The organism is Actinomycetes bacterium, assembly GCA_035506535.1.
In the GTDB taxonomy this organism is placed as follows: domain Bacteria; phylum Actinomycetota; class Actinomycetes; order DATJPE01; family DATJPE01; genus DATJPE01.
Window position 1 is genome coordinate 1 of sequence record DATJPE010000035.1, and the last position, 52,895, is coordinate 52,895.

Here is a 52,895-nt window from a genome sequence, read left to right on the forward strand (position 1 = left end):
TGCGGCCCGGCCAGGCTGTGGGCTAGGTGGCCGGCGGATCGCTCTCGAAGTGCCTGCCGCTATCGGGCGGTTCGACCGGTGGGCCCGGAGTGACGCTCGCCGGGCTGTAGGGCCGACCAGTTCGGAAGAGGGTCAGCCGGATAGCGATTCGGACCAGCCCGACGATCGGGTCGGAGGAACGGATGGCAACGCGATCCACGTGAGATCCAGAGGGATTGCTTCCAGTCCATCAGTTCTGGGCGGCCGGTCGCTCGCCGGATGGCCGCGCAACTCGCTGAATGGCCATGTAAACCTCCATCCGCTCGCGGCCCTCTTGGAAGCGTTCTCGCATGAGGTGTGTGTAGATCTCGGCAGTCAGCGTCGGGCTCTTGTGCCCCAGGCGCTGCTGGACCTCGAAGATCGTCAGCCCGGCGTCGAACATGAGCGAGGCGGCCGTGTGTCGCAGTGTCAGCCAGGTGATCCTGCGTCCCTGGGGTCCGGCGCGCTTGACCGCCTTTGCGAGGACGTCACGCGAGAAGGTGCCGCGCAGGATGTGTGTGCCCCGGTTGCTCGTGAAGAGAAAGTCCTCTCTGTCGGCGCCTGCGCAGTACAGCCGCTGGTGCCGGATGAGGCGGTCCATGACCTCCGAGGGCACGGGTACCGTCCGGGAGTCTTCCGTCTTCGACAGGGCCTCGACATAGGTGTGCGAGCCGTTCTGATTGACGACCACGCGCCCCAGCGTGAGCTCCTTGCGCAGCGGGTTCACGTCGCATATGCGAAGGCCTATGGCTTCGTTCCATCTCGGTCCGAGCCAGGCGCCCATGAAGATGAGCGCCTCGTAGCGGCCGTTCGTCCGCAGGGCGGCGTAGCGAGGGTCCGGGTCGACGAGCGCGGCCACCAGGCGGTCGACCTCTTGGGCGGTCAGGACGTCGTCGAAGCTCTTGCGCAGACTTGGAAGCTTGGGGAGGCCGATGTCGATACAAGGATCGTCGATCACGCGATCCTTTACGGCCCGCCGAAGCGGGCCGCGGAGCAGTCCGTAGCACGCGCGCACTGACTGCGGTCCCATGGAGCGCGACAACGCGGCGACCCAGTCGTCGATGTCCGACGGCTTGATGTCGCAGATCGGCCACTGACCCCAGTACGGGATCACGTGCTTGGCTGCGCGTTGGTCGTCAGTGAAGCGCCGGCTCCTGCTGATCTGGCGAGCGGCCGCCCACGGGAGGTAGTAGTCGGCGAAGGCGACCTCTCGCCTCTCGCGCGGGACGTATCGGCCCCGTCGAAGCTCCAGCTCGACCTCGGCCTTGCGATCGAGCGCCGCCTCGGGTGGCGTCCTCGCCGTTCCCCCTTGGAAGCGCTCGGTCCGCTGACGTCCGCTGCGCTCGCGGTAGCGCAGGTCCCAGCCGCCCGCCCGCCGCCGAAGGCTCGCCACATGCCCTCCAAGATGATCTTGACCACACTTTGACCACAGCCGAAGCGATACTGGCCAGTAACCAACAACACCGACCAACACGAATAACCGCAGGTCAGAGGCCATTTTGTCACACATCGAGGACGGCGACGAGAGGGCTCAGAATGCACTCTCAAGGCGGTAGCGCGGGTTCGAATCCCGTCGGGGCTACCACTGTCGCGCCGGTCCGGACGGCGCGCCCAGCGGGTCATCGACCGGGTCAGCGACTTCTCAGGGCACGTGACCGGTCACCCCGACACCTCGGCCGTCCAGAGCACCAGTCGTGTGCGGTCCGCGCGGAAGAGGTCCCGGGCGAACTCCACCGGCGTCCCGGTCGCGTCGAGCGCGACCCGGGTCACGAGCATGAGCGGGGCTCCCGGCGGTGTGCCGAGCAGCGCGCAGTCGGCGTCGCCGGCGATGACCGGTTCGAGCGTCTCGCGCAGGCGGACAGGGTGACGGCCCCAGTCCGATGCGAGCAACGCGTAGAGCGAGCCCTCGAGGTCGCGGTCGAGGAGGTCCGGGAACAGCCGGCCGGGGAACCAGGACTCCTCGAGGGCAACGGGCTCCCCGTCCGCGGAACGCACCCGGCGTACGCGCAGGGTCGAGGTGCCGGTGGACAGACCCAGGGCCTGGGCGACCTCACGCGGCGCGCGTACCCGCTCCGCCGCCAGGACCCGGGCACCGGGCGCCATGCCGCTGCGGCGCATCTGCTCGCTGAACCCGGTCACCGACGCGAGGTCGCACTCGACGACCCGGGGCGACCCGACGTAGGTGCCTCCCGCGCGGCCGAGCCGGCGGACGACCAGCCCCCTGCCCTCGAGGGAGGCCAGCGCCTGGCGCAGCGTCATCCGCGACACGCCCAGGTGCGCAGCAAGCTCTCGTTCCGGCGGCAGCCGGTCGCCGGACCGGAACGCGCCGGTCGCGAAGGCGTCGTGGAACCAGCGCTCGATCTGCTCGTGCACGGGCGCCCCGTCGCGGCTGTCGAACCGGGGCGGTGTCACCGTGCGCTGCGCCGAGCTCATTGGGTCTAGACCGTAGTGGGACTCCCCGCTACCTTGCGACCCATGGCAGCGCTGCCGCTCGACGCGGTCCTCGACCGCGTCGACGTGCTGTCCGGCCGCCCCCGCACGATCAGCGACCTCGGAGGGGGACTGACCAACACCAACCTGCGGGTCACGACGGATGACGGTGACTACGTCGTGCGGCTGTCCGCCAACACGACCGGCCTGCTCGGCATCGACCGTGACGCCGAGTACGCCAACTCGGTGCGGGCCCACGCCGCCGGCGTCGGGGCGGAGGTCGTGGCCTACCTGCCCGAGGAGCACGTCCTCGTGATCCGCTTCCTGCCCGGCCGCACGCTGGACGCCGCCGACGTCGCGCCGCGCACCGCTCGTATCGCCGCGGCGCTGCGCGCGTTGCACGCGGGGCCGTCCTTCGTGTCGGACTTCGACATGCGGACCATCCGTCGCCGCTACCTCGACGTGGTCCTGGCCGAGGGGTTCCCGATCCCGGCGGACTACCTGGACCTCGCCCCGGCGTACGAGCGTCTCGAGGACGCCCTCGCGCTGGAGCCGGAGTCGTTCGTCCCGTGCAACAACGACCTGCTCGCCGCCAACTTCATCGACGACGGCGAGCGGATCTGGATCATCGACTACGAGTACGCCGGGCAGAACGAGCCCTCCTTCGAGCTCGGCAACCTGGCGAGCGAGAACGGACTCGACGAGGCGCAGACGGCTGCGCTCGTCACGGCCTACTGGGGTGCCCCCGACGACCGGAAGGTGGCACGGGCCCTCGCCTGGGCCCTCCTCGCGCGCTACGGGTGGACGCTGTGGGCGGCCATCCAGACCGCCGTCTCGGAGATCGACTTCGACTTCGCGTCCTGGGGCATGGAGAAGTACGCCGTCGCACGCGAGGCCGGGCTCGACGGCACGCTGGACACCCTGCGGGTCCGGCTCGGAGCCCCCCGATGAGCAGCGACCTGCCCCAGCGGGCCCGCATCGTCGTCGTTGGCGGCGGTGTGGGCGGAGCGAGCATCGCCTACCACCTCGCCCAGCGCGGGGAGACCGACGTCCTCGTGCTCGAGCGCTCCGAGCTCACGTCCGGCTCCACGTTCCACTCCGCGGGCCTCGTGGGCCAGCTGCGCGGCTCTGTCGTGCTGACCCGGATGATGATGGACAGCGCCGAGCTCTACCGAAAGCTCGCCGGGGATCCCGACACCGACCCCGGCTGGATCGAGTGCGGCGGGATCCGGCTCGCCTGCAGCCCGGAGCGCATGGAGGAGCTGGAGCGTCAGGTCGGCTGGGCGGAGTCCTTCGGGCTGCCGCTGCAGCGCATCACCGCCGCCGAGGCCGAGGCCCTCTTCCCCCCGATGTCCACCGAGCGCGTCCTCGGTGCCACCTACCTCGCGACGGACGGCTACCTTGACCCGTCACGGCTCACCTACGTCCTCGCGGCCGAGGCCCGCCGGGCCGGCGTACGCATCGCGGAGCGCACGCGACTGCTCGGCATCGACGTCGTCCGCGGTGCCGTTCGGGGGGTGCGCACCGACAGGGGAGACGTGGAGTGCGAGCTCGTCGTCGATGCAGCCGGGATGTACGCGGCCGAGGTCGCCCGCCTGGTCGGCGTGCGCGTCCCCATCGTCCCGATGAGTCATCAGTACGTCGTCACGATGCCCTTCCGCGACCTGGAGCCGGGCGCACCGCGTCTCCCGACCCTGCGCGACCCTGACCTATTGGTGTACTTCCGTGAGGAGGGCGCCGGGCTGGTCATGGGCGGCTACGAGCGCGACCCCAGCCCGTTCGCCCTCGGCTCCGACGGCTTCGACGCGGTGCCGGCCGACTTCAACGGCCGGCTGCTCGCCGAAGACTGGCCTCGGCTGGAGGAGATCACCACGAACTCGGTGGTGCGGGTGCCGGCGATGGCCGACGTCGAGCTGCGTCAGGTCGTCAACGGCCCGGAGGGGTTCACCCCCGACAACGAGTTCTGTCTCGGGCCGAGCGAGGTGACGGGCTTCTGGGTCGCGGCCGGCTTCTGCGCCCATGGCATCGCCGGCGCCGGCGGGATGGGCAAGGTCATGGCCGACTGGCTGGTCGACGGCGACCCGGGGATGGATCTCTGGGAGATGGACGTGCGCCGCTTCGGGGCGCACTACGGCTCGCCGACGTACACGCTGGCCCGCGTCCTGGAGAACTACTCGACCTACTACGACATCCGCTACCCGGGTCAGGAACGTACCTCCGGACGGCCCCTTCGGATGTCCCCCGCCTATCCGTGGCACGAGGCGCACGGCGCGGTCTTCGGCGAGAAGGGCGGCTGGGAGCGGGTCAACTACTACGCCCCCCACGAGCGTCTCGGGGACGCCGGGCGCCGACCGCTGGGCTGGGCCGGTCACCTGTGGTCGCCGGCGATCGAGGCGGAGCATCGGGCGACTCGCGAGCACGTGGGGCTGTTCGACGAGACGTCGTTCGCGAAGATCGAGGTGTCCGGTCCGGACGCCGCGACGCTGCTCGAACGACTCTGCGATAACCGGGTGGCGGGCGCGGTCGGCCGTGTGACGTACACGCAGATGCTGAACCGGCGCGGTGGGGTGGAGTGCGACTTCACCGTGGCCCGACTGGGGGAGCAGGTCTTCCACATCGTCACGGGCACCGCCTTCGGCGGCCACGACCTGTCGTGGATCCGCCGGCACGCAGTCGGGGACGTCACCGTGCGCGACGTCACCTCGGCCTGGGCCTGCTACGGGATCTGGGGCCCGATGGCTCGCGACGTGCTCCAGCCACTCACTCCCCAGAGCCTGGACAACGAGGCCTTCCCCTACATGTCCGCGCGGCTGACCACGGTCGGGGGTGCGCCGGCGCGACTGCTTCGGGTCACCTTCGTCGGCGAGCTCGGCTGGGAGGTGTACGTCCCCATGGAGCACGGCGCCGCGGTCTGGCGGCTGCTCGCCGATGCCACCGACGCGGCCGGCGGCATGCCCTGCGGCTATAAGGCCATCGACTCGTTGCGCGCCGAGAAGGGGTACCGGTACTGGGGCAGCGACGTGACCGGCGACGAGACGCCGTACGAGGCCGGACTCGGCTTCTGCGTGCGCGCCGACAAGTCCTTCGTGGGCTCCGACACCCTCGACCCGGAGCCGTTGCGGCGATTGGTCTGCTTGACCCTCGACGACCCGCAGCGAGCCGTCCTCGGCAACGAGCCGGTCCGTGTCGAGGGGCGCACTGTTGGGAGGGTCACCAGCGGAGCCATCGGCCATACCGTGGACGCCTCGATCGCCTTCGCCTATCTCCCTCGGTCCGCGACCGTCCCCGGCACCCGCACCGAGGTGCTGGTGTTCGGCGAGTGGGTCGGCGCGACGGTGCGCCAGGAGCCCTTGTACGACCCGTCCGGCGAGAGGGTTCGCTCATGAGGGAGTCGACGATCTCCTCCGATCGAGCCCTGGGACACGACGAATTCCGTAGCCTCGTTGCGCCGTTCGCGTCACCCACGCAGCGGATCATGAGGCCCGTGACGACCCGGAAGGCGACGTGATGAGCATGTCGACGGCCACCCTCGACCTCGAAGGGCTGCGAACGCGCGTCGACCGCGGGGAGATCCACACCGTGGTGCTCGCGATCGTGGACATGCAGGGCCGCCTGCAGGGCAAGCGCCTGCATGCCGCCTACTTCCTCGAGGACGTCGTCGCGCACGGCACGGAGGGGTGCAACTACCTGCTCGCCGTGGACGTGGACATGAACACGGTGGACGGGTACCGGATGTCCTCGTGGGACAAGGGCTACGGGGACTTCGTCATGCATCCGGACTTCAGCACGCTGCGGGTGCTGCCCTGGCACGAGGGCACCGCCTTCCTCTTCGCCGACCTGTCCTGGGAGGACGGCAGCGACGTCCTCGCCTCGCCGCGGCAGATCCTTCGCCGGCAGACCGCCCGACTCGCCGAGCAGGGCATGGTCGCCCTCGTGGGGACCGAGCTGGAGTTCATCGTCTTCGACGACACCTACGAGTCGTTGTGGGCGACCGGCTATCGCGACCCGCACCCGTCCAACCTCTACAACGTCGACTACTCGATCCTGGGCACGTCGCGCATCGAGCCCTTGCTGCGTCGCATCCGGCTCGGCATGTCCGGTGCCGGCATGCAGGTCGAGTCGGCCAAGGGCGAGTGCAACCTGGGCCAGCACGAGATCGCCTTCAAGTACGCCGAGGCGCTGCGAACCTGCGACAACCACTCGCTGTACAAGACCGGGTCGAAGGAGATCGCCGCCCAGGAGGGCCAGGCAATCACCTTCATGGCGAAGTTCAACGAGCGCGAGGGCAACTCCTGCCACATCCATCTCTCGTTCCGCTCCGGCGATGGTGACCCCGTCCTCGCCGGCGAGGGCCACCACGACGAAGGGCTGTCCTCGGTCGGGAAGGCGTTCGTCGCCGGACAGCTCGCTCACCTCGAGGAGCTGACCCTCTTCCTCGCCCCCAACATCAACTCCTACAAGCGCTACGTCGAGGGATCCTTCGCCCCGACCGCGGTGAAGTGGGGCCGCGACAACCGCACCTGCGCGTTCCGCCTGGTCGGCCACGGACCGTCGCTGCGACTGGAGTGCCGGGTGCCTGGTGGCGACGTGAACCCTTACCTCGCGGTAGCGGGTCTCGTCGCCGCAGGGTTGGACGGCATCGAGCGCGACCTCGAGCTCGAGGCGCCATACTCCGGCAACGCCTACCTCGCCGGCGAGCGTCGCGTCCCCGAGTCCCTGTCAGATGCGCTCGCCCTGTGGGAGGGCAGCACGTGGGTACGCGAGGTCTTCGGCGAGGAGGTCCACGAGCACTACGCCAACATGGCGCGGGTCGAGCTCGCCGCCTTCAACCGTGCAGTCACCGACTGGGAGCGATTGCGGGGGTTCGAGCGGCTGTGACGACCACCCACGACGTGCTCAACCCGGCGACCGAGGAGGTCGTCGCCACCGTCCATCTCGCGGACGTCGAGGAGACCGACCACGCCATCGGGCGGGCGAGCCGAGCGTTCCAGACCTGGCGCGCGGTGGCACCCGCTGACCGCGGGCGCCTGCTGCGCCGCTTCGCCGAGGCGGTCGACGCCGCTCGCGAGGAGCTCGCGTGGCTCGAGGTCCGCGGCGCGGGCCACACCGTCGGCAACGCTCGCTGGGAGGCCGGCAACGTCCGCGACGTGCTCGCCTACTACAGCGCGGCGCCCGAGCGCCTGTTCGGACGCCAGATCCCGGTGGGCGGGGGGGTCGACCTGACCTTCAAGGAACCGCTCGGCGTGGTCGGCGTCATCGTGCCCTGGAACTTCCCGATGCCCATCGCGGGCTGGGGGTTCGCCCCCGCCCTGGCCGCGGGCAACACCGTGGTCCTCAAGCCCGCCGAGCTCACGCCGCTGACCGCGGTGCGACTCGGGGAGCTCGCCCTCGAGGCCGGCCTCCCGGAGGACGTCTTCACCGTGCTGCCGGGCAAGGGCTCGGTCGTCGGCGAACGCTTCGTGACGCACCCCGACGTACGCAAGATCGTCTTCACCGGGTCGACCAAGGTCGGCAAGCGCGTCATGCGCGGCTGCGCGGACCGCGTGAAGCGCGTGACGCTGGAGCTCGGCGGCAAGAGCGCCAACATCGTGTTCGCGGACGCCGACCTCGAGCGGGCGGCCGCGACCGCGCCCTCGGCGGTGTTCGACAACGCCGGGCAGGACTGCTGCGCCCGCTCACGCATCCTCGTCCAGGCATCCGTCTACGACCGCTTCCTCGAGCTGCTCGAACCCGCCGTCGCGGCCGTCCGCGTCGAGGACCCGTCCCGGGAGACCGCCGAGATGGGACCGCTGATCTCCGCCGAGCAGCGGGAGGTCGTCGCGTCGTTCGTACCGGCGCACGCCCCGGTGGCCTTTCGTGGCAGCGCCCCCGACGGTCCCGGTTTCTGGTACCCCCCGACGGTGCTGGCGCCGGTGTCCCCCGCCGACCGGGCTTACCGCGAGGAGATCTTCGGACCAGTCGTGGTGGTCCTTCCCTTCGAGGACGAGGCCGAAGCCGTGCGCCTGGCCAACGACACCGAGTACGGCCTCTCCGGATCGCTGTGGACGCGCGACCTGGGCCGGGCGCTTCGCCTGGCCAGGGCGGTCGAGACCGGGACGCTGTCGGTGAACAGCCACTCCTCGGTGCGCTACAGCACCCCCTTCGGCGGGGTGAAGCAGTCCGGTCTGGGTCGTGAGCTCGGGCCGGACGCCCTGGACGCCTTCACCGACACCAAGAACGTCTTCATCGCGACGGAGGACTGAACGCATGGACCGTCTGCAGGACCGCGTGGCCGTGGTGACCGGGGGTGGCGGCGGCATCGGCGCCGCCACCGCCCGCCGCTTCGCCAGCGAGGGCGCGAAGGTCGTCGTCGTGGACCTGGCCGACGACGCCGGGAGTGCTGTCGCGGGCGACATCGGCGGGACCTACGTCCATGCGGACGTCACCTCGGCCGAGGACGTGGAGCGGGTCTTCGCGACGGCGTACGAGACCTACGGCTCGGTCGACATCGCCTTCAACAACGCCGGCATCTCCCCACCGGACGACGACTCGATCCTGGTGACCGGACTCGACGCCTGGGAGCGGGTGATCCGGGTCAACACCACGTCGGTCTACCTGTGCTGCAAGGCGGTGCTGCCCTACATGCAGCGGCAGGGAAAGGGATCGATCATCAACACAGCCTCCTTCGTGGCCGTGATGGGCGCCGCCACCTCCCAGATCGCCTACACCGCGAGCAAGGGCGGCGTGCTGGCGATGAGCCGCGAGCTGGGGGTGCAGTTCGCCCGCGAGGGCATCAGGGTCAACGCCTTGTGCCCCGGGCCGGTCGATACCCCGCTGCTGCGGGAGCTGTTCGCCAAGGACCCCGAACGGGCCGCCCGGCGGCTCGTGCACGTCCCGATGGGGCGCTTCGCCGATGCCGAGGAGATCGCCGCCGCGGTGGCCTTCCTGGCCAGCGACGACGCCTCCTTCGTGACGGCGTCGACCTTCCTCGTCGACGGCGGCATCTCGGGGGCCTACGTCACACCGCTCTAGTCCGCACCACCATTGAATCCCAGCAGCAACGGGGACTTCCTAGGAGGGAACGTCAGTGCCAGAAGGATTCATCCTGAACGAGGACGAGCAGCGGCTCGCCGAACTCGGGTACAAGCAGGAACTCAACCGAACCTGGTCCGGGTTCTCCAACTTCGCCATCTCCTTCTCGATCATCTCCATCCTCGCCGGCTGCTTCACCACGTTCGCCGTCGGATGGAACAACGGCGGTCCTGCGGCCATCGCGATCGGCTGGCCCATCATCGCGGCCTTCATCCTGGTCATCGGGCTCTGCATGTCCGAGCTGGTCTCCGCCTTCCCGACCTCGGGGGGCATCTACTGGTGGGCGTCCAGGCTCGGGGGCGCACGAGCCGGGTTCTACACCGGCTGGCTCAACCTGATCGGGCTGCTGGCCATCGAGGCGTCCGTCGCCTATGGCGTCGCGACCTTCTTCGACCTCACCCTGGACACCTACAGCAAGTCGTGGGCAGCCCACTACTCACTGACCAGGGTCTTCGTGATCTTCATCGTCGTGCTCATCCTGGTGTCGCTGGTGAACATCTTCAGCAGTCATCTGCTGGCGATCTTCAACAACATCTCGGTGTGGTGGCACGTCCTGGGAGCTTCGGCGGTCGTCCTGATCCTCCTGTTCATCCCCAACCACCACCAGAGCGTCCACGACGTCTTCACGACCACGGTGAACAACACCGGGTTCTTCGGAGGGAGCACGTCGGGCTGGGGCTTCGTCTTCTACGTGCTGCCACTCAGCGTGATCCTCACGCAGTACACGATCACTGGGTACGACGCATCTGCCCACCTTTCCGAGGAGACGCACAGCGCCGCGGACTCTGCAGCGAAGGGCATCTGGCGGTCGATCTTCTACTCGGCGATCGGTGGCTGGATCCTGTTGCTGGCATTCCTCTTCGCCGTGCAGGACGTCGACGGCGTCACCAAGGCTGGTGGAGGCGTCGTCACGATCTTCACACAGGCCCTCAGCACCAACTGGGCGAGCACGGTTCTGGCGATCTCGACGATCGGACAGTTCTTCTGCACCGTCGCGTGCATGACCAGCTGCACGCGGATGATGTTCGCGTTCAGCCGGGACGGGGCGGTGCCGGGCCACCGGCACTGGCGCAAGCTCAACGCGGCGAAGGTGCCGTTCAACGCGGTCATCCTCACGGCCATCATCTCCGTGATCATCACCGCCCCGGCCCTGCTGAAGGTCGACATCAACGGGGCGCCCGTTCCGGTCGCCTTCTTCGCGGTCGTGACCATCGGCGTCGTCGGCCTGTACGTGGCGTTCGCGATCCCGATCTACTACCGCTGGCGCGCGGGTGACAGCTTTGTGCAAGGCTCGTGGAACTTGGGCAACAAGTGGAAGTGGATGGCGCCCATCGCCGTGGCTGAGATCCTGATCTCGAGCATCATCGCGCTTCTCCCGGGGTCTCCGGCAGCGGTGCCGTGGAACTCGTCCTTCGCCTGGCGCTACGTGAACTACACCCCGATCGTCGTCTTCGGGGTTCTCATCGCCATCACCATCTGGTGGCAGGTGTCGGCGAAGAACTGGTTCAGCGGACCCAAGTCCACGATCGACCTACCCGAAGGAGTGGTCGACGCGGAGTAGTGCTCCGTGCAACGTGTCGCCCGGCCGTCCTGCCTCTTCCCTCCTGAGGTCAGGACGGCCGGGACGCTGGCGTCCGCCGCCCCACCCCGTTCTTCTCCCAGAAGTGGGGCGGGAGCCGTCAGGACCTCCCGGGGCTACCGGGTGGCTGCGTCGACGAGCGCCTCGAACAGGCGCGGGTCGTCCCTGACCTCGGGATGCCAGAGCACCCCGAGGGCGAAGCACCGGTTCGGGTCCTCGACCGCCTCGACCGAGCCGTCGTCGGCGTGGCCGCTGATGGTCAGTCGGCCCGCATCGTCGACCCCCTGGTGGTGCGACGAGCTGACCACGACGCGGTCACCCAGAACCTGATGGAGGCGGGTGCCCGGGGTGAGGGACACGCAGTGCTCTCCGTAGGTCCCAGGAGCTGGGCGGTGCTCCTCGTGACCGACCAGGTCCGGCAGGTGCTGGTGCAGCCGTCCGCCTGAGGCGACGACCATCACTTGGAGCCCGCGGCAGATGCCCAGCGTCGGCAGATCGCGATGTGCTGAGGCCTCGGCGAGCCGGAGCTCGCTGGCGTCGCGGTCGGGGCGCAGCCCCGTCGTCTCGGGCCGGATCTCCGCGCCGTAGCGAGCTGGGTCGATGTCGGCGCCTCCCGCGAGGATCAGTCCGTCGAGCCGGTCGAGCACCTCGTCCGCGTACGCGAGGCCGGGCGGGATGAGGACCGGGAGCGCCCCGGCCCGTACGACGTGCTGCACGTAAGCGTCGGGGACGAGGACGGCGTCGACGTCCCACGGCCCCCACCGGGCGCGCTCACGATAGGCGGAGATCCCGATGACCGGCCGGCTCATGGGCGCTTCAGCGCCTCGGTCAGCTTGGCCGCGGCCGCCATCACGGCGGGCGCGTGCAGCCTGCCGGGAGTTCGCGTAAGTCGTTCGATCGGGCCGCTCACGCTGACCGCGGCGACGACCCGGCCGCCCGGGCCGCGCACCGGCGCTGACACCGACGCGACCCCGGGCTCGCGCTCGGCGACGCTCTGCGCCCATCCACGTCGCCGTACGCCCGCGAGGATGGTGGCCGTGAAGCGGGCCCCGCGCAGCCCTCGGTGCAGGCGCTCCGGCTCCTCCCAGGCGAGCAGCACCTGCGCGGCCGACCCGGCGCCCATCGAGAGCACCGATCCCACCGGCACCGTGTCGCGCAGACCGCTCAGGCGCTCGGCGGCGGCGACGCAGATCCGCTCGTCGCCCTGGCGACGGTAGAGCTGAGCGCTCTCGCCGGTGAGGTCGCGCAGGGTGGCGAGCACCGGCCCCGCCGCGGCCTGCAGACGATCCTCCCCGGCGGCGGCGGCGAGCTCGGCGAGCCGGGGACCGAGGACGAAGCGGCCTTGCAGGTCACGCCCCACCAGGCGGTGGTACTCCAGCGCGACCGCGAGCCGGTGCGCGGTGGGCCGGGCGAGCCCGGTCGCCTGCACCAGGCCGGCGAGGGTGAGCGGGCCGCTCTCGAGCGCCGACAGGACGGCCGCCGCCTTGTCCAGGACGCCGACTCCGCTAGAGTTGTCCATGGTCTGATATTGCCGTCTCGACATACGAGACGCAAGAGTCCGCGGGGAACGAGGCAGCCATGGGACGCACGCTCGCCGAGAAGGTATGGGACGCACACGTCGTACGGCACGCGGAGGGCGAGCCCGACCTGCTCTACATCGACCTCCACCTCGTGCACGAGGTGACCAGCCCGCAGGCCTTCGACGGCCTTCGCGCGGCGGGTCGGCCGGTCCGCCGCCCCGACCTCACGCTCGCGACGGAGGACCACAACGTCCCCACGGTCGACATCGACCAGCCCATCGCGGACCCGGTCTCACGGGCACAGGTGGACGCCCTGCGGGCGAACTGCGCGCAGTTCGGTGTCCCGATCTACTCGCTGGGCAGTCCCGAGCAGGGCATCGTTCATGTGGTCGGCCCGCAGCTCGGGCTGACCCAGCCGGGGATGACAGTCGTCTGCGGCGACAGCCACACCTCGACCCACGGTGCCTTCGGCGCCCTGGCCTTCGGGATCGGCACCAGCGAGGTCGAGCACGTCCTCGCCACCCAGACCCTGCCGCTGCAGCCGTTCAAGACCATGGCGGTGACCGTCCGGGGTCGACTGCCGCTCGGGGTCGCGGCCAAGGACCTGATCCTGGCCGTCATCGCTCGCATCGGCACCGGTGGCGGGCAGGGGCACGTCATCGAGTATCGGGGCGAAGCCATCCGGGCCCTGTCCATGGAGGCCCGGATGACGATCTGCAACATGTCGATCGAGGCGGGTGCACGGGCCGGGATGATCGCGCCCGACGAGACGACCTTCGCCTACCTCGAGGGCCGCCCGCATGCGCCGCACGGGGAGGACTGGGACGCGGCGCTGTCGTACTGGCGCAGCCTCGCGACCGACGCGGACGCCGACTTCGACACCGAGGTCGTCATCGACGCCGAGGAGCTCTCGCCGTTCGTCACCTGGGGTACCAACCCAGGCCAGGGGGTCCCCCTGTCCGGCAGCGTGCCCGCGCCCGATGAGTTCCACGACCCGGGGGCGCGCGCTGCCGCCGAGCGTGCCCTCGCCTACATGGACCTCACGCCGGGCACGAAGATGCGTGACATCGCGGTCGACACCGTGTTCCTCGGGTCGTGCACCAACGGCCGTCTCGAGGACCTGCGCTCGGCCGCCGAGGTGCTCCGCGGGCGGCACGTCGCCGCCGGGGTGCGGATGCTCGTCGTCCCGGGCTCGGTGCGGGTCCGCCTGGCGGCCGAGGCGGAGGGCCTGGACCGGGTCTTCACCGCGGCTGGGGCCGAGTGGCGGCAGGCGGGGTGCTCGATGTGTCTTGGCATGAACCCCGACCAGCTCGCCCCCGGTGAGCGGAGCGCGTCGACGTCGAACCGCAACTTCGAGGGGCGCCAGGGCAAGGGCGGGCGGACCCATCTCGTGTCGCCACAGGTGGCCGCGGCGACCGCCGTGGTCGGCCGGCTGGCCTCGCCTGCCGACCTGAGCTGAGGACACGGACAACACGAGACGGAAGACGAGACGGAAGACGAGGCGGACGATGGAAGCCTTCACCCAGCACACCGGCACGGCGTTGCCGCTGCGTCGCAGCGACGTCGACACCGACCAGATCATCCCGGCGGTCTACCTCAAGCGCATCACCCGTCACGGATTCGAGGACGCGTTGTTCGCGGCCTGGCGGCAGGACCCGGCCTTCGTCCTCAACGATCCCGCCTACGCGGGCGCCTCGATCCTCATCGCCGGACCCAACTTCGGGACCGGATCGTCGCGCGAGCACGCGGTGTGGGCGCTGTCCGACTACGGCTTCCGCGTCGTCCTCTCCCCACGCTTCGCGGACATCTTCCGGGGAAACTCGGGCAAGAACGGTCTGCTCACCGCTGTCCTTCCCCAGCCGGCGGTGGAGCGGCTGTGGGACCTGGTCGAGGCGGAGCCGTCCCTCCCGGTCACCGTCGACCTGCAGGCGCGAGAGGTCCGCGCCGGTGACCTGGTCAGTGCTTTCGACGTCGACGACTACACCCGTTGGCGGCTGCTCGAGGGCCTCGACGACATCGGTATCACCTTGCAGGCGGCCGACGCGATCGACGCCTTCGAGGGCCGCCGACCGGCCTTCCTGCCGACCACGCAAGGGGTCTGAGCCGTTCACAAGCCAGAAATGCTTGCGACACAACAGACTTCGTGTGCTCTTGGTCATTGCTACCGGCCCGCGATGCGTCTAACGTCCGTTGCCGAGTCGAGCGAGGGGCTCGACGACTCGAACTCCTCGAAGGGGACGTTGTGAACAAGAGCGATCTGATCGACAGTCTCGCCGACAAGCTCGGCGGACGTAAGGCCGCACAGGAGGCCGTGGACGGAGTCGTCGACACGATCACCCGCGCGGTGGCCGCCGGCGAGCGCGTCGTCATCACCGGTTTCGGCGCCTTCGAGAAGGTCGAGCGGGCGGCCCGTACCGCGCGCAACCCGCGCACCGGTGCTGTGGTCAAGGTGAAGAAGTCTTTCGCCCCCCGGTTCAAGCCGGGCGCCGAGCTGAAGGCCTACGTCTCCGGCGCCAAGAAGTTCGCCAAGGAGGCGCCGGCCAAGGCCGCCTCCGCTGCGTCGAAGGCCGCCGCCCCGGCCAAGAAGGCCACGACCCGCGCCGCATCGGCGACCAAGGCCGCCGCCAAGAAGGCGCCGGCGGCCGCGAAGAAGGCGCCGGCCAAGAAGGCCCCCGCGGCCAAGAAGGCGCCCGCCAAGAAGGCCCCCGCGGCCAAGAAGGCGCCGGCAAAGAAGGCCCCCGCCAAGAAGGCCTGACACCAGCGACGCTGACGAGGCCCCGAGCACGGCTCGGGGCCTCGTCAGCATCATGGGCCCGTGCCCTGCGCTTCCTCTGCGTGGTCGATGGCGCGCAGCACGTTCGCGGTCGCTTCGCCGACGCCGAGCCGTCGGGCGTCCGCGAGATCCACGACCGTGTCCACGTCTCGTCGCAGGCTCGGCCAGCCCCCGTCGAGCTCGACCGCACCTGAGGCCCGGTGGGCCGCCCGCGACCGGGGCCCGAACCGCGGGTCGAGGGTCGACCCCGGGCCGGCGGTCACCAGCGTCGTGCCCGTCCCCGAGGTGTCGCACACGAACGCCCGGCGGTGACCCGACGCCTCGGCGAGGGCATCGGCGAGCTCCCCGGTGCGAAGGGCTGGCAGGTCGCCGGCCAGGGCGGCGACCGCGAACCCGCGGTGGGACTCGGCGAGCAGGGACGCCGCGTGTCGAAGCGCTGGGTTGATGCCGGCCTCCGGGGCGTCGTCGATCGGAATGGCGCCGTCGCCTGCCAGCGTCGTTGCCACGTCCGGATCGCCGGTGACGACCCCGACCGCGCCCACGGTGTCGCAGGCCAGTGCGGCCGCGACCGTGTCCCTCAGGAACGCGAGCGCCAGCTCGCGGCGTCGGGTCCCCGCACCCAGCCGGGACTTCGCGTGGATGAGCCGTTTGACCGGCACGACGACCACCCACCGCACCGTGCGATCCTGCCAGTGCGTGCACCGCGCCTCGACACGGGACGGGGCCGCGGGATTGGATGACCCGCACCGTGTCGCGAGACGGGCGGGACGAGCGAGACGAGGAGGAAGCGCGTGGCACAGGCCCGGCTCGGTTTCTGGTTCCGCCTGGCCGTGGCGGTCCTCAAGCCGCTGTCGACCGCGGTGAGCCGCAGGGAGTGGCTGCATCTCGAACGGCTGCCCGCCGAGGGCGGCATCGTCGTCGCGCCCAACCACATCTCCTACTACGACCCGATCGTGGTCTCGCGCGTCCTGTGGGACGCGGGCAGAGCGCCGCGCTTTCTCGCCAAGGCGTCGATCTTCGATGTCCCCTTCGTCGGGCGCGTGCTGCGCGGTGCCGACCAGATTCCCGTCTACCGGCAGTCGGCCGAGGCGGCGACCGCGATGCGCGACGCCGTTGCCGCGGTTCGGCGAGGGGAAGCCGTCGTCGTCTATCCCGAGGGCACCCTCACCAGAGACCCTGCACTGTGGCCCATGACGGGCAAGACGGGGGCGGCCCGGATCGCCCTGGCCACCGGGTGCCCCGTGATCCCGCTCGCCCACTGGGGGGCCCAGCAGATCCTGCCGCCCTACGCCAAGCGCGTGCACATCGGCGTGTTCCACCGCAAGACGATCCGCGCCCTGGTCGGAGAACCGGTCGACCTCTCCGACCTGGCCGACCGGGAGCCCACCGTGGAGGTGCTGCGCATCGCCACCGATCGGATCACCGCGGCCCTCACCGCGGGGGTCGCCGAGCTGCGTGGCGAGCGGCCGCCGGTCTCCCCGGTCGACCGGCACCGGACCGGGCTGCCGGAGACGGGGGACGCCGGTGTCCGCTACGACCCGGACGTGGCCGGATGAGCCGCGTCGCGGTCATGGGCAGCGGCTCTTGGGGGACGGCGTTCTCCCAGGTGCTGACCGATGCGGGCAACGAGGTCGTGGTCTGGGGCAAGGACCCCGACGTTGCCGAGTCCATCAACACCAGGCACGAGAACCCCACCTATCACCCGGGGATCAGCCTGCCGGAGAGCATCCGCGCCACGCTCGACGTCGACGAGGCGCTCGGCCAGGCCGAGATCGTGGTGCTCGCGCTGCCGGCGCAGGTGGTGCGCGAGAACCTGGCCGAATGGCGCCACCGGCTCACCTGGGACTGCCTCCTGGTCAGCCTCGCCAAGGGCATCGAGCTCGGCTCGAAGCTTCGCATGAGCGAGGTCGTCGCCCAGACCGCCGGAGTGCCCGCCGAGCGGGTGGCCGTGGTGTCCGGGCCCAACCTGGCCAGGGAGATCGCGGAGCGCCAGCCGGCCGCGACGGTGGCAGCCTGCCTGAGCGAGACCAACGCCCGCCGCCTCCAGCAGGCGTGCGCCACCTCGTACTTTCGTCCCTACACCAATACCGACGTGATCGGGGTGGAGATCGGCGGGGCGGTCAAGAACGTCATCGCCCTCGCCAACGGGATGGCTTCGGGGATGGGCTTCGGTGAGAACGCCCAGGCCTCGCTCATGACTCGCGGGCTCGCGGAGATGACCCGGCTGGGCGTCGCCCTCGGCGCCAACCCGATGACCTTCCTGGGGCTGGCCGGGGTCGGCGACCTCATCGCGACCTGCCAGTCGCCGTTGTCGCGCAACCGGACGTTCGGGGAGCACCTCGGCCGAGGGCTGTCGGTCGAGGAGACCATCGCGGTCTCGAAGCAGACGTGCGAGGCGGTCAAGTCCTGCCGCCCGATCCTCGAGCTGGCCCAGGGGGCGAGCGTGGACATGCCCATCGGCGAGCAGGTCGTCGAGGTGGTGTGGAACGGCGCGGCCACCTCCACGATCGTCGAGCGGCTGATGTCGCGGGTGCCCCGCCCAGAGATCCGCACCTGAGCCCTCAGCCGGCAGCCCTACGCAGCGCCGTGTCCAGGTCGGCCCAGAGATCCTCGACGTCCTCGATGCCGACGGAGAGCCGGATCAAGGCCTCCGGTACGCCCGTCGGCTCCGCGGCCCATCGCCGGCGGCGCTCGAGTGTCGACTCCACCCCCCCGAGGCTGGTGGCGTGCACCCACAGCCGGGTGCTTGACGCGACCCGTTCGGCCACCACGGCCCCTCCGGCCACCTCCACGCCCACCAGCGAGACCGTGCCGTGCCAGTCCCGTAAGGCGACGTCGTGGCCGAGATGTCCGGCCAGGCCGGGGTGGCGTACGCGCTCGACCGCGGGGTGCCCGGCGAGGCGGTGCGCCAGCTCGACGGCGTTGGCCGAGGAGCGGTCGAGCCGCACCGCGAGGGTGCGCAGCCCGCGCAGGGCCAGCCAGGTCTCGAACGGTCCCGGGATCGCGCCGCGGTCGTGGCGGGCGGCCGACAGCCGCTGCGCGAGCTCCTCGTCGCGGGTCACCGTCGCACCGAGCAGCAGGTCGGAGTGTCCGGCGATGTACTTCGTGGCGCTGTGCACGACCAGGTCGGCACCCAGGTCGAGCGGTCGCTGGACCAGCGGGGTCACCAGGGTGGCGTCAACGGCCACCAGGGCCCCCGCCGCCCGGGCGGCCGCGCCCACGGCCGGTACGTCGGCCACGTCCAGCAGCGGGTTGGTCACCGACTCCAGCCACACCAGGTCGGTCCCGGGCACCCCGCGAAGCAGGCCCGTGAGGTCCGACGGGTCGTACCAGCGCACACGGAGCCGGCCCGAGGCGTCCAGCTGGCGCAGCAGCCCGACCGTCCCCGAGTAGGCGAGGGAGGGCGCGAGCACCACCGCCGACGGACCGACGGTCTCCAGCGCCGCCACGATCGCCGCGATCCCGCTGGCGAAGGCGACCGCCCGCCCGCCCTCGAGGGCTCCCAGCGCCTCCTCGAAGGCCGTCCAGGTCGGGTTGCCCGCTCGCGCGTAGGACAGCTCGCCCTCGGCGTGGAAGGTGGAGGACAAGGTCACGGGCGCGTTCACCGGCGCACCCGGCGCGGCGGGCGGCCGGCCCGCGGTCACCGCGAGCGTCGCGGGGGAGAGGTCCACCGGCGAAGGATAGGGTCCGTTCGCGTGGGCTCCGGCAAGCGGCGGGTGGCGGTCGTCTTCGGCGGCCGCAGCAGCGAGCACGCCATCTCGTGCGTGAGCGCCGGCAGCGTGCTGCGAGCGATCGATCGCGAGGTCTGGGAGGTCGTCCCGGTCGGCATCACCCGCGAAGGCCGCTGGGTGCTGGCGGCCGACGATCCCGACTCCCTCGCGATCCACGGGTCGACGCTGCCCGAGGTCGACGCCGGCGGCTCCGGTGTGGTGCTGGCCGGCGACCCCACCGCCCGGGACCTCGTGGTGGGCGAACCGGGGGAGACCCCGCGGATCCTCGGCGCGGTCGACGTGGTCTTCCCGCTGCTGCACGGCCCCTACGGCGAGGACGGCACGCTGCAGGGCCTGCTCGAGCTGGCGGGAGTGCCCTACGTCGGATCCGGAGTGCTCGCCTCCGCCGCCGCCATGGACAAGGCCGTGATGAAGGTCCTGCTGGCCGGCGCGGGACTGCCGGTCGGCCCGTACGTCGTCGTCCCGGCTCCGCGCCCCGCCACGAAGGACGCCGCCGAGCTGGCGCTGTCCGAGGCGCGGGAACGGCTCGCGCTGCCGGTGTACGTCAAGCCCGCCCGGGCCGGGTCGAGCGTGGGCATCACGAAGGTGACCGACTGGTCGCAGCTGGACCAGGCGATCGCCGCGGCGCGCGAGCACGACCCGAAGGTCCTCCTCGAGGAAGGGATCCTCGGGCGCGAGGTGGAGTGCGGGGTGCTGCAGGAGGAGTCCGGGGCCGTGGACGTCAGCGTCTGCGCGGAGATCCGGGTGGTCGGCGGGCAGCCCTTCTACGACTTCGCGGCGAAGTACCTCAGCGACGCCACCGAGTTCGACGTACCCGCCGACCTTCCCGAGCCGGTCAGCGAGCGCATCCGCGGGCTGGCCCGTGACGCCTTCACGGCGCTCGGCTGCGAGGGGCTGGCCCGGGTGGACTTCTTCGTGACCGCTTCCGGGGAGGTGCTCGTCAACGAGGTGAACACCATGCCGGGCTTCACGCCGGTGTCGATGTTCCCCCGGATGTGGGCGGCCAGCGGGGTCGCCTACCCCGAGCTCGTCGACCGGCTCCTGCGCGCCGCGATGGCGCGTCCGACCGGTCTGCGCTGAGGCTCAGCCGACCGGGACGGCCCTCACCGCCTCGGTGAGATCGGCGAGCGCGTCCGTCGGTGAGGTGTAGTCCTCCGGCACGTCGACCTGCACGTAGGCGACCCGCCCCGTCGTCGTGAAGCGCGTGCCGCGCGTGAGGTTCTGGGCGAACCAGTCCACCCCGTTCACGCTCAGCACCGTGCTGTCGGCCCGAAGCGCCGCCGGTCTCGGCACACCGCACCGAAGCACGATCGGCGGGTCTCCCCAGGCCGCGGTGAGCGGCGAGGGCGGCGTCACCTCCCGGCGGGAGAGCGCGTGCACCCGGTCCGGGAGGTGGGTGGCCAGGTCGGCGCAGGCCGCTGCCGGGGTGGGACCCGGCGACGGCGGGGCGACCGCCACCCGTCCCGGGCCCGCGCAACCGCCGAGGGCCAGCGCAGCCAGCAGGGCTGCGGCCGCTTGGGTGCTCAGAGGTGGACGACGGGGCAGGTCAGCGTCCTGGTGATGCCGTCGACCCCCTGCACCTTGGCCACGACCAGCTTCCCGAGCTCATCGACGCTCTCGGCTTCGGCGCGGACGATGACGTCATAGGGTCCGGTCACGTCCTCCGCGAGGGTGACCCCGGGGATGTCGGCGATCTCGCGGGCCACGCTCGCCGCCTTGCCGACCTCGGTCTGGATCAGGATGTACGCCTGCACGCTCATGGCACCTCCCAGGGGTGTGGCGGACGGGTCGCGTGTGTGCACTGCAACCTACCGCCTCCCCCGGAAAGGACGAATCGGTGGATGCGCGCCCCGAAGTTCCCAGCGTCGCGGGGGTCGGCGAGTTCGGCCTGATCACCCAGGTGACCGCGCACCTGCGCCAGGGACCCTCCGTGCTGCTCGGTCCGGGGGACGACGCGGCCGTGGTCGCCGTCCCTGACGGGCGGGTGGTGGTGACGACCGACGTCCTCGTCGAGGGGCGCCACTTCCGTCGCGACTTCTCCTCGGCGGGAGACGTCGGCCACCGGGCGGCCGCTCAGGGGCTGGCCGACGTCGCGGCGATGGGCGCCGAGGCGACCGCGTTGGTCGTCGGCCTGGCGGTCCCCGGCTCGCTCGAGGCGGCTTGGGTGCTTGAGCTCGCGGAGGGGATGGCGGCCGAGTGCGACCTCGTCGGGGCGAGCATCGTCGGCGGCGACGTGGTGGGCGCGGACACGGTGGTGGTCAGCGTGACCGCCCTCGGGGACCTCGTGGGCCGCACCCCGGTGACCCGGGCCGGTGCCCGCCCCGGCGACGTCGTGGCCGTCGCCGGCCGCCTCGGCTGGGCCGCCGGCGGCCTCGCCGTGCTGCAGCGGGGGTTTCGGATGCCGCGCGCCCTGGTGGAGGCGCACCGGCGTCCGCTGCCGCCCTACGCCGCCGGTCCGCGCGCCGCCCTCGCGGGCGCGCACGCGATGTGCGACGTGAGCGACGGCCTCCTGGCCGACCTCGGGCACGTCGCCGAGGCCTCCGGGGTCTGCGTCGACGTGGACCCGGGTCGCCTCGAGATCGCCCAGCCGCTGCGCGACGCCGGTGCGGCCCTGGGGATCGACCCGTTGGCATGGGTGCTCACCGGGGGCGACGACCACGCCCTCGTCGCGTGCTTCCCGGTGGACGAGCAGCTGCCCGAGGGTTACGCGCCGGTCGGCCGTGTCCTGGCGACGGGTGAGCCCGGCGAGGTCCTCGTCGCGGGGGCCGCGTGGACGGGCGAACGGGGGCACGCCCACTTCCGGTGAGCGGCCCGGTCAGTGCGTCAGCGGGTGACCTTGCCGGCCTTGATGCACGACGTGCACACCGAGATCCGCTTCGGCGTGCCGCCCACCCGCACGCGCAGGGACTGGATGTTGGGGTTCCAGCGCCGCCGGGTGCGCCGGTGCGAGTGGGAGATGCTGTTGCCGAAGCTCGGCCCCTTGCCGCAGATCTCGCAGGTGGCAGCCACGGTGCACAACTCCCAGTCGTCGGTGGTGGGGATGGGTCCCGCGCGATCGCGTCGAGTCTCGCCGGGCCGCCCAGGCCGGACCTTCGGCCGGTCTCGCAGGATACCCGAGCGGCGTCGGGACGGTCCAACGCGTCGGACCGCTACCCTCCGCCCCACCTGTCGCCGCCACCAGGTGCATGCTCGGGGATGGGCTGCGCGAGCGGTGCGCACGCCGGTGAGCGGATGACCAGGCGCCGGACGATCAGCGGAGGAGGCGACGCGATGACCTCGGTGTTGCCCTTCCGGGCCGCCGACGTCCGCCGCGCAGCTGAGGCTGCCCTCGCCGCCTTGGGCCGGACCCGCGCCGAGATCGACTCCCTCAACGTCTACCCGGTCCCCGATCGGGACACCGGGACCAACCTCTACCTGACGGCGGAGGCCGTGCTCGCCGCCCTCCCGGAGGGGGCCGAGACGGTCGATGCCGCGGAGGCCCTGCGGGCGGCCGTCCGCGGGGCCCTCCTCGGTGCCCGCGGCAGCTCCGGCGTGATCGTGTCCCAGCTGCTGCGCGGTGCCGTGGAGGGACTCAGCGAAGGCGGCCCGGCCGTCGAGGCGGTGCGCCGCGCCCTGCGAAGGGCATCGGACGCGGCGTGGGCGGCCGTCGCCGCCCCGGTCGAGGGCACGGTGCTGTCCGTCGCGGCCGCCGTCGCCAAGGCGGCAGAGTCGGTCCAGGCCGACGACCCCCTGCGGGTACTGGCGGAGGCGGTCCGGGAGGCGCACGAGGCACTGGCCCGCACACCGGAGCAGATGGAGCTGCTGCGGGCCGCCGGCGTCGTCGACTCCGGCGCCAGGGGCCTGGTCGTGCTGCTGGACAGCCTCCTCGAGACCGTCTCCGGCGTCGCCCCGCCGCCGGTGAGCGCCCGCGAGGAGGCCCGCCCCCCCGCGCTGCCCCGGCCCGCCCATGACCTGCTGCCCGAGGGCGGGCCGGCGTTCGAGGTCATGTACCTGCTGGAGGCCGACGACGACGCGGTGGAGGCGCTGCGCGAGCAGCTGGCCGGCCTCGGCGACTCCCTGCTGGTCGTCGGCGGCGAGGGGCTGTGGAACGTCCACATCCATGTCGACGACGTTGGCGCCGCCGTCGAGGCGGGCATCCGGGCCGGACGGCCGTACCGGATCGCCGTCACGCACTTCGGCGACCAGCGAGCCCGGGCCGCGGTGCGCCCGGCGGGCGGCCATCGCGTCGTGGCGATCTCCGCCGGTCCCGGCATGACGTCGCTGCTGGAGCGGGCCGGCGCCGTGGTCGTCCCCGCGCCGCCCGGGCGGCGCCCCTCCAGCGCGGAGATGCTCGAGGCGGTACGCCGTACCGGAGCGGCCGACGTCATCCTGCTGCCGCACCACCGCGACCTCCTGCCGGTCGCCGAGGCGGCCGCGGTCGAGGCGCGGGCGGACGGCATCCGCGTGGCCGTCGTCCCGACCACCGCGGCCGTCCAGGTGCTCTCGGCGCTCGCCGTGCACGACCCGGGACGCGCCTTCGGCGAGGACGTCGTGGCGATGACCGCCGCGGCGAGGGCGACCCGCCACGGCGGGGTGACGGTCTCGACGCGCGAGGCGCTCACCATGGCGGGGGTGTGCCGACCCGGAGACGTCCTCGGCCTGCTCGGCGGCGACATCGGCGAGGTTCGGCCCGCCGCCGACGCGACGGAGCGAGAGGAGGCGGTGGCCCTGGTGGCCCAGGACGTGCTGGACCGGCTGCTCGGCCCGGGCGGGGAGCTGGTCACCCTCGTCCTGGGGGAGGAGGCGGAGGCCTCGCTCGGGTCCCGGCTGCAGGGCTACCTCGCCGCCCGGCATCCCGAGGTCGATGTCACCGTCGTCGAGGGTGGTCAGCCGCTCTACCTGCTTCTGGTGGGCGTCGAATGAGGACCTGCGCGTGTCGATGACCGCCCCGGTGGGCCTGGACATGCCACTGCGGGAGGTCCTCGACGCACGCACCGCGAAGGCGCTCGCGGCCGGCCTCGGCCTGCACGACGTCGAGGACCTGCTGCGCCACTACCCGCGCCGCTACCAGGTCAGGGGCGAGCTCACCCCGATCCGCGAGCTGGCCGTCGGTGAGGTCGCGGCCGTCGAGGCCGAGGTCGTGTCGGCGACCAGTCGGAGGCTCGGCGACGCGCATCGCGGCCGTCGGTCGCGGACCCTGCAGCGGGTCGTCGTGACCGACGGGGTGGACACCCTCGAGCTGGTCTTCTTCAACCAGGCGTTCCGGCTCGACAAGGAGTTCCAGGCGGGTCAGCACGCGTACTTCGAGGGCAAGGTGGTCGAGCGCCTCTATCGCGGCCACCGCAGCATCCAGTTGCTGCACCCGAAGATCCTCACCCAGGCCGACGACGTGGACGGCGGGATCACGCCGGTCTACCCGGCGGTGTCCGCGATCGGCTCGGACGCGATCGGAAAGGCGGTGCAGGCCGTCCTCGACCAGCTGGGGCCGCTCGAGGACCCGCTGGGCGAGGACCTCCTCCGCACGCACGGCTTCCCGCCGCTGGGGGAGGCGTTCCGGCTGGTGCACCGTCCCCACGCGGAGGCAGACGCCGCGCGGGCCCGGCGCCGCTTCCGCTTCGAGGAGGCCTACGTCCTGCAGGTGATCCTGGCCCGGCGGCGAAGCAGCGCCCGCGGCCTGCCCGCGACGTCGCGTCGGCCCAGGCCGGGCGGGCTGCTCGACGCCTTCGACGCCCGCCTGCCCTTCGAGCTCACGAAGGGGCAGCGGGAGGTCGGCGACCTGCTGCTGCGCGAGCTCGCTGAGGAGCACCCGATGCACCGCCTGCTGCAGGGGGAGGTCGGCTCCGGCAAGACCGTGGTCGCGGTGCGCGCCATGCTGGCGGTGGTCGACGCGGGCGGGCAGGCGGTGCTGCTCGCCCCCACCGAGGTCCTCGCCCAGCAGCACGCCCGATCGGTCGCCGACCTGCTCGGCCCGCTCGCGCAGCGCGGGATGCTCGGCGGTGCCGAGAACGCGACTCGGATCGCCGTGCTCACCGGCTCGATGGGCAGCGCGGCCCGCCGGCAGGCCCTGCTCGAGGTCGCGTCCGGGGACGCCGGCATCGTCATCGGGACGCACGCCTTGCTCGAGGAGCACGTCCAGTTCTTCGACCTCGGCCTCGTGGTCGTCGACGAGCAGCATCGCTTCGGGGTCGAACAGCGCGCGGTCCTGGCCACTCGCGGCGCTCAGGGCCGCGCGCCGCACGTCTTGGTCATGACCGCCACTCCCATCCCGCGCACCGTCGCGATGACCGTGTTCGGCGACCTCGAGACGTCCACCCTCACCGAGCTGCCGCAGGGGAGGGCGGGGATCGAGACCTTCGTGGTCCCCGCGGGCGACGAGCGGTTCATGCGCCGCGTGTGGGAGCGGATCCGCGAGGAGGTGGCCGCCGGACGGCAGGCCTACGTGGTGTGCCCCAGGATCAGCTCCGCCGACGACTCCCCCGACCGCGAGCGCGGCGGCGGTCGACGGCCGCCGACGGCCGTCGAGGACCTGGCGGCGCAGCTGTCGGCAGGGCCATTGGCCGGTCTGCGCCTCGAGGTGCTGCACGGCCAGCTGCCGCCGGAGGCCAAGGAGGACGTCATGCGCCGCTTCGGGGCCGGGGTGGTCGACGTGCTCGTGGCGACCACGGTCGTCGAGGTCGGCGTGGACGTCCCCAACGCCTCCGTCATGGTGGTGGTCGACGCCGAGGCCTTCGGGGTCAGCCAGCTGCACCAGCTGCGCGGCCGGATCGGGCGCGGCGAGCACCCCTCGTTGTGCCTGCTCGTGACCGACTACGAGGGGGGGCCGGTCCGGGACCGCCTCGACGCCGTGGCGGGGACGCTGGACGGCTTCGCCCTCTCCGAGGTGGACCTGCGCCAGCGTCGCGAGGGCGACCTGCTGGGGGCGGCCCAGTCCGGCCGTCGCCGCTCGCTGCTGCTGTCGGTCCTCGACGACGTCGACGTCATCGAGGACGCGCGGTCGGCCGCCCGGGAGGTCGTCGACGCCGACCCCGACCTCGCCGACCGCCCCGGGCTGCGGCGGGCGGTCGCGAGGACCGAGGCCGAGGAGCGCAGCGAGTTCCTTGACCGGTCCTGAGCTCGGTCGACCGACCGGGCAGGATGCCGCCATGAGCTTCCCGACCCCCGAGGACCGGACCGTCGTGGGTCCGGACGGCGCCGTCATCTCCTACACCGTGAGCGGGCCCGAGGGCGCCCTCCCGGTGGTGGTCCACCACGGCACCCCGGGCAGCGCCAGTCCGTCACGGGAGTGGCTGCGCTCGACCGCCGAGCACGGGCTGCGCCTGGTGACCTACGAGCGCGGCGGCTACGGCGGCTCCTCGCGCCGGCCGGGACGGCGAGTCGTGGACTGCGCCGGCGACGTGGTCGCCCTGCTCGACGCGATCGGCGCCGAGGTCTGCCTGACCTACGGCCGCTCCGGCGGCGGCCCGCACGCGCTCGCCACAGCGGCCCTGCTGCCGGAGCGCGTGCTCGCTGCGGCGTCGGTCGCCGGCGTCGCCCCGTTCGGTGGTCCCGGGATGTCCCGGGAGGAGTGGCTGGCCGGGATGGGGGAGGACAACGTCGAAGAGTTCGACGCCGCCCTGGCCGGCGAGGACGTGCTGCGGCCGTGGCTCGAGGCGCAGCGCCCCGCCATGCTCAGCCTCGACCAGGACGCGGTGACGGCCGCCATGCACAGCCTGCTTCCCCAGGTCGACCTGGCCGTGTTCACGGGCGAGTTCGCCGAGGACACCCTGCGCTCCTTCGCCCGGGCACTCGCACCTGGTGTGGACGGCTGGCTGGACGACGACCTGGAATTCACGCGCGACTGGGGGTTCGACCTCACGAGCATCGAGCCTCCGGTCGCCCTGTGGCAGGGCTCGGCGGACCTCATGGTGCCCTTCGCCCACGGCCAGTGGCTCGCCGATCACGTGTCGGGCGCCGAGGTGCACCTGGTCGAGGGCGAGGGGCACTGGTCGATCCCGGTCGCGGGGCCCGACGGGGTGCTCGCCGGACTCCTGCGCCTGGCGGGGCGCTGACCCGCGTCGTCGGCGGCCACGCCCGCGGCCGGCGCCTGCGTGTCCCCGGCGGTGGGACCCGCCCCACGTCCGACCGGGCGCGCGAGGGCCTGTTCTCGGCCCTCGAGGCGGCGCTCGGCCCCCTCACCGGGCGGCGGGTGCTCGACCTCTACGCCGGGTCGGGTGCCGTCGCCATCGAGGCCCTGTCGCGGGGCGCGTCCCACGCGCTCCTCGTCGAACGAGACGCGGGGGCGGTCGCCGTGGTGCGCCACAACCTCGACGAAGCCGGGCTGCCAGGGGGTCAGGTCATCCGACTGGCCGTGGAGCGGCTGGTCGCCGAGCCGGCTCCTGGTCCGCCGTACGACGTGGTGTTCGCGGACCCGCCGTACTCGCTGCCTTCCGATGCCCTGCGGGCCGTTCTCTCGGACCTGCTCGACCACGGCTGGCTCGCCCCTGGGGCGGTCGTCGTCGTCGAACGCGCCAGTCGGGACCCCGCCTGGGGCTGGCCCGACGGCTTCACCGCCGACCGTGACCGTCGGTACGGGGAGGCGACGCTTTGGTACGGTCACGCCGCCGGCGGGCGTGCCGGAGCGTGAGCGTGAGGGTGGTGCCGTGACCAGGGCAGGACCAGGGCGCGTGCGGCGGGCCGTGTGTCCGGGCTCGTTCGACCCCGTGACCAACGGGCACCTGGACGTGATCGCCCGCGCCGCTGCCCTGCACGACGAGGTGGTCGTCGCCGTGCTCGTCAACCCCGCCAAGCAGACCCTCTTCGACGTCGACGAGCGGATCGCGATGCTCGAGGAGCTCGTCGCCGCGATGCCGGGGGTTCGCGTGGACTCCTGGCACGGGCTGCTGGTCGACTACTGCGGGCACCACGACATCCCCGCCATCGTGAAGGGCCTGCGCGCGGTCAGCGACTTCGACTACGAGCTCCAGATGGCTCAGATGAACTACCGGCTGGCCGGCGTGGAGACTTTGTTCGTCTCGACGAACCCGCTCTACAGTTACCTGTCCTCCAGCCTGGTCAAGGAGGTCGCCCGCCACGGCGGGGACGTCTCGGGACTGGTTCCCGACTCCGTCCTGTCCCGCTTGGCCGCGCGCCTGCGGGCCACGGGCTGAGCCCACCGCCGAGCGAAAGGCCTGCCTCGTGTCCGTCCACGACACCCTCGACGAGCTCGTCGCGCTCGTCGAGGGGGCCCGTTCGATGCCCATGTCGTCGTCGTGCGTGGTCAACCGGGCGGAGGTCCTTTCCCTGCTCGACGAGCTGCGGGCCCAGCTACCCGAGGAGATCGACGCCGCCGCCAACGTGCTGCGCCGACGCGAGCAGGTCGTGGACTCGGGCCGGGCCGAGGCCGACGAGATCATCGCCGCCGCCCACGAGGAGCGGATGCGGCTGGTGTCCCAGACCGAGGTCTACACGCAGGCGCAGCACGAGGCGTCGAGACTGCGCGCCGAGGCCGAGGAGGAGACCCGCCGGCGGCGCGACGAGACCGACGCCTACATCGACGGCAAGCTGGCGACCTTCGAGATCACCCTCAGCAAGACCCTGGCCGCGGTCACGCGGGGGCGCGAGCGCCTGCGCGACGAGCACTCCGACGACCCGGTCGACGACCGGCCCCTCCCCGGGGACTGAGCCACGGTTTGGGGCTGCGACACGGGCTCGACTACCCTCGGACGCTGGTCGTCCCGCCCGGGGCGGCCCTTCACCGTGCCCGTCGGCTTCGTCGAGGGGCACCTGAGGGTGTGAGGGTCCCATCGTGCACCGCCTCGACGCGCGTGCCCCGCTCGTGCTCGACACCAGGGAGCTGGGGCGGCGGGCCGGGACCATGCGCGAGATGGTCCTCACCGTTTCGGCCCCGCCGGACCTCGGGCTGGCCGTCATCGCCGTGCCCGAGGGCTCACCCCTCAAGCTGGACCTGCGGCTCGAGGCGGTGGTCGACGGGGTGCTCGTGACGGGGACGGCGCGAGCCGGTCTCGTCGGGGAGTGCGTGCGCTGCCTGGACCCCCTGACCTCGCGGGTGGAGGTCAGTTTCCAGGAGCTGTACGTCTACCCCGGCGAGCACGTACCGCCCGGGGCCGACGGCGAGGACGAGGAGGGCGCCGCCCAGCTCGTCGGCGACCTGCTCGACCTCGAGCCGGTCGTGCGGGACGCGCTGGTGCTGGCCCTGCCGTTCCAGCCGGTCTGCGAGCCCGACTGCCCGGGGCTGTGCGCCGAGTGCGGCACGCGGCTGGCCGACGACCCGCTGCACCGCCACGCGTCTGCCGACCACCGCTGGGACGCGCTGCGGGACCTGCTGGGGCCGACCGAGGCGGGGACCGGCATCGTGAGCACCAGTCAGATCATGAACACACGTCAGCTCGCCCACACGAGTGACATCGAGAACAGCGACATCGAGAACATCAGCGACATCGAGAACATCTGCGACATCGAGAAGGAAGAGGGCTGACCAGTGGCCGTCCCGAAGAGGAAGACCTCGCGCAGCAACACCCGCTCGCGACGTGCGCAGTGGAAGGCCGCCCCGCTGACCCTCACCGCCTGCGACCGGTGCCGCCAGCCCAAGCTGCCCCACCGCGCCTGCGCGAACTGCGGTACCTACGACAAGCGGCAGATCCTCAGCGTCTGATCCTCAGCGTCTCATCTTCATGGCGCCCTAGAGGGCGCCCTGACCCGCAGGAGCGGCAGCACGTGGCTGAACCGGCGAGCGTGACCCGGACCTCCTCGTATGCGTCCCTCGAGACGCGGCTGGGCGTGCCGGTCGACCACGACCTGCTCGTCCGAGCGCTGACCCACCGCTCCTACGCCTACGAGAACGGTGGGCTGCCCACCAACGAGCGTCTCGAGTTCCTGGGCGACTCGGTGCTCGGCCTGGTGGTGACCGACACGTTGTTCCGTGCCCACCCGGACCTGCCGGAAGGCCAGCTGGCCAAGCTGCGGGCCGCCGTGGTGAACATGCGCGCCCTCGCCGACGTCGCCCGTGGGCTGGGCCTCGGCTCCTTCGTCCGCCTCGGCAGGGGCGAGGAAGCGACCGGCGGGCGCGACAAGTCCTCGATCCTGGCGGACACCGTCGAGGCGGTCATCGGCGCCGTCTACCTCGACCGCGGCCTCGATGCCGCCGCCGACCTGGTGCACCGCCTCTTCGACGAGCTCGTCGAGGAGGCCTCCGGCCGGGGGGCCGGACTTGACTGGAAGACCTCGTTGCAGGAGCTGACCGCCACCCTCGGCCTCGGTGTCCCCGACTACCAGGTGAGCGAGGAGGGTCCTGACCACGAGAAGACGTTCACCGCGGTGGTCCGAGTCGCCGGGCTCGATCGGGGCAGCGGGATCGGGCGCAACAAGAAGGAGGCCGAGCAGGGGGCCGCGGAGGCCGCCTGGACCGCCTTGCGCCGACTCGTGCCGGACCAGCCCTCCGGCGACGCCGGCACAGCGCCCGGCTGAGGCGTGCCCGAGCTCCCCGAGGTCGAGGTCGTGCGTCGCGGCCTCGACCGCTGGGTCACCGGCCGGACCATCCGGCACGTCGAGGTCCTGCACCCACGAGCCGTACGCCGCCACGTGGCGGGCGCCCCAGACCTCGTCGCGCGCCTGGAGGGCCGCCGCGTCCTGGGTGCGTCGCGACGGGGCAAGTACCTCTGGTTGCCGCTCGCCGAGCGGCCCCCCGCTGCTCCCGCAGAGGCGCTGGTGGCCCACCTCGGCATGAGCGGCCAGCTGCTGGTCGAGCCACCCGAGGCGCGACCGGAGGCTCACCTGCGCGTGTGTGTCGACTTCACCGACGGCGGGCCGCAGCTGCGCTTCGTCGACCAGCGGACCTTCGGCGGGCTCGCCCTCCAGGCACTCGTCGACGACGGGAACGGCGGCCGGGTCCCGGCCGGGGTCGTCCACATCGCGCGTGACCCGCTCGACCCGGCGTTCGACGACGACGCCTTCGTCGCTGCGCTTCGCGCCCGGCGGACGGGGCTCAAGCGCGCCCTGCTCGACCAGGGCCTCGTCTCCGGCGTCGGGAACATCTACGCCGACGAGGCGCTCTGGCGCGCCCGCCTGAATGGCACCCGCGCGACGGCCTCGTTGCGTCCCACCGAGGTGCGCCGGCTGCTCGCCGCGGTCCGGGAGGTGATGACCGAGGCGCTCGCGCAGGGCGGGACCTCCTTCGACTCCCTCTACGTCAACGTCAACGGGGAGAGCGGGTGGTTCGACCGCTCCCTGGCGGTGTACGGGCGCCGCGACCAGCCCTGCCCGCGCTGCGGCACTCCGGTGCGCCGGCAGGCGTTCATGAACCGCTCCTCGTACTGGTGCCCGACCTGCCAACCGCGCCCCCGCCACCCTCATCCGTGAGGTCCCCCGCGACACACCCGTTCGGGGGATCCGGCGGTTGACCACCTGCCGTCCCGAATGTCACTCTGAGGTCACGGCCGTCGCAGCACGCCCAGATCGACGCTGCTCGGCCGGGCGGCGGCCCGCCCGCCCAGCATCTCGACACCTGTCCGCATCGGCGCACGCCCTGACCCCTCGTCCTGGAGGCCCTTCAATGGCGAAGGCCCTGTTCGGCCACCTCGGCCCTGCCAACTCCTCTGCGGTCGAGCTGGCGCTGTTGCGCCGGCGAGTACGCGAGCTCGAGGACGAGGTGGCGAGGCTGAGCGCTGCGAACAGCGCTCTCACGAGCCTGATCACCGAGGAGCATCTCGACCTCGACGCCGCGCACGACGTCCGTGTCGGCGCCCCCGCCTGACCCTCCGCACCACCCGCCCCACCGACCTCGGCGCCTGCTCGCCGGGTCGCCGTAGCGGCCATCTGGCGCTTCCCTCCGGGGAGCGCGAGCCACCGGGCGCCCCCCTCCGGGGAGCGCGAGCCACCGGGCGCCCCCCTCCGGGGAGCGCCGTGTCGCGTCGGGCACCTCCCGCGGGCCGCGTAGGCTCGGCTGTCGGCTTCCCCGCCACGCTCGGCCCAGGAGAACCGCTCCGTGCATCTGAAGAGCCTCACCCTGCGGGGCTTCAAGTCCTTCGCGGCCTCGACGACTCTTCGCTTCGAGCCCGGCATCACCTGCGTCGTCGGGCCGAACGGCTCCGGCAAGTCCAACGTCGTCGACGCGCTCTCCTGGGTGCTCGGCGAGCAGGGCGCCAAGACGCTGCGCGGCGCCAAGATGGAGGACGTCATCTTCGCCGGCACCTCCGGGCGTGCCCCCCTGGGCCGAGCCGAGGTGCTGGTCACCATCGACAACTCCGACGGGGCCCTGCCCATCGACTACTCCGAGGTCACGATCTCGCGGATCATGTTCCGCGGCGGCGGCTCGGAGTACGCCATCAACGGCGAGGCCTGCCGGCTGCTGGACGTCCAGGAGCTGCTGTCCGACTCGGGCATCGGCCGGGAGATGCACGTCATCGTCGGACAGGGCCAGCTGGACGCCGTCCTGACCGCCACGCCGGAGGAGCGCCGGGGCTTCATCGAGGAGGCGGCCGGGGTCCTCAAGCATCGCAAGCGCAAGGAGAAAGCGCTGCGCAAGCTCGAGGCGATGAGCGCGAACCTCACCCGGCTGCAGGACCTGACGGCCGAGCTGCGTCGCCAGCTCAAACCCTTGGGCCGGCAGGTGGAGGTGGCGCGCCGCGCTGCGGTGATCCAGGCGGACGTGCGGGACGCGCGGTTGCGCCTCCTCGCCGACGACCTCCTCGCCATGACTCGTTCGCTCGAAGCGGAGATCGCTGACGAGACGGCCCTTCGCGAGCGCCGCCAGGCGGTCGAGCAGGAACACTCCCGCCTGCGCGAGCGGGAGGCGGCGCTGGAGGAGGCCGCTCGCTCGGACGTGACGGCGCTAGCCGCCGTGCAGGAGACCTACTTCCGGCTGGCGTCCCTCCGCGAGCGGCTGCACGGCACGGCCGCCCTGGCGGCCGAGCGCTCCCGCCGACTCGCGGAGGAGCCGGAGCGTGCCGTCGCAGGTGACCCGGACCAGCTGGAGGCGGAGGCCGCCTCCGTCCAGGCCGAGGCGGGCCGGCTCCGCCAGCGGCTCGAGGCGGACACCGCCCAGCTGATGACCGCCCAAGAGCTGCTGGGCGTCGCCGAGCAGGACCTGCGCGCCGAGGACCAGCGGCTGGCCGCTCTCCAGCGCGCCGAGGCCGACCGCCGGGAGGGTCTGGCTCGCCTCTCCGGCGACGAGCGCACCGCCCGGGGGCGGGTCGAGACCCGCTCCGCCGAGATCGAGCGCCTCGGCTCGGCCCTGGCGCAGGCCCGCACCAGGGCCGAGGAGGCGCAGCGGGCGTTCACCGCCCTCGAAACCCAGGTCGCCGGCATCGACGAGGGTGAGGTCGATCTCGACGCCGAGCACGGGGCGGCTGCAGCCGAGCTGGCGGCCGCCGACACCGCCCTCGCCGCCGCCCGCACCGAGGCGGCCGACGCCGAGCGGGAGCGGGCCGCCGCCCAGGCCCGCGCCGAGGCGCTGCGCAGCGCCCTCGCGCCCAAGGACGGCGCCGCGGCGCTCCTGGCGGCCTCGGCGGAGGTCTCGGGACTGCTCGGCTCCATCGCCGCCCTCGTCTCCGTGGAGCCGGGGTGGGAGACGGCGGTCGCCTCGGCCCTCGGCGGCGCGGCGGACGCCGTCGCCGTCCGTGACCTGCCCTCCGCGGTGGCGGCGCTCAGCGTGCTCCGGGAGCGCGACCAGGGGCGGGCGACCCTGCTCGTGGCTGCACTCGACGAGACCTCCCCGGAGCCGGTCGTCGCGGGTGGCCCGCGTCCGGTTCTCTCCGCGGTGCAGGCGCCGGCGACGCTGCGCCCCGCCCTGGCCCGGCTGCTCGAGGGCATCGTCCTCGTGGCCGACCTCCCAGCCGCCGAGGACCTGCTCCGGCGCCACCCTGACCTCACCGCGGTCACGCGTGAGGGCGACTTCGTGGGTCGACACACCGCTCGCGGCGGCTCGGCGGCGGCCCCCTCGCTGCTGGAGCTGCAGGCGGCGGTCGAGGAGGCCACCGCCGCCTTCGCCGCCGCCGGCCACCGGCTCGAGCGCGCCCGCTTCGAGCTGGCCCGGGCCGAGGACCGCCAGCGAGCGGCCGCCGACCGCGTGGAGGCGGCCCTCGAGCGCCTCCACGAGTCCGACGCCCGCCTGGCCGCGGTCGAGGAGCAGCTGGCCCACCTCGGGGCGACGGCGCGGGCAGCCGGCGGGGAGGCGGAGCGCCTCGTCGTCGCCCTCGCCGCCGCTGAACAGGCGCGGGCAGAGGACCAGCGACGACTCGACGAGCTGACCTCCCGGCTCGCCGCGGCCTCGGCCGAGCCGGTGGCCGGCGAGGAGATCGACCTGCGCCCGTCCCTGGTCGACCGGGTCGCCGACGCGCGGCAGACCGAGCTCGACGCCCGGCTGGCGGTCCGGACCGGCGAGGAGCGGGTGCGGGCGCTCGGCGAGCGCGCGGAGGCGCTTCGGTCGGCCGCCGTGGCCGCCCGCGAGGAGCAGGCCCGCGCAGCGGCGCGTCGGGAACGAGCCAAGGTCCAGGGGCAGGTCGCCGCGGCGGTCGCCGCCGGGGCTCGAGTCGCCCTCGGCGCCCTCGAGGGTTCGCTCACGCGCGCAGCGAGCGAGCGGGGCGCTGTCGAGCGCGACGGCGCGGCGCACGCCGAGGAGCTGCGCGAAGCCCGTACCCGGCTTCGTGAACTGGCCGAGGAGCTGGAGCGACTCACTGACTCCGTCCACGCCGACGAGGTCGCTCGGGCCGAGCAGCGGCTGCGGATCGAGGTGCTGCAGACCCGGGCCGTGGAGGAGCTGGGGGTCGACCCCGAGACCCTGGTCGCCGAGTACGGCCCCGACCAGCCGGTCCCCGTCACCGAAGCCCAGACCGGTGACGGCACCGAGGAATCGCGGACCGAGGAGCCGGTCGTGGCGAAGACCCGGCCGTACGTCCGCGCGGAGCAGGAGAAGCGCCTGCGCACCGCCGAGCGCGAGCTGGCCGTCCTCGGCAAGGTGAACCCGCTGGCCCTGGAGGAGTACGCCGCGCTCGAGGAGCGGCACGTGTTCCTCACCGAGCAGCTCGAGGACCTGCGCAAGACCAGGCGGGACCTGCTCGACATCATCCGCGAGGTCGACGAGCGGGTCGAGGCGGTCTTCGCCGCCGCCTGGGAGGACACCGCGCGCGAGTTCGAGCAGGTCTTCGCCCGCCTCTTCCCGGGCGGGGAGGGCCGCCTGGTGCTGACCGACCCCTCGGACCTGCTGACGACCGGTATCGAGGTGGAGGCCCGCCCGCCCGGCAAGAAGGTCAAGCGGCTGTCGTTGCTGTCCGGCGGCGAGCGGTCTCTGACCGCCGTCGCCCTGCTCGTCGCGATCTTCAAGGCCAGGCCCAGCCCCTTCTACGTCATGGACGAGGTCGAGGCAGCCCTGGACGACACCAACCTGGGGCGGCTCATCACCTTGCTCGAGGAGCTGCGCGAGTCCTCCCAGCTCATCGTGGTCACCCACCAGAAGCGGACGATGGAGATCGCCGACGCGCTCTACGGCGTGACGATGAAGGGCGACGGGGTCACCGAGGTGATCAGCCACAGGCTCCGGGAACCGGAGCTCGTGTGAGCAGGCTCCGGGAACCGGAGCTCGTGTGAGCAGGCTCCGGGAACCGGAGCTCGTGTGAGCAGGCTGCGGGAACCGCAGCTCCGGTAGCCGACCCTGGCTCGTCGCCGGCCGGCGGGCGCGGCGGTCGCCTCGGTCCTGAGAGGATCCGCGCGTGGAGTTCGTCGTCATCGCCCTCGTGATCCTCGCCATCCTCGTGCTGCTCGGCATCGGGCTGGTCACCTCGCGACGGCGACGGGAGCTGACGCGTGAGGCACCGCCCCCGGTGGTCGCACCGCCGGCCGAGCCGCGTGCCCCGGCTGCCGCGACGAGCGCCGGAGGTCTGGCCGAGGCCCCGCCCGCGCCTGTCCTGGAGGTCCCCGAGGCGCCCGCCAGCCGGCTGGTCCGGCTGCGTGCCCGTCTGGCTCGCTCGGGCTCGTCCCTGGGCCTGGGGCTGCTGACCCTGCTTTCGCGCGACCATCTCGACCAGGCCACCTGGGACGAGGTCGAGGAGACCCTGCTCCTGTCCGACCTCGGGGTCGGCCCGACGGCCCAGCTCGTGGAGCGGCTGCGCACCACGGTTCGTGTGGACGGGGTGAAGGACCCGGCCGAGGTACGGGCGCTGCTTCGTGAGGAGCTGCTCGCGCTCGTGGACCCGTCGATGGACCGCGCCCTGCACCTCGACCCGCAGGAGTCGGGGCCGGCCGTGGCGCTGGTCGTGGGGGTGAACGGCACGGGCAAGACCACGACGACCGGGAAGCTGGCGAGGCTCCTGGTCGCCGAGGGCCGCAGCGTCCTGCTCGGCGCGGCCGACACCTTCCGCGCCGCGGCCAGCGAGCAGCTGCAGACCTGGGGCGAGCGCGTCGGGGCCGAGGTGGTCCGCGGCCCGGAGGGCGGCGACCCGGCGAGCGTCGCCTTCGATGCGGTGCGGACCGCCACCGACGATCACCTCGACGTGGTCATCGTCGATACCGCTGGGCGCCTGCACACCAAGACCGGTCTCATGGACGAGCTGGGCAAGGTCAAGCGGGTGCTCGAGCGTCAGCGCCCGGTCGCGGAGGTGCTCCTCGTCCTCGACGCGACCACCGGGCAGAACGGTCTGGTCCAGGCGCGTGTCTTCGCCGAGGTGGTCGACGTGACCGGGGTGGTGCTCACCAAGCTCGACGGCACCGCCCGGGGCGGGATCGTCGTACAGGTCCAGCGTGACCTCGCGGTGCCTGTGAAGCTCGTCGGACTCGGCGAGGGGCCGGACGACCTGGCCCCCTTCGACGCCGAGACGTTCGTGGACGCGCTGCTGGGCGGCTGACCGGCCGATCGTTCACACGACGTTCACAGAAGTCAGGGCAACGACATCTCCCGGTAACAGCCGACACTCCGACGGGAAACGCGCCGACGCCAGTCTTCCCCCACGTTCGGGCGAAGGGCCCGTGAGGGGAGACATCGATGCTTCTGGCAGCTGACCCGCTCCAGAGTCCGGGTGGCGACACGGCATGGGTGCTGGCGAGCGCCGCGCTCGTGCTGCTCATGACCCCCGGCCTGGCGTTCTTCTACGGCGGCATGACGCGCGCGAAGACCACGCTCAACATGATGATGATGTCGGTCATCACGATCGGCATCGTCAGCATGCTGTGGACGGCCTTCGGGTTCTCCGTCGCCTTCGGCAACACGGGCAACGGGTTCTGGGGTGGCCTGCACGACGTCGGCATGGGCGAGCTCATCGGCAAGGTCGCCACCAACGGTGGGATCTACCCGATCCCCGCGCTGGCGTTCTCGATGTTCCAGCTCATGTTCGCCATCATCACGCCCGCACTGATCTCCGGCGCCATCGCCGACCGCGCGAAGTTCCTCAGCTGGGGGATCTTCGTCACCTTGTGGGCGAGCCTGGTGTACTTCCCGGTCGCGCACTGGGTCTTCGACTTCGGCGGCGCCCAGCTGCTCAAGGAGGGACCGGGCTGGCTGGCCAAGCTCGGCGTCGAGGACTTCGCCGGTGGGACGGCCGTGCACATCAACGCCGGCGCCGCCGGCCTGGCCTTGGCGCTCATCCTCGGCCGGCGAGCCGGCTGGCCGAAGGCGCCGTTCCGTCCGCACAACGTGCCCGCGGTGCTGCTCGGCGCCAGCCTGCTGTGGTTCGGCTGGTTCGGGTTCAACGCCGGTTCCGCGCTGGCGGCCAACCAGACCGCCGCGCTGGCCTTCACCAACACCCAGGTCGCGACGGCGGCCGGTGTCCTGGGCTGGCTGCTCGTGGAGAAGCTGCGTGACGGCCACCCGACCACGGTCGGTGCCGCCTCCGGTGCGGTCGCCGGCCTGGTCGCCATCACCCCGGCCTGTGCCTTCATCGTCCCGTGGTCGGCGATCCTGCTGGGCCTGCTCGCCGGCGCCATCTGCGCCCTCGCGGTCAGCCTGAAGTTCCGGATCGGGTTCGACGACTCCCTCGACGTGGTTGGCGTCCACATGGTCGGCGGGATCATCGGCTGCCTGTTCCTCGGCTTCTTCAGCACCACGCGGTCGCTGTACGCCACGACGAACGGCTTGTTCTACGGCGGGGGGCTGCACCAGCTGTGGATCCAGACCGTCTCCGCGTCCTCCGTGCTCGCGTACTCCTTCGTCATGGCGCTGATCATCGGCCTGGCGATCCACAAGACCATCGGGTTCCGGATCGATCCAGAGGCCGAGGCCGGCGGCATCGACCTGGCCGAGCACGCGGAGACCGCGTACGAGTTCAGCGGCTTCGGTGTGGGCGGGGCCGGCGTGGGCAACCTGAGCAGTGGCACGGTGCACGTGCCCGGAGAGAGGGTGGGGGCATGAAGCTCGTCACCGCGGTCATCAAGCCGTTCAAGCTCGACGACGTGAAGAGCGCGCTGGACGCTTTCGGCGTCCACGGGCTCACGGTGTCGGAGGCATCGGGGTACGGCCGCCAGAAGGGCCACACCGAGGTCTACCGTGGCGCGGAGTACACCGTCGACCTCGTACCGAAGGTCCGGATCGAGATCCTGGTCGACGACGCGGATGCCGAGGACGTGGTGGACGTGGTCGGCAAGGCGGCGCAGACCGGCCGGATCGGGGACGGCAAGATCTGGGTCACCCCGGTCGACGCCGTCGTCCGGGTGCGTACCGGCGAACGCGGGGCTGAGGCTCTCTGAGGCCGGCGACCCGATCCATCGCATGACCGTCGAGGCCTCGCCGTACTCCCAGCGCCGTCAGGAGCTGCTGGCCCGCTCCGGGCTGACCGGGGCGGACCGGCGCAAGGCGCTGGCCGATCTCACCGACGCCTGGCTCGCCGGCCTTTTCACCGAGGCCGGCGGGCCGGTCGGCGGCGCGGCCCTCGTCGCCGTCGGCGGGTACGGCCGCCGGGAGCTGTCCCCGGGCAGCGACCTCGACGTGCTGCTGCTGCGCGGGCCCCACCTCCGCGACACCGACGCCGCCGAGCTGGCCGACCGCATCTGGTACCCGGTGTGGGACTCCGGAGTCCGTCTCGACCACGCCGTCCGGACACCCTCGGAGGCCCGCCGGGTCGCCGCCGAGGACCTCCGGGCGCTGCTGGGCCTGCTGGACGTGCGGCACGTCGCGGGGGACGTGGGCCTGACCGAGGGGCTACGGGCGAGCGTGCTCGCCGACTGGCGGGGCTTCTCCAGCAAGCGCCTTCCGGAGCTGCTCGACTCCTGTCGCGAGCGTGCCGAACGATCCGGCGAGCTCGCCTTCACCCTCGAACCTGACCTCAAGGAGTCGCGGGGTGGCCTACGGGACCTCGTGGTGCTGCGGGCCGTGGCCGCCTCGTGGGTCACCGACGCCCCTCACGCCGGGCTGGAGCAGGCGCACGAGACGCTGCTCGACGTCCGCGACGCTCTGCACACGGTGACCGGCCGCGCGAGCGACCGGCTGGCCCTGCAGGAGCAGGACGCGGTCGCGCATCAGGTCGGCCTGCTCGACGCGGACCAGCTGCTGCGCCAGGTCGCGTCCGCGGGGCGGACGGTCGCCTACGCCCTCGACGTGACGGCGCATCGCGTGGAGCACGCCGTGCTCACCCGCCGCGGCCGCAGCCGGTTCGTCACCGGCCCCCTCCGCCACTCCGCGGTCCGGCTCCGGGCGCCGCTCGCCGAGGGCGTCGTCGAGCAGGAGGGCGACGTCGTCCTCGCCCGTGACGCCAGACCCGCCGAGGATCCCGTCCTCGTGCTGCGCGCGGCCGCGGCGGCCGCGCAGGCGGCGATGCGGCTGTCCCCGCACACCGTCGACCGGCTCGCCGCCGAGTCGGCGCCGCTGCCTCAGCCGTGGCCCTACGAGGCCCGCGACGCCCTCGTCTCGCTGCTGGGCGCCGGCGCTCCCGCGATCCCGGTGTGGGAGGCCCTGGACCAGGCCGGGATCACCACCCGGCTCATCCCCGACTGGGAGCGGGTGCGCAGCCGCCCCCAGCGCAACCCGGTGCACCGCTTCACCGTCGACCGGCACCTGGTGGAGACCGCCACCACGGCGGCCGCCTTCAGCCGCCGGGTGTCGCGGCCCGACCTGCTGCTCGTCGGAGCCCTGCTGCACGACATCGGGAAGGGCTGGCCGGGGGACCACACCGAGGCCGGCGTCGCCGTGGTGGCCGACATCGCACCGCGCCTGGGCTTCGACCCCGCGGAGGCCGAGGTCCTGGTCTCCCTGGTCCGCTACCACCTGCTGCTTCCGGACACCGCGACGCGCCGGGACCTCGACGACCCCGCGACGGTGACCGCCGTCGCGGCTGCGGTGGAGACCCCGGAGAACCTCGACCTGCTGCACGCCCTCACCGAGGCAGACGCGCTGGCCACCGGGCCCGCCGCCTGGGGGGAGTGGAAGGCCGCGCTTGTCGCGGACCTGGTGGCTCGGACCCACTCGGTGCTGCGCGGCCACGTCGTCGTGCCGCCCGAGCCCCTGACCCCCGAGCAGCAGCAGCTCGCCCGTCGTGGCGACCTCGCGGTCACGCTGCTCGAGGCGGCGTACGGCCTCGAGGTGACCGTCGCGGCCCCCGACCGGCTCGGCCTGCTCGCCACCGTCGCGGGCGTCCTGAGCCTCCACCGTCTGGCCGTGCGCTCGGCGACGGCGACCTCGGAGGGGTCGATGGCCGTCCAGGTGTGGACGGTCCTGCCCGAGTTCGGTTCGGCACCGGACGCCCGCGCGCTGCGGGAGGACGTGCGCCGGGCGCTCGAGGGGCGCCTCGACGTCGCCGACCGGCTCCGCCGGCGCGAGGAGTCCTACCCCGACCAGGGCCATCGCCTCGGACGGGCCGTCCCCCCGGCACGGGTGGACGTCGTCCCCGGGGCGTCGGAGTCGGCGACCGTGATCGAGGTCCGAGCCCACGACCGGCCTGGGCTGCTCCACCGCATCGGGGCGTCGCTCGCCGCCGCCGGCGTCAACGTGCTCTCGGCCCGGGTCAGCACGCTCGGCAGCGACGCGGTCGACGTCTTCTATGTCGTGGGGTCCGACGGCCGGCCGCTGGGGCCGGAGCAGGCCCGTGAGGTGGCCCTCGCCGTTCGTGGCGCGTTGCGCTGAGCTCGCGCGGATACCCTGGGGCCTGTGTTCGCGACGCTCTCCGACCGGCTGTCCGCCACCCTGAAGAACCTGCGGGGCAAGGGACGCCTCTCCGAGGCCGACATCGACGCCACCTGTGCCGAGATCCGGGTGGCGCTGCTGGAGGCCGACGTCGCCCTCCCCGTGGTCCGCGACTTCGTCGCGAGCGTCAAGCGGCGCGCGCTCACCGCCGAGGTCTCCCAGGCGCTGAACCCGGCCCAACAGGTCATCAAGATCGTCGATGAGGAGCTCGTCCGCATCCTCGGCGGGGAGACCCGCCGGCTGCGCATGGCGAAGACCCCGCCCACGGTCATCCTGCTCGCGGGTCTCCAGGGCTCCGGCAAGACGACCCTGGCCGGCAAGCTCGCGGTGCACCTGCGCGAGCAGGGCCACACGCCGATCCTCGTCGCCGCGGACCTGCAGCGCCCCAACGCCGTCACCCAGCTGCAGGTCGTCGGCGAGCGGGCCGGAGTCCCCGTGTTCGCGCCGCAGCCGGGCAACGGGGTGGGTGACCCGGTGCAGGTCGCGCGCGACTCCCTCGTCGAGGCCCGGGCCAAGGTCCACGACGTGGTCATCGTCGACACGGCGGGGCGCCTCGGCCTGGACGACGAGCTGATGCGCCAGGCGGCGGACATCCGTGACGCGGTCCAGCCGGACGAGATCGTCTTCGTCGTCGACGCGATGATCGGCCAGGACGCGGTCACCACCGCGCAGGCCTTCCTGGACGGGGTCGGCTTCGACGGGGTCGCGCTCACCAAGCTCGACGGAGACGCCCGCGGCGGCGCGGCGCTGTCCATCGCGTCGGTGACCGGGCGGCCGATCCTGTTCGCCTCCAACGGCGAGAAGCTCGAGGACTTCGACGTCTTCCACCCCGAGCGGATGGCCTCGCGCATCCTCGGCATGGGCGACCTGCTGACCCTCATCGAGCAGGCCGAACGCGCGTTCGACGAGGAGCAGAAGGCCAAGCTCGCCGCCCAGGCCGCCAAGCCCGGCGAGATGACCCTCGAGGACTTCCTGGGCCAGATGCAGGCGATCCGGTCGATGGGGCCGATGTCGAAGCTGCTCGGGATGCTGCCCGGCATGGGTGAGCTGCGCTCGCAGATCGAGAACATCGACGAGCGTGAGATCGATCGCGTGACCGCGATCATCCAGTCGATGACCCCGGCCGAGCGGCGGGACGTCAAGCTGCTCAACGGCTCTCGCAGGGCACGGATCGCGCGCGGGTCGGGGACCGAGGTGGCCGACGTCAACCGGCTGGTGGAGCGCTTCCTCGAGGCCCGCACGATGATGGCGCAGATGTCCCGCGGGGGCGGCCTGCCCGGGCTCCCGGGCATGGGCGGAGCCCGCCGTGCCAAGCAGGGCAAGAACACCGCCCGCAAGGCCAAGGCGGGGCGCTCCGGCAACCCGGCCAAGCGCGCCGAGCAGGAGCGGCTGGCGGCCGCCGCGGCCACCGGTGCCGGTGCGCAGGGTGCGCCCGCGCTGCCGCCCGACTTCGAGCTCCCCGACGAGTTCAAGGGCCTGCTCAACTGACCTCACTTCCCCGACTTGTGGCGGGTTGTACGTCATTCCGGGGAGGCGGAGTGACGCAAAGCCCGCCGCAAGTGCGGGTGCGACGGGGCTCGGCGTGGGTGGGGACGTTGCGGTCGGTTTCCACGGGGCGGACGGCCTCTGGCACACTGGGACGGCCCGGCCGTGGCCGGGCACGGCGCTGCGGCGGCCCTCTCACCGCCCGCGTCACCCCCGTCGAGCAGGGACTGGACCCCACCCGGGCCGATGCTCGCCCCCGTCCGACACCCAGGAGCCCGTACCCCGTGGCAGTCAAGATCAAGCTCAAGCGCATGGGCAAGATGCGCAACGCGCAGTACCGGATCGTCGTCGCCGACGCCCGCACCAAGCGGGACGGACGGGCGATCGAGGAGATCGGGACCTACCAGCCCAAGCAGGACCCCTCGCTCATCGTCGTCGACTCGGAGCGCGCGCAGTACTGGCTCGGCGTCGGCGCGCAGCCGACCGAGGCCGTGGCCGCGATCCTTCGGGTGACCGGCGACTGGCAGCGCTTCACCGGTGCCGAGGGCGCCGAGGGCAGCCTGCAGGTGGCCGCGCCCAAGCCCGACAAGGTGGCCGTCTTCGAGGCCGCCGCCAAGGAGACCTTCGTCGAGGCCAAGCCGGCCGCGCGCGCCAAGCCGAAGGCCGAGCCGGTCGCCGAGCCTGCCGATGCGGCGGCCCAGGCCGCCGCCGATACTCACGATGCGGCGGCCCAGGCCCCGTCGGAGGAGACCCCCACGGCCGAGGTCGCTGAGGCGACGCAGGTCGAGGTCGCCGCCGAGGACGGCCCGGCCGAGGCCGGCACCGAGCCGGCGAAGCCGCAGGAGAGCGCGGCCGAGGCGACGATCTCCGAGGACGAGACCGCGGCGGCCGGCCAGGCCGACCAGCCCGAGGCCTGATGCTCGAGGAAGCGCTGGAGCACCTCGTCCGGGGGATCGTCGACCATCCGGACGAGGTCTCGGTACGCGATCGCCAGCTGCGTCGCGGTCGGGTCCTCGAGGTCCGGGTCCACCCTGAGGACATGGGCAAGGTGATCGGCCGGTCCGGGCGTACCGCCAAGGCGCTGCGCACGGTCCTCGGCGCACTGGCGCCGGGGCGGCCCGTCCGGGTGGACTTCCTCGACGCCGACGAGGTGCGCTGAGGCGTGCGGGTGGTCGTCGGGCGCCTCGGCCGTGCCCACGGCCTGGCCGGCGACGTCGCCGTCGACGTGCGCACCGACGAACCGGACCGCCGGTTCGCCCCCGGGACGGTGTTGCACACCGACCCCGAGGCGGACGGGCCGCTGACCGTCGCGTCCTCGCGCACCCAGGGTGGTCGTCTGCTGGTGCGCTTCGTCGGGATCAGCGACCGGGCGGCCGCGGAGGCGCTGCGCGGGGCTCTGCTGGTGGTGGACGTCGATCCCGACGAGCGGCCGGAGGACGAGGAGGAGTGGTACGACTTCCAGCTGGTCGGACTGCGTGCGCTCGACCAGCACGGCGGGCTCCTCGGTGAGGTGACCCAGGTGGTGCACCTGCCGAGCCAGGACCTGCTGGCCCTGCGCACGACCGACGGGCGCGAGGCGCTGGTGCCCTTCGTCGCGGCGATCGTGCCCGTCGTCGACGTGGCGGGGGGTCGAGTCGTCCTCGACCCACCGCCGGGCCTGCTGGACCTCGGCGAGGCGAGATGAGCCCGGCGGCACGGCTTCGGGTCGACATCGTGACGATCTTCCCCGACTACCTCGCCCCGCTGCGCCTGTCGGTGATCGGTCGCGCGATCGACGCCGGGATCGTTGCGCTCGACGTCCACGACCTGCGGGCGTACACGACCGATCGGCACCGCACGGTCGACGACACGCCCTACGGGGGCGGGGCCGGCATGCTCATGCGTCCCGAGCCGTGGGGAGCCGCGCTGGACTCCCTCGCCGGTGCCGGCGCCGGCGAGGGGCCTGGCCCGAGGCCGGTCCTCGTGGTCCCGACCCCGGCCGGCGAGCCGTTCACGCAGCGTCTAGCCGAGCAGCTCGCGGGCGAGGCCCGGCTGGTCATCGCCTGCGGACGCTACGAGGGCATCGACGGCCGTGTCCTGGTGGACGCGGCGAAGCGCTATCGGATCCGTGAGCTCTCGATCGGCGACTATGTCCTCGCGGGCGGCGAGGCCGCCGCCCTCGTGATCGTCGAGGCCGTGGCGCGCCTGCTCCCGGGGGTTCTGGGCAACGCCGACTCCCTCGCGGAGGAGAGCCACGGCGGGGGCGGGCTGCTCGAGGGGCCGGCCTTCACCAAGCCGCCCACGTGGCGGGGGTTGGCGGTTCCCGAGGTGCTGCTGTCGGGCGATCACGCGCGGATCGCGCGGTGGCGCCGCGACCAGGCGCTGCGTCGTACCGCGTCCCGCCGCCCCGACCTCGTGGCCGCCCTCGACCCGGCCGCGCTGGACGAGGCCGATCTCGAGGCGCTCGCCGACGGCGGGACCGACGGCGCGACCGGCGGTGGTTGACGCGATTCGGGCGGTACGCACCCGCTGTGGCACACTGGTCGATCGGCCCGGAGAGCTCGCTCCCCGGCCGCGTCACCCTCGCCCGCGCCCCTGCCACAGGGGGAGCGTGCGGTGGACGAGGTGGCGAGCTGGGCAACCGAACGTCCCCCGACCGTGGGTGACCTGTGGCACCGACGAGGAGACCTGATGAACACCCTCGACCCCGTCGACGCCGCCTCGCTGCGCAGCGACATCCCGGACTTCCGACCCGGGGACACCCTCAAGGTCCACGTCCGGGTCGTCGAGGGCAACAAGTCCCGCATCCAGGTCTTCCAGGGCGTGGTCATCCGCCGTCAAGGATCGGGGGTCCGGGAGACCTTCACGGTCCGCAAGGTGAGCTACGGCGTGGGCGTCGAGCGCACCTTCCCGGTGCACACCCCGGTGATCGCGCAGATCGAGGTGGTCAGCCGGGGCGACGTCCGGCGCGCGAAGCTGTACTACCTGCGCGACTTGCGCGGCAAGGCTGCCAAGATCAAGGAGAAGCGGGAGACGCCGACGGCCCGGTAGGCCGGACCCGACGCTCGCCCACCGCAACGAGGGGCCCTCCCGATGACCGAGCAGGCGACGACCGACGCGCCGCAGCACGCGCACCGCAGCCCCTGGGCGGCCATGCGCGAGGGCGTCGTGCTCGTCGCACTGGCGCTCGCCCTCGCAGTGCTCATCCGCTCCTTCCTCGTGCAGGCGTTCTTCGTGCCCTCCGAGTCGATGGAGCCCACCCTCGACGTCAACGACCGGATCCTCGTCAGCAAGATCACGACAGACGTCCACGGGGTGAAGCGTGGGCAGGTCGTCGTGTTCAAGGACCCCGGTGGGTGGCTGGAGCCACAGCCGGACACCTCGCCGACGTGGCAGCGCACTCTGCGCAACGCGATGACCTTCATCGGCCTCCTCCCCGCCGACCGCGGCGACGACCTCGTCAAGCGGGTGATCGGGGTGGGCGGCGACCATGTCGTGTGCTGCGACGCGCAGGGCCGCATCACCGTCAACGGCAAGCCGCTCGACGAGCCGTACATCGCCAAGGGGGCGGCACCCAGCGACACCCGCTTCGACGTGCACGTCCCGCCGGGCCACCTCTGGGTGATGGGGGACAACCGGCCCTTCAGCGAGGACTCCCGGCCCCACGAGCAGCAGCGCCCCGGCGGGGGCATGGTCCCGGTGGGCGACGTCGTGGGGCGCGTCGTCCTCATCGTGTACCCGATCTCTCGGTGGGCGACGGTGCCCGTCCCGGCCACCTTCCACGACATCCCGCCCGGTAGCTCCTGACCCAGCGCGGGGGACATGCCCTGCCGGTACGTGCGTCGCCGCGGCACCGACGTACGCTTCGACCCATGGCGGACGGCTCGCAGCGAGAGGCCGCCAGGGTCCTCCTCCTGGACGAGCAGGACCGCCTGCTGCTCTTCCGTGGGGCCGACCCGGCACGCCCCGACCTGGGTTCCTGGTGGTTCACGCCGGGCGGGGGGTTGCACCCCGGCGAGACCCCCGAGGGCGGCGCGCGGCGCGAGCTGTTCGAGGAGACCGGCCTCGCGGCGGACACCCTCGAGGGCCCCGTCTGGCACCGGGTCGCGGAGTTCGACTTCGCGGGCGAGCACTACCGGCAGTCCGAGCTGTTCTTCGTGGTCCGCGTGGCGACGCACGAGGTCGACACCAGCGGCTTCCAGCCCCTGGAGGCGTCGGCGATCGACGGGCACCGCTGGTGGAGCCTCGAGGAGCTGCGGACCACGGCGGAGCGCGTCTACCCGGCGGCACTGGCCGCCGAGCTCGACCGCCTGCTGGCCGGGCGGGCCCCGGCGACGCCGTACGAGGTGGCGTGATGGCGGCCACCACGGCCCGTGCCCGGCGCAGCACCGTCCCGACCCTGCGCGTCGAGCGCGCCCTGCTGCGCGAGAGGGGCATGCGCCTCGCGGCGGTCGACGAGGTCGGCCGGGGGGCGCTCGCGGGTCCGGTCAGCGTCGGCGTCGTGCTCGTGGACCTCGCGGTGAGCACGGCACCGAAGGGGCTGCGGGACTCCAAGCTGCTGACCCCCGAGGCGCGGACCACTCTCGCACCCCGGCTCCGCCGCTGGGCCCCGGCCCACGCGGTCGGTCATGCGAGTGCCCGCGAGATCGACACGATCGGGATCCTGCGCGCCCTGCGACTGGCCGGCGAGCGCGCTTTCGCCCAGCTCCCCGAGGAGCCCGACGTGGTGCTCCTGGACGGCTCCTACGACTGGCTGACCCGTCCCGGGTCGGGCGAGCAGCCCACCCTGTTCGACGATCCCGCAATCCTCGAGGCGCCACCCGGTCCCGAGCGGGACGTCCGCACGCTCGTCAAGGCGGACCTGCGCTGCGCCGGTGTCGCCGCGGCGAGCGTTCTCGCGAAGACGGAGCGCGACGCCCTGATGGTGTCGTTGGCGTCCCGGTTCCCGGCGTACGGCTGGGAGGTCAACAAGGGCTACGCGACGCCCGACCACCGCGCCGCGCTGCGCGAGCACGGGGCGAGCGAGGAGCACCGCCGGTCGTGGAACCTCTGGGGCGAGGACCGCGACGACCTCGGCGAGGAGGAGGATCGCGAGCCGGACGACGGCATGCTGGACGAGGGCGAGCAGGAGGAGGACCGCTGGTGAGCGCCGAGGACCTCGAGCGGTACGAGACCGAGATGGAGCTGCAGCTCTATCGCGAGTACCGCGACGTCGTGGGCCTGTTCACCTACGTGGTGGAGACCGAACGGCGCTTCTACCTGACCAACCACGTCGACCTGCAGGTGCGCACCGCAGACGGGGAGACCTACTTCGAGGTCACCATGAGCGACGCCTGGGTGTGGGACATGTACCGGCCGGCCCGTTTCGTGAAGAACGTCAAGGTCCTGACCTTCAAGGACGTCAACGTCGAGGAGCTCGCGAAGCCGGACCTGCAGGTCCCCGAGGAGTGAGGACCCGCGGATCGCGCGCGGCGGCGCCGGTCGGTCGGGGTCACGCACCCGCCTGGTGATCGCCGCAACCCGGCGACCCACCCGCGGCTCCAGCCGCCGTCCACACCGGCGGCTCCAGCGGCCGTCGTCCACACCTTCCGGCGCGGACCTGATCCCTCCCCGCGACTTCGACACGCTGTCGGCGGAGGTGGTTCGGGGTGCGGGCCAAGGACGCGCTGGGTCGTTACGGGGAGGACCTCGCCGCACGGCATCTGAGCGAGGCGGGGCTCGTCGTGCTGGAGCGCAACTGGCGCTGCCGCGAGGGCGAGATCGACATCGTCGCGCGTGACGGCGACGTGCTCGTGGTGTGCGAGGTGAAGACGCGCCGGAGCACGGCGTACGGCTCCCCCCTGGAGGCGGTGACCGACGGCAAGGCGGCCCGCCAGCGCGTGCTCGCGGCTCGCTGGATCGCCGAGCGCGGCATCCACCCACGGGCCGTCCGCTTCGACGTCGTCGCGGTGCTCGCCCCGAGTCGGGGGCAGCCGGTCCTCCGCCACGTCAAGGGGGTGATCTGAGCGGTGGCGCTGGCTCGGACCCGGGCCGTCGCGCTGACCGGTGTGCACGGCCAAGTGGTCGACGTCGAGGTCGACCTGGCCCAGGGGCTGCCCAGGACCACCATCGTGGGTCTCCCCGACACCTCGCTCAACGAGGCGCGGGAGCGCGTCCGCGCGGCGATGGCCAACTCGGGCCAGGCCTGGCCGGACACCAGGGTCACGATCAACCTCTCGCCGGCCTCGCTGCACAAACACGGCAGCGCCTTCGACGTCGCGGTCGCCGTGGGGCTGCTCGCGGCCACCGAGGTGGTACCCGCCGAGCAGGTCGCGTCCCTGGTATGCATCGGGGAGCTCGGGCTCGACGGGGCGGTCAGGGCGGTCCGCGGTGTCCTGCCGTGCGTGCTGGCGGCCCGGTCGGCCGGCTTTCGCCGCGTGGTGGTGCCCGCCGGCAATGCCGCCGAGGCCGGGCTCGTCCCGGACGTCCGCGTCCTGCCGTTCGGGACCCTGCGCGAGCTCGTCGAGGTGCTCACCGGTGTCGCCGCCGAGCCGGTGACGGCCGTGCCCTCCGACGTGGCGCTCCCGCCGGGGGAGGAGGACCTCAGCGACGTCCTCGGCCAGCAGGAGGGCCGCTGGGCGTTGGAGGTCGCGGCGGCGGGCGGCCACCACCTGCTGCTGCACGGCCCGCCCGGCGCGGGCAAGACGCTCCTGGCGGAGCGGCTGCCGACCATCCTGCCGCCGCTCGAGCCCGACGAGGCGCTGGAGGTGACCGCCGTGCACTCCGTCGCCGGGACGCTGCCCCCCGGTCACCCGCTGCTCACCCGAGCCCCCTTCCAGGCGCCGCACCACTCCGCCTCGGCGGCGGCCCTGGTCGGCGGCGGCTCGGGCACGGCGCGCCCGGGTGCGGTGTCGCTCGCCCACCGCGGGGTGCTCTTCCTCGACGAGGCGCCGGAGTTCGCCTCCGAGGCGCTCGAGGCGCTGCGCGGTCCGCTCGAGACGGGGACGGTCGTGCTGGCGCGCTCCAGGGCGACCGTGCGGCTGCCTGCCCGCTTCCAGTTGGTGCTCGCCGCGAACCCCTGCCCCTGCGGGCAGGCGTACGGCTCGGGCGCGTCCTGCCGGTGCACCCCCCTGCAGGTGCGCCGCTACTTCGGGCGGCTGTCCGGTCCGCTGCTCGATCGCGTCGACCTCCAGGTGGGTGTCCGCGACGTGCCCCAGGCGGTGCTGCTCGACGGGTCCCGCGGCGAGTCCTCCGCCGAGGTGGCGCAGCGGGTCCAGGCTGCCCGGGAGCGGTCGGCCGCCCGGCTGTCGGGCACGCCCTGGCGGCTCAACGCAGAGGTCCCCGGCTCCTACCTTCGTGACCATCTCCCGCTGGACGAGCAGTCGCGTCAGGTCCTGCACCGAGCCGGCGGGCGGCTCTCGGCACGCGGCCTGGACCGCGTGCTGCGTGTGGCGTGGACCGTCGCGGACCTCGCGGGGCGCGACCGGCCGCGTCCGGCCGACGTCCTGAGCGCCCTGACCCTGCGGCTCGGGCAGCTGCGCGGTGCGGCGTGACCCTCGATACCGAGCGGGTCGCCCGTGCGGTGTGCCTGCGCATCGCCGAGCCGGGCGATCACCGCCTGGCCTCGCTGGTGGAGACCCACGGCGCGGCCGGGGCCCTCGAGCAGATCCGAGCCGGACGCGGCGTCGCCGAGCGCTGGCTGGTCCGCCTCCCGTCGGCGGACGGCCGGGCGGATCTGGACGCCGCCGCCGCAGCCGGCGCGCGGCTCGTGGTGCCCGGCGACCTCGAGTGGCCGACGGATCGCGTCGAGGGACTGCTCGCGCCACCGCTGGGCCTGTACGTGCGCGGCAGCGCGAGCCTGCGCTCGTTCCTGGAGCGCTCGGTGGCCGTGGTCGGCTCGCGCGCGTCGACGGCGTACGGCGAGCACGTGGCGGCCGAGATCGCCGCCGACCTCGCCGCGGCCGGGTGGACCGTGGTCTCCGGCGGGGCGTACGGCATCGACGGAGCCGCCCATCGAGCCGCCCTCGCCGTCGGGGGCCGCAGCGTCGCCATCCTCGCCAACGGGATCGACCAGTCCTATCCCCGCGGCCACGTCGCGCTGCTCTCGCGGATCGCCGCCACCGGACTGCTGGTCACCGAGCTGCCGCCCGGCGAGCACCCGAGCCGCTCACGCTTCCTCGAGCGCAACCGGCTCATCGCGGCACTGACCCTGGGCACGGTGGCGGTCGAGATGGCGCTGCGCAGCGGGGCCGCGACCACTGTCGACCGGGCGCACGAGCTCGGCCGGGTGCACATGGCCGTGCCCGGTCCGGTCACCTCGCCGATGTCCGCCGGGTGCCACCACTGGATCAGCAGCCGCAATGCCTCTCTGGTCACCTCGGCCGCGGACGTCCTCGCGCTCGTCGCCCCGTACGGCGAGGCCGCCGAGGCGGACCCGCGTGGGGAGGTTCGTCCCACCGACGCCCTGGCCCCCGAGGAGCTGCGGCTCTTCGACGCGCTGCCGGTCGCGGGGTCCCGGCCCCTCGCCGAGCTGGCGGGTGCCGCCGGTATCGCGCCTCGTGACCTGGCCGAACGGCTGGACGTCCTGCTCAGGCTGGGCCTGGCCACCTGCGACGGCACCCACGTCTCGCGCACGACGCGCGGGCGTGGTGCTTGATCGGACGGGCGCGCCCCTTGACGCTAGGAACATGGCAACGGGGGCGGCGCTCGGCTCGTCGGGGGTTGCCCAGCCCCTGCCCGAGGAGTTGCAGGCGGCGCTCGACCGTTACGACGACCACGTCCGCCTGGTGGCGTCGCGCTCGGAGCACACCCGCCGGGCGTACGTGGGCGACGCCTCGTCGCTGCTCGCCTACGCCGCCGCCCGCGGTGTGGCGCGGGTCGCGGACCTCGACGTCGCGGTGCTGCGTGGCTGGCTGGCCCTGCAGGCCCGGCACGGCGCCGCGCGGGCCAGCCTCGCCCGACGGGCCGCCGCCGCACGTGCCCTGACCCACTGGGCCACCCGGGAGGGGTTGCTCGCGAGCGACCCCGGCGTCCTGCTCGGCACCCCGAAGGCGGTCCGGGTCCTGCCCGAGGTGTTGCGGCAGGACCAGGCCGCCGTGCTCATGCACGTGGCGGAGGTGGGCGCCGATGACGGCTCGGCCGCGGGGCTGCGGGACCGCGCCGTGCTGGAGGTCCTCTACGCGGGCGGCCTTCGGGTGGCCGAGCTCGTGGGGCTCGACGTCGACGACGTCGACCGTGCCCGGGGGACGGTTCGGGTGCTGGGCAAGGGGGACAAGCAGCGGACGGTGCCGCTGGGCCGACCCGCGCTGCACGCGCTGGAGGAGTGGCTGGCCCGAGGGCGGCCGCGGCTGTGGACCGCCGAGTCGGGGCCCGCCCTCCTGCTGGGGGCGAGGGGGCGACGCCTGGGCGTACGGGCCGTCCGCGAGCTCGTGCACCGGGCCCTGCGAGACGTCCCCGGCGCGCCCGACCTCGGTCCGCACGGTCTGCGCCACACGGCGGCGACGCACCTGTTGGAGGGGGGCGCGGACCTCCGTAGCGTCCAGGAGCTTCTCGGCCACGCTACGCTCGCCACGACACAGATCTATACGCATGTCTCCGTCGAGAGGCTGAAGGCCACGTATGAGCAGGCGCACCCCCGAGCCTGACGCCGCCGGCGTCGAGGCCGAGGCCCCGCTCGACGAGGTCGAGGACGAGGTCGAGGACGACGTCGACGCTGGCCTCGACGAGGACCTCGAGCTCCCCGACCCGGAGGACGCCGAGGCGGCGCTGCGCCAGCTGTGGGGGGAGTTCAAGGAGACCGGTGACCAGCAGCTGCGCGAGCGGCTGATCCTGCACTACAGCCCACTCGTGAAGTACGTCGCGGGTCGCGTGGGGGTCGGCCTGCCGCCCAACATCGAGCAGGCGGACCTGGTCTCCTACGGGATCTTCGGGCTGATCGACGCCATCGAGAAGTTCGACCTCGAGCGGGCGATCAAGTTCGAGACCTACGCGATCAGTCGTATCCGCGGGGCCATCATCGACGAGCTGCGCGCCATCGACTGGATCCCGCGGTCGGTTCGCTACAAGGCGCGCGAGGTCGAGCGGGCCTACGCCCAGCTCGAGGCCACGCTGCACCGGTCCCCGACCGAGCCGGAAGTCGCCGCGGAGCTGGGCATCGGCCTGGACGACCTGCATGCGATCTTCGGTCAGGTCTCGTTCGTCAACGTCCTTGCCCTCGACGAGCTGCTCAACGTCAACGGCGAGAAGGGCGACAAGGTCA

General features: G+C 72.8%; 52 protein-coding genes and 1 pseudogene. 44 read left to right on the forward strand and 9 right to left on the reverse strand.

What is annotated here, in order from left to right:
- Positions 1-229 precede the first annotated feature (229 nt).
- Both VMI11_05780 and VMI11_05785 read right to left on the reverse strand, forming a co-directional pair.
- A complete protein-coding gene (locus VMI11_05780; GenBank protein ID HTY71919.1) occupies positions 230-1,411 on the reverse strand; it encodes a tyrosine-type recombinase/integrase in 1,182 nt (393 codons plus the stop codon).
- 266 nt (positions 1,412-1,677) lie between these two features.
- Entirely contained in the window at positions 1,678-2,451 is a 774-nt protein-coding gene (locus VMI11_05785) for a GntR family transcriptional regulator (GenBank protein ID HTY71920.1), read from the reverse strand.
- A gap of 42 nt (positions 2,452-2,493) precedes the next feature.
- Between VMI11_05785 and VMI11_05790 the strand changes: the two genes are divergently transcribed.
- The 6 genes from VMI11_05790 (at position 2,494) to VMI11_05815 (ending at position 11,080) form a co-directional block, all read left to right on the forward strand.
- Positions 2,494-3,399, forward strand: a complete 906-nt coding sequence (locus VMI11_05790) for a phosphotransferase (GenBank protein HTY71921.1) — start codon at positions 2,494-2,496, stop codon at positions 3,397-3,399.
- Positions 3,396-5,834 carry an FAD-dependent oxidoreductase gene (locus tag VMI11_05795; protein HTY71922.1) on the forward strand — a complete coding sequence of 813 codons (2,439 nt, stop codon included), beginning with the start codon at positions 3,396-3,398 and terminating at the stop codon, positions 5,832-5,834. Before VMI11_05790 ends, VMI11_05795 begins: the two co-directional genes overlap by 4 nt.
- A 121-nt stretch (positions 5,835-5,955) precedes the next feature.
- Positions 5,956-7,326, forward strand: coding sequence for a glutamine synthetase family protein (locus tag VMI11_05800; GenBank protein ID HTY71923.1), 1,371 nt, complete (start codon positions 5,956-5,958; stop codon positions 7,324-7,326).
- A complete protein-coding gene (locus VMI11_05805; GenBank protein HTY71924.1) occupies positions 7,323-8,690 on the forward strand; it encodes an aldehyde dehydrogenase family protein in 1,368 nt (455 codons plus the stop codon). Before VMI11_05800 ends, VMI11_05805 begins: the two co-directional genes overlap by 4 nt.
- A gap of 4 nt (positions 8,691-8,694) precedes the next feature.
- Positions 8,695-9,459: a 3-oxoacyl-ACP reductase gene (locus tag VMI11_05810; GenBank protein HTY71925.1), complete on the forward strand. Its 765-nt coding sequence runs from the start codon at positions 8,695-8,697 to the stop codon at positions 9,457-9,459.
- A 55-nt stretch (positions 9,460-9,514) separates the two neighbouring features.
- The gene (locus VMI11_05815; protein HTY71926.1) at positions 9,515-11,080 is read left to right on the forward strand and encodes an amino acid permease; all 1,566 of its coding nucleotides are present in this window, start codon (positions 9,515-9,517) and stop codon (positions 11,078-11,080) included.
- A gap of 134 nt (positions 11,081-11,214) precedes the next feature.
- Here the strand turns inward: VMI11_05815 and VMI11_05820 are convergent, their stop codons facing one another.
- A complete protein-coding gene (locus VMI11_05820) occupies positions 11,215-11,907 on the reverse strand; it encodes a gamma-glutamyl-gamma-aminobutyrate hydrolase family protein (protein ID HTY71927.1) in 693 nt (230 codons plus the stop codon).
- The gene (locus VMI11_05825; GenBank protein ID HTY71928.1) at positions 11,904-12,617 is read right to left on the reverse strand and encodes an IclR family transcriptional regulator; all 714 of its coding nucleotides are present in this window, start codon (positions 12,615-12,617) and stop codon (positions 11,904-11,906) included. Before VMI11_05825 ends, VMI11_05820 begins: the two co-directional genes overlap by 4 nt.
- 59 nt (positions 12,618-12,676) lie before the next feature.
- On the opposite strand from VMI11_05825, the gene leuC reads away from it, so the two are divergent.
- The 3 genes from leuC (at position 12,677) to VMI11_05840 (ending at position 15,373) form a co-directional block, all read left to right on the forward strand.
- Entirely contained in the window at positions 12,677-14,077 is a 1,401-nt protein-coding gene (gene leuC, locus VMI11_05830; protein HTY71929.1) for a 3-isopropylmalate dehydratase large subunit, read from the forward strand.
- Positions 14,078-14,126: 49 nt separating this feature from the next.
- Complete coding sequence (gene leuD / locus VMI11_05835; GenBank protein HTY71930.1) at positions 14,127-14,720, forward strand: 3-isopropylmalate dehydratase small subunit; 594 nt, start codon at positions 14,127-14,129, stop codon at positions 14,718-14,720.
- Positions 14,721-14,860: 140 nt separating this feature from the next.
- Complete coding sequence (locus VMI11_05840) at positions 14,861-15,373, forward strand: HU family DNA-binding protein (GenBank protein HTY71931.1); 513 nt, start codon at positions 14,861-14,863, stop codon at positions 15,371-15,373.
- 50 nt (positions 15,374-15,423) lie between these two features.
- Here the strand turns inward: VMI11_05840 and cofC are convergent, their stop codons facing one another.
- Complete coding sequence (cofC, locus tag VMI11_05845) at positions 15,424-16,068, reverse strand: 2-phospho-L-lactate guanylyltransferase (GenBank protein HTY71932.1); 645 nt, start codon at positions 16,066-16,068, stop codon at positions 15,424-15,426.
- A gap of 114 nt (positions 16,069-16,182) precedes the next feature.
- Between cofC and VMI11_05850 the strand changes: the two genes are divergently transcribed.
- On the forward strand, positions 16,183-16,947 hold the full coding sequence (locus tag VMI11_05850; GenBank protein ID HTY71933.1) for a lysophospholipid acyltransferase family protein: 765 nt from the start codon (positions 16,183-16,185) through the stop codon (positions 16,945-16,947).
- Complete coding sequence (locus VMI11_05855; protein ID HTY71934.1) at positions 16,944-17,948, forward strand: NAD(P)H-dependent glycerol-3-phosphate dehydrogenase; 1,005 nt, start codon at positions 16,944-16,946, stop codon at positions 17,946-17,948. Before VMI11_05850 ends, VMI11_05855 begins: the two co-directional genes overlap by 4 nt.
- 4 nt (positions 17,949-17,952) lie before the next feature.
- On the opposite strand, the gene VMI11_05860 is transcribed toward VMI11_05855, so the two are convergent.
- On the reverse strand, positions 17,953-19,062 hold the full coding sequence (locus VMI11_05860; GenBank protein HTY71935.1) for a PLP-dependent transferase: 1,110 nt from the start codon (positions 19,060-19,062) through the stop codon (positions 17,953-17,955).
- 24 nt (positions 19,063-19,086) lie between these two features.
- Here VMI11_05860 and VMI11_05865 point away from each other — a divergent pair, with 24 nt between their 5' ends.
- Complete coding sequence (locus VMI11_05865; protein HTY71936.1) at positions 19,087-20,202, forward strand: D-alanine--D-alanine ligase family protein; 1,116 nt, start codon at positions 19,087-19,089, stop codon at positions 20,200-20,202.
- A 3-nt stretch (positions 20,203-20,205) separates the two neighbouring features.
- Here the strand turns inward: VMI11_05865 and VMI11_05870 are convergent, their stop codons facing one another.
- Both VMI11_05870 and VMI11_05875 read right to left on the reverse strand, forming a co-directional pair.
- Positions 20,206-20,667: a DUF3515 family protein gene (locus tag VMI11_05870; protein ID HTY71937.1), complete on the reverse strand. Its 462-nt coding sequence runs from the start codon at positions 20,665-20,667 to the stop codon at positions 20,206-20,208.
- On the reverse strand, positions 20,646-20,882 hold the full coding sequence (locus VMI11_05875; GenBank protein ID HTY71938.1) for an Lrp/AsnC ligand binding domain-containing protein: 237 nt from the start codon (positions 20,880-20,882) through the stop codon (positions 20,646-20,648). The genes VMI11_05870 and VMI11_05875 overlap by 22 nt, the downstream gene beginning before the upstream one ends.
- Positions 20,883-20,959: 77 nt before the next feature.
- On the opposite strand from VMI11_05875, the gene VMI11_05880 reads away from it, so the two are divergent.
- Positions 20,960-21,928 (forward strand): thiamine-phosphate kinase, encoded by a 969-nt coding sequence (locus tag VMI11_05880; protein ID HTY71939.1) that lies wholly within the window; start codon positions 20,960-20,962, stop codon positions 21,926-21,928.
- A 17-nt stretch (positions 21,929-21,945) separates the two neighbouring features.
- Here the strand turns inward: VMI11_05880 and rpmB are convergent, their stop codons facing one another.
- Positions 21,946-22,131, reverse strand: coding sequence for a 50S ribosomal protein L28 (rpmB, locus tag VMI11_05885; protein ID HTY71940.1), 186 nt, complete (start codon positions 22,129-22,131; stop codon positions 21,946-21,948).
- 261 nt (positions 22,132-22,392) lie between these two features.
- On the opposite strand from rpmB, the gene VMI11_05890 reads away from it, so the two are divergent.
- From VMI11_05890 to VMI11_06040, 31 genes and pseudogenes are all read left to right on the forward strand, one after another.
- Positions 22,393-24,024 (forward strand): DAK2 domain-containing protein, encoded by a 1,632-nt coding sequence (locus tag VMI11_05890; GenBank protein HTY71941.1) that lies wholly within the window; start codon positions 22,393-22,395, stop codon positions 24,022-24,024.
- 16 nt (positions 24,025-24,040) lie between these two features.
- Positions 24,041-26,212 (forward strand): ATP-dependent DNA helicase RecG, encoded by a 2,172-nt coding sequence (locus VMI11_05895; GenBank protein ID HTY71942.1) that lies wholly within the window; start codon positions 24,041-24,043, stop codon positions 26,210-26,212.
- Between the two features lie 31 nt (positions 26,213-26,243).
- A complete protein-coding gene (locus VMI11_05900; protein HTY71943.1) occupies positions 26,244-27,149 on the forward strand; it encodes an alpha/beta hydrolase in 906 nt (301 codons plus the stop codon).
- Complete coding sequence (rsmD, locus tag VMI11_05905; protein HTY71944.1) at positions 27,146-27,724, forward strand: 16S rRNA (guanine(966)-N(2))-methyltransferase RsmD; 579 nt, start codon at positions 27,146-27,148, stop codon at positions 27,722-27,724. Before VMI11_05900 ends, rsmD begins: the two co-directional genes overlap by 4 nt.
- A gap of 40 nt (positions 27,725-27,764) precedes the next feature.
- Positions 27,765-28,247, forward strand: a complete 483-nt coding sequence (coaD, locus tag VMI11_05910) for a pantetheine-phosphate adenylyltransferase (GenBank protein HTY71945.1) — start codon at positions 27,765-27,767, stop codon at positions 28,245-28,247.
- Positions 28,248-28,275: 28 nt separating this feature from the next.
- Positions 28,276-28,761 carry a hypothetical protein gene (locus VMI11_05915; GenBank protein HTY71946.1) on the forward strand — a complete coding sequence of 162 codons (486 nt, stop codon included), beginning with the start codon at positions 28,276-28,278 and terminating at the stop codon, positions 28,759-28,761.
- 124 nt (positions 28,762-28,885) lie between these two features.
- Complete coding sequence (locus VMI11_05920) at positions 28,886-29,575, forward strand: YceD family protein (GenBank protein ID HTY71947.1); 690 nt, start codon at positions 28,886-28,888, stop codon at positions 29,573-29,575.
- Between the two features lie 3 nt (positions 29,576-29,578).
- On the forward strand, positions 29,579-29,752 hold the full coding sequence (gene rpmF, locus VMI11_05925; GenBank protein HTY71948.1) for a 50S ribosomal protein L32: 174 nt from the start codon (positions 29,579-29,581) through the stop codon (positions 29,750-29,752).
- Between the two features lie 62 nt (positions 29,753-29,814).
- A complete protein-coding gene (gene rnc, locus VMI11_05930) occupies positions 29,815-30,564 on the forward strand; it encodes a ribonuclease III (protein ID HTY71949.1) in 750 nt (249 codons plus the stop codon).
- A gap of 3 nt (positions 30,565-30,567) precedes the next feature.
- Positions 30,568-31,455 (forward strand): bifunctional DNA-formamidopyrimidine glycosylase/DNA-(apurinic or apyrimidinic site) lyase, encoded by an 888-nt coding sequence (gene mutM, locus VMI11_05935; protein ID HTY71950.1) that lies wholly within the window; start codon positions 30,568-30,570, stop codon positions 31,453-31,455.
- Positions 31,456-31,648: 193 nt separating this feature from the next.
- Positions 31,649-31,849 carry a hypothetical protein gene (locus VMI11_05940; protein HTY71951.1) on the forward strand — a complete coding sequence of 67 codons (201 nt, stop codon included), beginning with the start codon at positions 31,649-31,651 and terminating at the stop codon, positions 31,847-31,849.
- A gap of 231 nt (positions 31,850-32,080) precedes the next feature.
- Positions 32,081-35,650, forward strand: coding sequence for a chromosome segregation protein SMC (smc, locus tag VMI11_05945; GenBank protein ID HTY71952.1), 3,570 nt, complete (start codon positions 32,081-32,083; stop codon positions 35,648-35,650).
- A gap of 151 nt (positions 35,651-35,801) precedes the next feature.
- Complete coding sequence (gene ftsY, locus VMI11_05950; GenBank protein ID HTY71953.1) at positions 35,802-36,932, forward strand: signal recognition particle-docking protein FtsY; 1,131 nt, start codon at positions 35,802-35,804, stop codon at positions 36,930-36,932.
- A gap of 137 nt (positions 36,933-37,069) precedes the next feature.
- Positions 37,070-38,431: an ammonium transporter gene (locus VMI11_05955; protein HTY71954.1), complete on the forward strand. Its 1,362-nt coding sequence runs from the start codon at positions 37,070-37,072 to the stop codon at positions 38,429-38,431.
- Positions 38,428-38,766, forward strand: a complete 339-nt coding sequence (locus tag VMI11_05960) for a P-II family nitrogen regulator (protein ID HTY71955.1) — start codon at positions 38,428-38,430, stop codon at positions 38,764-38,766. Before VMI11_05955 ends, VMI11_05960 begins: the two co-directional genes overlap by 4 nt.
- Before the next feature lie 22 nt (positions 38,767-38,788).
- On the forward strand, positions 38,789-41,134 hold the full coding sequence (locus VMI11_05965; GenBank protein ID HTY71956.1) for a [protein-PII] uridylyltransferase: 2,346 nt from the start codon (positions 38,789-38,791) through the stop codon (positions 41,132-41,134).
- Positions 41,135-41,158: 24 nt separating this feature from the next.
- Positions 41,159-42,682 carry a signal recognition particle protein gene (gene ffh / locus VMI11_05970; protein ID HTY71957.1) on the forward strand — a complete coding sequence of 508 codons (1,524 nt, stop codon included), beginning with the start codon at positions 41,159-41,161 and terminating at the stop codon, positions 42,680-42,682.
- Between the two features lie 281 nt (positions 42,683-42,963).
- Positions 42,964-43,416 (forward strand): annotated as a pseudogene (rpsP, locus tag VMI11_05975) (30S ribosomal protein S16).
- Between the two features lie 179 nt (positions 43,417-43,595).
- On the forward strand, positions 43,596-43,838 hold the full coding sequence (locus tag VMI11_05980; GenBank protein HTY71958.1) for an RNA-binding protein: 243 nt from the start codon (positions 43,596-43,598) through the stop codon (positions 43,836-43,838).
- A gap of 3 nt (positions 43,839-43,841) precedes the next feature.
- Positions 43,842-44,363 (forward strand): ribosome maturation factor RimM, encoded by a 522-nt coding sequence (gene rimM, locus VMI11_05985; GenBank protein HTY71959.1) that lies wholly within the window; start codon positions 43,842-43,844, stop codon positions 44,361-44,363.
- Positions 44,360-45,163, forward strand: a complete 804-nt coding sequence (gene trmD, locus VMI11_05990; protein HTY71960.1) for a tRNA (guanosine(37)-N1)-methyltransferase TrmD — start codon at positions 44,360-44,362, stop codon at positions 45,161-45,163. The genes rimM and trmD overlap by 4 nt, the downstream gene beginning before the upstream one ends.
- A gap of 186 nt (positions 45,164-45,349) precedes the next feature.
- Complete coding sequence (gene rplS, locus VMI11_05995) at positions 45,350-45,709, forward strand: 50S ribosomal protein L19 (GenBank protein HTY71961.1); 360 nt, start codon at positions 45,350-45,352, stop codon at positions 45,707-45,709.
- 42 nt (positions 45,710-45,751) lie between these two features.
- The gene (gene lepB / locus VMI11_06000; GenBank protein HTY71962.1) at positions 45,752-46,465 is read left to right on the forward strand and encodes a signal peptidase I; all 714 of its coding nucleotides are present in this window, start codon (positions 45,752-45,754) and stop codon (positions 46,463-46,465) included.
- 65 nt (positions 46,466-46,530) lie between these two features.
- Positions 46,531-47,013 (forward strand): NUDIX domain-containing protein, encoded by a 483-nt coding sequence (locus VMI11_06005; protein HTY71963.1) that lies wholly within the window; start codon positions 46,531-46,533, stop codon positions 47,011-47,013.
- A complete protein-coding gene (locus VMI11_06010) occupies positions 47,013-47,804 on the forward strand; it encodes a ribonuclease HII (GenBank protein ID HTY71964.1) in 792 nt (263 codons plus the stop codon). The genes VMI11_06005 and VMI11_06010 overlap by 1 nt, the downstream gene beginning before the upstream one ends.
- A complete protein-coding gene (locus VMI11_06015) occupies positions 47,801-48,109 on the forward strand; it encodes a DUF2469 domain-containing protein (GenBank protein ID HTY71965.1) in 309 nt (102 codons plus the stop codon). The genes VMI11_06010 and VMI11_06015 overlap by 4 nt, the downstream gene beginning before the upstream one ends.
- 197 nt (positions 48,110-48,306) lie before the next feature.
- Positions 48,307-48,663, forward strand: a complete 357-nt coding sequence (locus VMI11_06020; protein ID HTY71966.1) for a YraN family protein — start codon at positions 48,307-48,309, stop codon at positions 48,661-48,663.
- Between the two features lie 3 nt (positions 48,664-48,666).
- On the forward strand, positions 48,667-50,190 hold the full coding sequence (locus tag VMI11_06025) for a YifB family Mg chelatase-like AAA ATPase (protein HTY71967.1): 1,524 nt from the start codon (positions 48,667-48,669) through the stop codon (positions 50,188-50,190).
- The gene (dprA, locus tag VMI11_06030; GenBank protein HTY71968.1) at positions 50,187-51,293 is read left to right on the forward strand and encodes a DNA-processing protein DprA; all 1,107 of its coding nucleotides are present in this window, start codon (positions 50,187-50,189) and stop codon (positions 51,291-51,293) included. Before VMI11_06025 ends, dprA begins: the two co-directional genes overlap by 4 nt.
- Positions 51,294-51,381: 88 nt before the next feature.
- The gene (locus tag VMI11_06035) at positions 51,382-52,281 is read left to right on the forward strand and encodes a tyrosine recombinase XerC (GenBank protein ID HTY71969.1); all 900 of its coding nucleotides are present in this window, start codon (positions 51,382-51,384) and stop codon (positions 52,279-52,281) included.
- Positions 52,256-52,895: sigma-70 family RNA polymerase sigma factor (locus tag VMI11_06040; GenBank protein ID HTY71970.1), on the forward strand; the 640-nt coding region annotated here is incomplete at its 3' end. The genes VMI11_06035 and VMI11_06040, both read left to right, overlap by 26 nt.

What these genes read in the sequence shown, in the direction of transcription:
- VMI11_05900 (HTY71943.1), top strand. Translation starts at nt 26,244, where the DNA reads ATGAGCTTCCCGACCCCCGAGGACCGGACCGTCGTGGGTCCGGACGGC.
- VMI11_05810 (HTY71925.1), top strand. Translation starts at nt 8,695, where the DNA reads ATGGACCGTCTGCAGGACCGCGTGGCCGTGGTGACCGGGGGTGGCGGC.
- VMI11_05855 (HTY71934.1), top strand. Translation starts at nt 16,944, where the DNA reads ATGAGCCGCGTCGCGGTCATGGGCAGCGGCTCTTGGGGGACGGCGTTC.
- VMI11_05825 (HTY71928.1), bottom strand. Translation starts at nt 12,617, where the DNA reads ATGGACAACTCTAGCGGAGTCGGCGTCCTGGACAAGGCGGCGGCCGTC.
- VMI11_06010 (HTY71964.1), top strand. Translation starts at nt 47,013, where the DNA reads ATGGCGGCCACCACGGCCCGTGCCCGGCGCAGCACCGTCCCGACCCTG.
- VMI11_05790 (HTY71921.1), top strand. Translation starts at nt 2,494, where the DNA reads ATGGCAGCGCTGCCGCTCGACGCGGTCCTCGACCGCGTCGACGTGCTG.
- VMI11_05795 (HTY71922.1), top strand. Translation starts at nt 3,396, where the DNA reads ATGAGCAGCGACCTGCCCCAGCGGGCCCGCATCGTCGTCGTTGGCGGC.
- VMI11_05875 (HTY71938.1), bottom strand. Translation starts at nt 20,882, where the DNA reads ATGAGCGTGCAGGCGTACATCCTGATCCAGACCGAGGTCGGCAAGGCG.
- VMI11_05785 (HTY71920.1), bottom strand. Translation starts at nt 2,451, where the DNA reads ATGAGCTCGGCGCAGCGCACGGTGACACCGCCCCGGTTCGACAGCCGC.
- leuD (HTY71930.1), top strand. Translation starts at nt 14,127, where the DNA reads ATGGAAGCCTTCACCCAGCACACCGGCACGGCGTTGCCGCTGCGTCGC.
- trmD (HTY71960.1), top strand. Translation starts at nt 44,360, where the DNA reads ATGAGCCCGGCGGCACGGCTTCGGGTCGACATCGTGACGATCTTCCCC.
- VMI11_05965 (HTY71956.1), top strand. Translation starts at nt 38,789, where the DNA reads ATGACCGTCGAGGCCTCGCCGTACTCCCAGCGCCGTCAGGAGCTGCTG.
- VMI11_05980 (HTY71958.1), top strand. Translation starts at nt 43,596, where the DNA reads ATGCTCGAGGAAGCGCTGGAGCACCTCGTCCGGGGGATCGTCGACCAT.
- leuC (HTY71929.1), top strand. Translation starts at nt 12,677, where the DNA reads ATGGGACGCACGCTCGCCGAGAAGGTATGGGACGCACACGTCGTACGG.
- VMI11_05820 (HTY71927.1), bottom strand. Translation starts at nt 11,907, where the DNA reads ATGAGCCGGCCGGTCATCGGGATCTCCGCCTATCGTGAGCGCGCCCGG.
- VMI11_05960 (HTY71955.1), top strand. Translation starts at nt 38,428, where the DNA reads ATGAAGCTCGTCACCGCGGTCATCAAGCCGTTCAAGCTCGACGACGTG.
- VMI11_05800 (HTY71923.1), top strand. Translation starts at nt 5,956, where the DNA reads ATGAGCATGTCGACGGCCACCCTCGACCTCGAAGGGCTGCGAACGCGC.
- VMI11_05940 (HTY71951.1), top strand. Translation starts at nt 31,649, where the DNA reads ATGGCGAAGGCCCTGTTCGGCCACCTCGGCCCTGCCAACTCCTCTGCG.
- VMI11_05890 (HTY71941.1), top strand. Translation starts at nt 22,393, where the DNA reads ATGACCTCGGTGTTGCCCTTCCGGGCCGCCGACGTCCGCCGCGCAGCT.
- VMI11_05955 (HTY71954.1), top strand. Translation starts at nt 37,070, where the DNA reads ATGCTTCTGGCAGCTGACCCGCTCCAGAGTCCGGGTGGCGACACGGCA.
- VMI11_05895 (HTY71942.1), top strand. Translation starts at nt 24,041, where the DNA reads ATGACCGCCCCGGTGGGCCTGGACATGCCACTGCGGGAGGTCCTCGAC.
- rplS (HTY71961.1), top strand. Translation starts at nt 45,350, where the DNA reads ATGAACACCCTCGACCCCGTCGACGCCGCCTCGCTGCGCAGCGACATC.
- lepB (HTY71962.1), top strand. Translation starts at nt 45,752, where the DNA reads ATGACCGAGCAGGCGACGACCGACGCGCCGCAGCACGCGCACCGCAGC.
- VMI11_06005 (HTY71963.1), top strand. Translation starts at nt 46,531, where the DNA reads ATGGCGGACGGCTCGCAGCGAGAGGCCGCCAGGGTCCTCCTCCTGGAC.